Here is a 57,671-nt window from a genome sequence, read left to right on the forward strand (position 1 = left end):
AAACTCAAGATAGTCCCGACCACTATTGGCTATCTCACCCAGTGTCAGTGCACCCACCAGCGGATAATCACCGGCAACCTGAGCAAACTCTTCAACAATTTGTTGTTCCATAAACAGCACGCGTGAAATGCAATCAATGAAACAGGCCAGTTGCGGTGCGCTGGTCTGTTCAGCATCCCAGGCCTGACGTGCCAGACTTGCAGCCTGCCCGGCAGCAGCAATCAAGGTTTCCGGAGTGCCATTCAGTACCCGTACAAAAGCTCCTTCCGGCACCTCTCCCACACAAACCATGGATTGCTGGTCCTTTAGCATCAGTGGGTCACGCACCACCATCTCGGAGTCCAGCTTGCTGATGCCAAAAGGATAAGCCTTGGCAATATCAAAAAAATTGCTGTCAGTGAAGGCTTGACCGGCATGGGGTTCAACCAGACTGCGGTAGGTCTCAAATGCAGGTTTCCAGTCCAGTTGCTGCACCAGATTTTTATGGGCTGCGGTTACTTTCATCGGCTCGCTGATGGCTTGCCATCCATGTGCAACTCCAATACCACTGGCCAGTGGTAAACGGATCAACAACGCAGCGTCCATGCACAAGCCTTGAGGGGTCAGCAGGCAGGGTTTCTGCACAAAACTCAGTGAGCCGGCACCGCCACCTAAATAGTTGCGCTCCAACCCGAAGTTGATAAACAAGGATTCAACCAGTGTGGCAATGCAGGTGGCCAGGCCATCCACCAACACCAGATGGGTGGATGGGCCTTCCAGTGCTTCCCATGCATCAGCAAGCGCGGACAAGGGGGTATCAAAATCAGCCTGAGTATCACTGAGCCGGGGAATCACTTGCCATTGCACTGACCAAGGTAGAGCTACCAGCACAGCACCTTCGGTGTAGTTCTGCTGCTCATGGATGATTTGCGGGAAAATACCACCTACCACCTGCAGGCGCGTTTGCTGAAGCAAGGGGTCCAGCTGATCGGCAGTCCACTGATTGGCATCAGCTGCAAACACCAGTACTGACTGCAGGGTTGGATCATTGGCCAACTGCTCCAGACCGGCCTGAAAGGCCTGGATATCAGGTTCAGCAATAAAATGTATTTTCATAACCGCTCCGCCATTAACAGGCGATTATCATACACCATTAAACTGTCATTTTGTTACTTTGGTGATGCCTGACGATACATTTTAGATACAATTCATCATTTGAAGACCACGTAGCGGTTTCTACCAGCCTGCTTGGCTTCATACATGGCCTGATCAGCCTGATCCAGCAACTCGGTGACGGTTACATCCGAGTTTTGCGGATAAAAGGTAATGCCAATGCTGGCAGATACCCGCAGTTGCTGGTCCTGCCACTCAACCGGCTCACGGACCACAGCCAACAGTCGATTCAATAAACCATTCAGTTGCTCAGGAAGGGTCACTGACTCCAGCACCAGGGCAAACTCATCACCGCCCAGGCGCGCCAGGGTGTCTTCTTCCCGCAGACAGGCAGCCATACGTTTGGCCAGTACCTCCAGCACCCGATCACCGGCAGCATGACCATGGGTATCATTCACCGGTTTAAAACCATCCAGATCCAGATAGCCCACAGCAATTCTACTGTGGTGACGATCAGCAAAAGCAGTGGATTGTTTCAGGCGATAATTGAACAGCACGCGATTCGGCAAACCGGTCAAGGCATCAAAATGAGCCAGATGCTCCAGCTCTGACTGCAGGGCTTTTTGTTCAGTGACATCCGTGAACAGTGCCACATACTGCCGCACCTGACCGGTTACATCGCGCACTGCGCGAATGGTCATGCTTTCTACAAACAGCTCACCGTTTTTGCGGCGGTTGCGAATTTCACCCTGCCACTCCCCTTTATCGTTAAGCGCCTGCCACAACTGCTGGTAAAACCCGGCATCGTGGTGGCCAGAACTTAACAGCGAAGGGTTACGCCCCAGGGCTTCTTCACGGCTGTATCCGGTAATCTGGGTAAAGGACGGGTTGACTTCAATGATCCGAGATTCAGCATCAGTGATCATGATGCCCTCACGGGCATGATTGAATACCGTCAGCGCCAGACGTTCACTGGCATCACGCTGATGGCGCAACAGCGCATAATGTACCGCCTTGCGCAGCACCGAGCCATCCGCACCTTTACTGAGGTAATCCTCGGCACCAGCCTCTATGGCCAGGCGAGTTGCATCCAGATCATCCAGACCGGTCAATACCACAATCGGGACATCAGGAATCAGCTCTCGGCAACGCAGGACCGTCTGAGTACCCGTGGAGTCTGGCAGGTTCAAGTCCAGCAGTATCACATCCGGCTGTACCTGCTGCTCCCGCAACAAGCTGACTGCTGCGCCCAGGCTTGATGCTTCCAACACCTGGAAGGTTTCACCCGAGCGTTCCTGCAGCTGGTAACGAATTAACCGGGCATCACCGGGTTCATCTTCGATCAGCAGCACCACTGGAACGGCGTCTTGCTCATGTCTGGACATAACCTTGTTCCTTGCCTCAGCGATTAGCGGGTAAACGCACCAGGCTGATCCAGTAGTCTTTCAACTGCTGTACCTGACGAATAAACAGATCAATTTCAACTGGTTTTACAATAAACCCGGCTGCACCCAGATTGTAAGAGGCCAGAATGTCGCTCTCTGCCTCGGAGGTGGTCAATACCACCACCGGTATCTGGCGAAAATCCTCATCCTGTTTGATCCGCTCCAGAAAACTGCGACCATCCATACGCGGCATGTTCAGGTCCAGCAGGATCAAGTCAGGCCGCGGGGCTTGCGAGTGCCGCCCCTGCTGATGCAAATAATCAAATGCATCAACGCCATCCAGTGCATGCTGCAGATCCACCAGCAGACGCCCTTCTTCAAAAGCCATGCGGGTTAAATGTGCATCAGCAGCATCATCTTCCACCAGCAGCACACAAAAATTGTGAAGCTCAGCCATCTATCCGGTTCCTGTCAGCAATCAATACTTCAAACACACAGCCCTGTTCCTGTGTACCTTTAACCTGCTTATTGTTGGTGCGAACCCGCAGGTCACCACCGCTCAGTTGCAGCATACGCCGCGCCAGCGCCAACCCCATGCCACTGCCTGCCACCGGGTAATCAGAAGGCACCAGACGCACAAACAAGTCAAACACCTGCTGCAGGTAAACCGGATCAATCCCGCTGCCATTATCGGCCACCGAAAATACCCAGCTCTGCGCCTCCTTGTGTGCGTCAATGTGTACTTCAAGTGGCCGCTGGGGTGAAGCATAATTCAGTGCGTTATCCAACAGGATTGCAAACAACTGTTGAAAACGTTTTGTCGAAAACCACACCTGCGGCAGGTTCTCACCCAGGAGCACACGGGCACCTGCAGCATCCAGACGTGATCGCAGCGGTGAGCTTGTTAATAACCGGGTTAGCTCAACGCGGCTATCCAGCCACTCAAATTCCGGTTGTACCTGCTCCAGCGCCAGATATTGCTGAACATCCCGCACCAACTGACTTAAACGCCGTGATTGTTGCTGGATAAACGTGAGCGCCAGGCGGTTTTTTTCATCACCCGTTAACGCTTCCGACTGCTGTAACTGCTCGGAAAACACCTGCAGTCGCCGCACCGGCTCCTGAAAGTGATGTGCCATCACTTCACTCAGGCGACGCAAATCCTGGTTCACCTGGTGCAAATCCTGTTCACGCTGCCTGATTTCAACCGCCATCTGATTCATGGCCTGTGCCAGTTGCCCCAACTCATCACCAGACCTGATCGGCACCAGCTGTTCATAGTTACCTGCCCGCAGGCGTTCAACCCCCTGCATCAGATTGCCCAGCGGGTGAGTGATCAAGCGGAACAGCAACCATAACGCCAGTGGCAACACCAACAGAAACGTCAAGGGTACAGCCAGCCAAATGGCCCTGCGAGTGGTTTTGCGTGATGCTTCATACAAATGCAGGGGATAACGCAATTGCAGGAATATTGGCTGATTGTGGCTGGACATTAATTGCTGTAACGCATAAAACCCTTCACTGTCCTGCTGAATAACACCCGGTTTAACCCCTGCAGCCCTGGCCTCCAACAGGTGGAAGGTCAGGTGGTCTGGCAACAAACGGGATAAATAGTCATCATCCAGCCAACGGGACAGTACCAATTGACCTACCGGCAAGCGACGACCATCGGGCAAGGAGCGCCAGAGTGTACGACCATGCTCCAGCAACAGGCCTCCCTGCATGGGTGAAAGCGCTGACTGTTGATCCAGGACATCATGGGACTGTGCCCGCTGTTGCAGGCTGGTTTCCAGTGACTGCTCCGGCCAGAAAAAGTCTTGCGGATCCCCCTGCAACACAAGCAGTAACGGCTGGGCATCCACATAACTGGTAATCACTTGCAGATTGTGTTGATCCCCCACTGCAACCAGACTGACCAACTCCTGCTGCAGGCTGTAAACAAACGCCTGCTGCGCCTGACCACTGAGTAAAGCCGTTAACAACCGCTGACTGATGCTGCGCTTTTCTTCATCAAACAGGATGGCCTGGTATTGCTCGGGGTTCTGGTAGGCATTGATCAGATCCACCGATGCCACCAGTCGCTCGTTACTGGCCAGCACTCCCGCCTCCAGCTCCAGCCTTGCCTGAAACTGCTGCAACTGTGATTCCAGCCGGGCAAAACCTTCCGTTATTTCCTGTTGTGCCAGATCCCGGTGATAACCCAGCAAATGCCGGTCAATCAGCAGTGCGGCAACCAGCAGGGTGCCAAAAGACACACCCAGCGTGAGCAGCAGCAGCCGGGTTCTGATCGTCAGGGATCGCATCAGAATATTGGCTCCATCAGCTCCACATTGTTGATAGTGACTGCTTCGGAAGGAATCAGTACATACCTTGGCACCGGCTCACCGGCCAGCAGTTGTAAAACCAATGCAGCCCCTTCACGACCGCCGGTTGGAAAAGTGAAACTCATGGACTGATGCCCGGCACGGATGGCTGCCTGGGCTTCACGAATAAAGTCGATGCCAACCAGCGGTACACTGCCCAAATCAATACCATGACGCTGCAGGGCCAGGCGTGCACCAGCTGCCATGCTGTCACTCTGGGCATAAATGGCATCAAAACGCTGGCCATCCAGCAGCAGTTGATCCACTGCCATAATGGCATCAGCCCGCAGGAAGTTTGCCGTGCGCTGAGTCACACGAATACCGGGATGCTCACGGGTGACGGCCAGAAACCCTTCGCGTCGATCCACGGTCGTTGATGCACCAGGTATTCCCTCCAGCATCAGGATATGCCCCTGCCCTTGCAACTGCTCTACCAGATATTCTGCTGCCTGACGGGCCAGTGCCTGGTTATCGTGATAAACAAAACTGGTAAAACTGTCGCCTTCAATTCCACGAGATAACAGGATCACCGGCACACCCGCTTCGTGCACCCGGCGAATCACCGGTGCCAGGGCCACCTGATCCCGTGGACTGGTGATCAACACATCCACCCCTTGCAGCAGCAGGTCTTCAATATGGCGCGCCTGCAGCGCTGTTTCTCCCTGCGCGTCGGTCACCACAAAACGGATATTGGGGTGTTTTGCCAAAGCCTCCTGTACGTCTCGAACCTGAGCCTTGCGCCAGTCATTGGCCAGGGTATCCTGGGCAAAACCGACCAGCCAGGTCTCTGCCGCTTGCAGAGGCAACCAGAGCAGAAGGCACAACAGCAACAGCAGACGTTTCATTTATCTCTCCAGCAGCTTCAGCAATTGGTTGATCAACACAGCAGGGGGCTGTCCTTTGGTCAAACAGGCTTGTGCGCCTGCTGCCAGCAAGTCTTTTTGTTCCGCAACATCGAACCAGCCGCTGTGAACCACCAGTGGCACATCCGGCAAACAACTGCGGCAGGCTGTAACGGTATTTAATCCACTGCTGTCCGGCAGGTTTAAATCCACCAACAGCAAGGCTGGCTGTTCCGGCAGGTTTTTTAATAACTGGAAAAAAGCCGCCAGTGTTTCAGCCACCAGAACCTGAAAGCCCGGTTCAGGATGTTGCTGCAGTTGCCACTGCAACAGATGCGCCTCATCCGGGTCATCTTCCAACAACACCAGTAGTGGCTTATGCTGGGGCATCGTCACCTCGTTGTTTTTCTGACCGGGCAGCATCCACCAATCTTCCTGCCACCAGTCGGCTATCCGTAAATCGGGGAAGCTCAAATACCACACAAACACCGCCCAGCGGTGAGTCTTCCATCCAGATCGAGCAATGATGCATTGCCAGAACTTTTTTTACCACTGCCAGCCCCATGCCGGTACCCGGATAACGGCTGGTTCCCGGCACCAAACGGGCGAACAACTGGAACACCTGCTCCCGGTAGGCTGCTTCAAGGCCCATGCCATTATCAGCAATCCGCATCAGCACAGGTTCACCTGCAGTGCCGGGGGTCTTGTATCCAGTGCCGACTTCTGCGCTGATTTGCAAGTGCAGTGGCTGGCCATCCTTTTTGTATAACAGGGCGTTATTCAGCAACACCTCCATCACTTCACGCAGGTGTACCGTCGGTATCAACACCCTGATGTCTGAAGCAATATCCACTTCCACTCTGGCTGGTTGCAAACGCTGCACATAAGCAGGTGAAGCCAGTTGATCCTGAACAAAACGCTCCAGATGCAGCACCGCCGCTTCAGGCTGTAATTGCTCCAGCGCCAGATAATGCTGCACATCACGCACCAGCTCACTGAGACGCAGGGACTGGGTCTTGATAAATTCGATGGACAGATCCACATCCTGCTGATGCCTCAACACCAGGCTGTGCTCCAGGCGCTGGGAAAAACTCACCAGCCGCCTTGCCGGTTCCTGCAAGTGATGCGCCATGATTTCACTGAGTCGTAACTGTTCTGCGCGTGCCTGCTGCAGGTAATCTGCCAGTTCGTTGAATGCCTGCACCACCTTACCCAACTCATCCCGTTCATGCCCTGCCTGCAGTTGCAGTGGCTCAAACCGGCGGTCATGGCGCTGCTGCAACTGACGCGTCAAATAAGCCAGCGGACGGGTCATCAGTCGGCTGGAAATATACAGGATCACAAAGGCCAGCAGGATGTTCCTGACCACACCTAAAATCAGCTCCCAGAGTATCCTGCGCTGAAAATCCGTACCTGCCAGACCACCATTGATTCGAATCTGCAAGTGACCAACAGACTGGGTTTCTGCTGTAAACGCCTGTTGCCAGATCAATGGTTGGGTGAAAGTCAGCTCATCACCGAGCACACGCGCCAAAAAAGGGGCTTGCTGCTCGCCACGCCGGTCCTTGGTAGCCAGTAATCGTCCCCGCTCAGTGACCAGCTCGCCATACACCACAGCCTGTACTGCAAACAAACCATCCAGCACCTCTTCAGCAAGATTGGCGTCCAGCGTCCAGGCAGCCTGGGTGGCAGTGTTGGTGGCAGTCAACAGCAACTCCTGGCCGGATTGTTTGATGTGGTACCGGGTCTGACGGTAATCCACGGCAATCATCACCAGACTCAGTAAAACACCCAGCGTGATGGCAGCCACCAGTGTCAACCGTGTCTGACGCCAGGCCAGGCTATCGGTCAGATCCTTCATGACTCACTCTCCCTTGTCACTCGCCAGTCAGGGCCAGCCCAGCGGTCCAGCACCTGCTCAATGGCGCCACTCTGTTGTAATCGCTCAACGGCCTGCTGAATCCTTTCCATGCGCTGGGTGTCTTCATAATGGAGGGAAAACTGCACCGTCACGGGTGTTGCCTGTAACACCAACCGGTCACCCAGTAACTCACTTACCTGCAATTGCTCACTGAGGTACATCAAGGACAGGCTGTTACCGCTGATGGCATCCAGTCGTCCTGCTGCCAGCATGCCAATCAGGGTTTCATAGTTACGCAGATAAACCTTGTTCAGGCTGGTATCCGCATCAAAACGCGGTGACAAACGAATGCCACGCAATACACCAATGCGTAATCCGGCCAGATCTTCATAACGCTCCAGTTTGATGCCTTCACGCGCCAGCACCACAGAACCGAAACTGAATAAATAACCGGCATGCTGCACCTCGCCATCCCGCGCAGGAGCACGAATCAGGTAACTCAGATCCGCATCACCATAATGCAGGCTTTCCAGCACCCGCGCATAGGGAACCAGGCGTTTTTGCTGCTGCAAACCCGATTCTGCCTCAATCAAAGCGGCAATCTCCAGCCAGATTCCCATGGCCTGGCCAGTGGTTTCATCATGGAATCCCCAGGGTTCCGTTTCCATGATGAGTGCCCGGAGGGGCGCTGCCACCAGTGAGGCATTAAAGCTCAGCACAAACAGCAGTAGCAGGTGTTTCATAACCCCTCCCTTGCCACCGGCAGGGTAAAACAGAAACGGCATCCCTTGCCTTCACCCGGTGACTCCACCCAGATGCGACCCCCATAACGCTCAACGATCTTGCGACAAACCGCCAGGCCGATGCCTGTGCCTTCATATTCAGTGCGTGTGTGCAAGCGCTGGAATACACGGAACAAACGCTCAATCTGATCCGGTGCTATGCCGATGCCCTGATCTTCAACAGTAAAACACCAGAAGCCTGCAGCACCATCCGGGGTTAATGGCTCAACATCCAGTCTTACCTCAGGGGATTGACCCGGTTGATGGTATTTCAGGGCGTTCCCGATCAGGTTCTGAAACAGACGCGTCAACTCATCCGGGCTCACATACAGGGTTGGCCAGTGTTTTGCCAGCAGCTGAATACGGGCCTGTTGCTCCTGTATCAGCGGCTCCAGAAACTGCAGCGCTTCATTGATTGCCGTTTGTGCAGATAACAGTGCTTTAGGCTGCCCCTTGCGGCCCACCCTGGAGTACTCCAGCAAGGATACCAGCATCTGATCCAGGCGACGGGATCCATCCAGGGCGTAGTGCAGCATTTCACGGGTGTCCGCGGCCAGACCATCAGCCAGTTTACGCTCCAGCAACTGTAAATAACTGCTGATCATCCGCAGCGGCTGCCGCAAATCATGGCTGGTAATGTAGGCAAACTGTTCCAGCTCGGCATTGGACGCCTCCAGTGCCTGATTTTTCTGTTCCAGTGCCTGCTCTGCTTCGCGGCGGCGGGTGACATCATGGATCACACCCAGCACCAATTTCCTTGAGTGGATTTCGACGGGTATCAGGGTCACTTCCACCAGTAAAACATGACCATCCTGCTTTAGGTGTACCCACTCAAAACTGGCTGACTCCTGATCCTGGAGTTTTCTGAAAATGGCCGCCGCCAGAACAGCACTGCGGCTACCATCCGGTTGAAAAACTGGTGACACCTCTTCCGGGCGTTTTCCTATCAGCTGCTGGGCATTGCTTAACCCCAGCAAGCGGGGCATCGCCGGATTGCAGTCAACAAACACACCCTTGAGGGGATCAAGCATGATCACCGGCAAGGGCAAGTGCTGATACAAGGAGTTAAAACGATGATTGGCCAGCCGCAAACGCCGGTTAAACATCAACAAGGCCAGGGCAAAAGCCAGCGCAAAGGCCAGAAAACTGCTGATGGATAACATCCACAGCGGGTATTGACGCCACAGCTGCTGCATACTCAGCTGTTCAGCCTGATCATAGGGCGGTAATTTGAGTGCATAAGCCAGGCGGTCCATCACCGAATAATCAGCCGGTGGGGAAAAGCCATCAATGCCGAGGGATAACACCGCCGGGTGATCCGGTGACAGATTCAACAAGGCTCGCACCAGCTCACGGGTACAACTGCATTCACCGACAGCAGCCAGTGGCCACTCGGGGTAAAGGCGAGTCGATACCTGGAAGGGAAAGTCTGGCTGAGGCATGGGGTTGAGCACCTGTAGCTGGTCAGATGCCAACACCCCTTGGTGCAGCATCGACTCCAGAATGCCTGTACGCACAAAACCAACAGCATAATGCCCCGCCAACAGTGCCTTGATCACTGCATCATGGCTGCCCAGTTCAACAGGGGTGTAATCCTGATGGGGTAACAGGCCATGCTGCATCAATTCATAAACCTGGGTCTGATACCCTCCCAGAAACCAGGTGCCTGGTATGGCAATCTGCTGCTGACGCAGGTGTTTAATATCAGAGATGCCGTTGTTGGCCCTGGCCAGAATCACGCCACCCAGAGAACGGGTTGGAATACCCTGTTCCAGATTGACCAAGGTGACCAGGGGCCCTTGCAGCGCATAATGGTGGCGCAGCAGGTTGTAGTGACTGGGATTGGTCATCACCAGATCAATCTTGCGTTGATGCACAGCTTCCGTTAAAGCGGCCTGATCCAGCACCTGCAGCCGGATTTCTGCCTGCTGCAGGTGTTCATTCAGGTAGTCGACCAAAGGTTGAAAGCGCTCCTGCATCTGCTCAGCAGGCCGGTAGGCAAAAACACCCAGGTGTAATTGCCGCTTTTCTGCTGCCAGGCTGCCCAAGGGCAACAGCAGCAGCAAGATTAACCAGCCGACTTGCAACCTTTGACGATGATTAGTGCTTGTACACCTTGAACTGTTGACGCAACTCATCCAGCACCTGCGTGGTTTCCTGTACATGACGACTGGCAATCAGTGCCTGCTCGGCCTGAGCCGCATTGCTATCGGCCAGACGGGCGATGCCTTCCACCGTTTCAGCCACTTCCCGGGCAGCCATGGCCTGTTCCTGTAATACATGCTGAATATCTTGTGTTGCACGAATCACCTGCAGGGTGCCCTGCTCAATGTCTGCCACCGACTGGCCTGCACGCTGGGCCTTTTCCACCCCCTGCTCAACCTTGGCAACACTGGTCTGCATTTCTTCCACCGCAGCATCCGTCTGTTTCTGGATCTGGCTGACCATATCAGAAATTTCCACCGTTGAATGGGCCGTTCTTTCAGCCAGATTACGCACTTCATCGGCCACCACCGCAAAACCCCGACCATGTTCACCGGCGCGGGCAGCCTCAATGGCAGCATTCAGTGCCAACAGGTTGGTCTGATCGGCAATCTCCCTGATGGTAGATACAATCTTGCCAATGTTGTCAGACAGTTTTTCCAGCTCTTTCAAGCGGCCAGCCGACTGCCTGACGGTATCCGCAATCAAACCGATTTCACGACTACTGGCATAAACTGCTTCAGCACCGGTACGTGCGATGTCACCAGCCGATGTTGAGGCACCATGCGCTGACTGGGCATTATGACCAATCTGGTCCACTGAGGCACTCAGTTCCTCCAGTGCTGCCGCCATACTGGCCGAAGCATTGGACTGCTCAACAGCACCCCGCGAAGTTTCTTCACTGGCTTCCAGCATTTCTTTGGCCGCCAGATTGAGTGCCCGGGTGGATTGAGTCATCTGGAAGGCAATTTCAAATAACCGGTTACGCATGATCATGACAGCATTAAACAGGCTGCCAATTTCGTCTTTTTTGCCAATCGGTGCTTCACCCACCAGATTGCCTGAGCCTATTTCCAGCGCCACTTGCCTCAGTGCTTCCAGACGTGCAGCATTGCTTTTCAGCACCAGATACAACCAGGTCAGTGCCACACCACCCACTGCACCCAACTTGATCAGCAACAGGGTGATCACCGCCTCAATGGCAGGATCGGTCACCTGCAGGTATTGCCAGCCAGCCAACAGCCCCAGAGTCATCACCATTAAAAACATCGGCAGCATGGCCGTGGTGGTCAGGCTGAGGTTGATATAAGCATCCTTCACGCGCGAGCCAAAACCGGATAACACATAACCACCGGAAAGGCGAATGCGCTTGCCTTCCCGCATTTCACGGTACAAGGCTTCGGCACTTGCCACCTCATCACGCGTGGGTTGCAGGCGCACACTCATGTATCCCCCATCAGGGCGTGGGGTGGCAGTGGCCTTGACCCAGTAGTGGTCACCATTTTTACGGCGGTTCTTGACCATGCCCTGCCAGGCACGACCCGCTTTTAACGTGGCCCACATGTCGCGGAAGGCTTCTGATGGCATATCCGGGTGGCGGACGATGTTATGAGCCTGACCGATCAGCTCTTCCCGGGTGAAACCGGCATATTCAACAAACTCATCGTTGACGTAGGTAATACGTCCCTTGGCATCCGTATGGGAAATAATGGCGCAGTCAGGACGGACAGCAAATTCTTTTTGTGTGACGGGTTGATTGTTACGCATAAAACCCTCTCAAAATAATTATACAAAAGCTGTATAACAGGCGTACAAAGAGAGTAACAACTCACCAGACAAAAGAAAACGAAATTCCGGGTCAAGACCGGGGTTTTACGCACAAGCTGAAACAATCAAGATACATTCTGGCCAGGATGTTCCGGAAACAGTCGGATCAGGCTGGAAACAGCCGCAGGAACCACAAACCGGAAAGGCCGTGACAGCAGAAAATGGAGCAGGAAATTATCTTGTACAAGAATAAATGAAGATCAGGTTTCACGACCCTGATAAAGCGAACGCAACTGCCCCGCCAGGCTCAGCGGATCAAAGGGTTTGGCGATCACCCCCAGCAAACCACTTTGCAACCATTCTGCCGGTGTCGAGTTGCTGACTTTGGCCGTCAACAGGATGCCTGGCAAGGCTGCCCAGTGAGGTTGACTGCGCAGTTGGCGAAAAAACTCCAGCCCCGTCATACCCGGCAGCATATAGTCCAGCAGCAGCAGATCAGGGTTAAAGCTGACCACATCTCTTAATGCCTGCTCGGCATCTTCCGCAAGGCAAAGCTCAAAACCCTGGCTGGGCGTTAACACCATTTCCAACAACAAACGTATGTCTGGATCATCCTCAACACAGAGTACCCGCAGAATCTCAGTGGTCATCTTTGTTCTCCTCCGGATGATCCGATCCGTTTTTGTTGTCCAGCCGGGGCAAGTCGAGGAAAAAACAACTGCCACTTCCCGGCAGTGAACTGAACCCAATGCGGCCATTCATGGCAGTGGTCAGTTCACGGGTAATCGCCAGGCCCAGACCCGTGCCGGTATTACGGCGGCGATCCGATTTGTCAGCCTGCGCAAAACGCTCAAAAACACGCGATTGAAATGCCAGCGGAATGCCTTCACCCTGATCGGTCACCATGATGCGAACCGTATCCTGACGGCGGGTCACCACCACTTCCACTTCGGTGTTTTTGGGTGAAAACTTGACAGCATTGGATAACAGATTGGTCAGCACCTGATTGAGACGCCCCGGATCAACCATCACCAACAAAGGGCCTGTAGGCTGCTTTAAGGACACACGAACCCCCTGCTCTTGAGCATAAGGAGTAAAGTCTTCCACGGTCTGATACAAAATGGGCTGCAGCGCTACACACTGCAGATCCAGCTTCAGGCTTCCCTTGGTCAGACTGGCAAGATCCAGCAGGTCATTGACCAACACAATCAAGCGGTTCACATTGCGGTCGGCCATATCCATCAGTCTTGCCTGCTGCTCCGGTTGCTGGGCCAGGTCTTTACTGCGCAGCAGCGCCAGAGCACCCCGGGCAGAGGTCAGTGGCGTACGCAATTCGTGACTGACAACAGAAACCAGCTCATCTTTTAACTGCTCCTGACGGTCTCGCTGCTCTTGCAGCTCATTAAAAGCCTGCAACAGCTGACCTATCTCATCCTGTCGGTCCACCTGCAAATGCTGATAACCCTTTTTAAGCTGCAACACTTCACGCATTTGCTGCAAGGAGCGATGCACTGGGCCCAGTAACCGATGCAATAACCAACCGGCAAACAGGCCACCCAACAGCAGCGCCAGCCCTAATACCAGCAGGTTATGCCTGACCCAACTGTTAAGCAGCTCAGTGATGGGTTGCATCTGGCGCAGCTTGACCAGTGTCCAGCCGGTGGAGTCCTGGGTGGTCGCAACATACAACCAATCCTGACCTGCAGCATCCACAAACCGGCCTGAGGGAATACCCTGTTGCAACTGCCTGAACAGTGGATCCTTTGAAGCAATGGGTTGCAGGGTCAAGGCAGGGTTGGATGCAGAGACATAACGCTGGGCCGTCAGATCCATGATCAGCAAATCACTGCTGACCCGGTCATATTCACTGCGAATCTGCTCAAACAAGGGCTCTGAATCCAGCGGCTGGTAACCCACCAGAAAACCTTTGGGGGTCGCAAGGTTATCAACAAAAATCGGCACACTGAAAATCGAGATGGGGATGGACGAAAAACGCCCCATGGTTGGTGGATAACGAACCGTTTGCCCAGTGCGTATATTCTCTTGAATGTAGGCTCTGTCCCAGACACTTGATCCACGACGCCCAGGCACTACCGGACTATCAGCCAGAATCTGGCCCTCCGCATCCATCACGACATAACCAAAAAATACCTGTGACAGGCCAGGAGCCGTAATGCGTTGTTCAAGGGTTTCAGCTGCCGCAAGTTCATTCTGCTCCAGCAATGATGCAGCCAGGGACTCCAGAACCTGCTGGCGGCGATCAAAAACCCGATCAATACGCTGCACCAGCATTTCCACTTCTTCCTGTCCGGTCTGCAGCAGCAAGACCATCGAATCCCGCTCAATAAAATACTTCAGCAACAAGGCGTTGCCGCCACCCGCCAGAACAAAAAGCGCCAGCAGCAACAGCAGTAACTTGTTTCTGAGACTCCAGCCGACTGGCTCAGTCCGTTTATGCACATCTGGCATCAGCCTTGTGACTCCCTTTCTGGCTGTTGTTGTCCTGCATCACCGGTAACTCCACATAAAAGCAACTGCCTCCGTGCTCATTGGGATAAAAGCCCAGATCCCCATGCATCGCCAGAGCCAACTGCCGACTGATTGCCAGGCCTAACCCTGTACCGGCATGCATGCGGCGATCAGAAGGGTCCAACTGGCTGAAACGCTTGAACAGCTGATTCCTGAAATGCTCAGGAATACCTGGCCCCTGATCACATACTCGCACTTGCACACATTCTGACTGACTTGCCACTGATATGACAACCCTGGTCTGCTCGGGTGAAAACTTGATGGCATTGGATAAAAGATTAGTCAACACTTGCAGAAAACGCTCAGCATCCACTGACACCAGCACCGGAGGCTCCAACTCAACGTCTTGCACCAGGTTGATCTGACGCATGGCCGCAGTACACTGCACCTCACTGCAGGCACGTTGAATCAAGGGTTGCAGTGGCTGATGCTTGATCGCCATGCTGAGTTGCCCGGAGTCCAGGGCAGCCATATCCAGCAAATCATTCACCCGATGGGTCAATCGGCCGGTATTGCGCTGCGCAATTTCCAGCAACTCGGCAACCTGGCTGTAGTGCTGCTGAGCAAGCGCAGGGCGCATCAGGGCCAGTGCACCATGAATGGACGTCAGGGGGGTACGCAACTCATGACTGACCACTGAAATCAGTTCATCCTTGGTTTTCACCTGCTGCCTGCGCAGGGCTTCCACCTCATCAAAAGCATGGAGCAACTGCCCGATTTCATCCTGCAACCCTGCATCCAGAGGTTCATAATCCTGCTTGTCCATCACCAGCACGGCATGCAGCTGATTGATGGCACGACGCACCGGACGCAACATCTGCTGCATGATCCAACCCGTCAACAAGGCAATCACCACAAACATCAACAGCAGCATTTGCAAAAAATGCTGCTGCAGGACCCTGAACGGCCCCAGCACAGCCGCCTCGGGAGCCATCTTGATCAGGCTCCACTGCAATGCTGACATGTCACCGTGTGCATAAAGCCAGTTACGCCCATCCTGCGCCCGCACCTGACCACTGGTTTCTCCCCGCAATACAGCTTCCAGCAGCAGGGAACCCTGACGCCGCGACAAGGGCTGCAGGATCAGGTCCGGTTCTGTGGCGGTAATGAACAACTGATGCTGGCGATCCAGAATCACCAGGCGACCTCCATACACATCAAACTCGCGGCGAATCGATTCAAACAACGGCTCCTGCTCCAGCCCGTTACGGCCAACCAGCATAGCCACCAGTTCACCCTGAGGATTTTTAACGGGTTGAATAAAAAAGATGGATGGCAAGCCGGAAACAGTTCCAAAAACGGGACCACTGCTGACCGCTTGCCGGGTCTGCATCACTTCACGGATAAACTCACGATAACTGTAGTCTGTTCCCCTGCGCCCTGAAACCTGCGGCACATCCAGCAGAGCAACCCCCTCGGCATCCAGCAGCAGGTAATCGGTAAAGTGTTGGCCACTCAAAAAAGCCTGCAGCAACACCTCGACCCGGGACAGATCATCAAGTGAGGACGCCAGCAGGATCGCCTGGTTTTCAAGTAAGACCATGCGCTGCTCATAATGTTTGCTGATACGACCCACCAACTGTTCCACCTGGGCTTGCTGCTGATCAAGATAAATCGCCCGCTGTTCCCGCTGCAGGTAGAAGCTACTCATCAGGGCTGCCACCAGCAACACCAGTGTGAAGCTGATAATCAAAAGCAACAACAAGCGCTGGGTCATGCCAGTTTTACGCCAGTAGGCCACACTCATCATCTGGCATTCAATCGCGCTATTTCTTCAGCAACAGCCTGCAACTGCAGATGCACCTGAGCAACATTCAGTGCTTCACCGGCACAGGCAGCCCGTAACCCCTGCTCCAGTTGACGCGCCACCAGGCTGAGCGCTTCCAGCTGATAACTGCCCGCAGCACCGGTAAGATTGTGGGCTTCACGGTGCAGCTGGTTTAAAGTGCTTTCCTCGCTCAGCTCCAGCCATTGCTTCAACAGATCCTGCAGACAGGCCAGACGCGCAGGAAGGCGCCCGATAAATCCCTGCTGCAATAACTCAAATTCATCTACTACTCTTACCTGATCGTGCATATCAACCTCCCTGCCAGGTTAGACTTCCAGAATGCAAATCGGGTCCAAGCCTTTGCCGTGACCTGCTCTGCTGCTTTGAAAACACCACCAAAACCCTTTTTTCTATACCAAAAACCTTTTAACCTATGAGGAGAACCCCTTGATCCATAAGGGAAGATATATAAAATATATTTTATAAGAATTATTAAAAAAATGACACAACAAGTTGCCATCATCGAAGACGATCCTGACCAGGCAAAACTTCTGGCCAGCTGGCTTTCCAGCTATGGTTACAGCTCATCCCTCTACCTATCCGCTGAACTCTTTCTGGAAGCGGCCACCAGCCGAACCTTTGATCTGTTGCTGGTCGATTGGTTGCTGCCCGGCATGAGTGGATTACAACTGGTGAAACAACTGACCAGCGAAAACCAACCACCACCCATCATTTTCATCACCGGCAAGAGCCAGGATGACGATCTGGCTGAAGCCCTGCACTCCGGAGCTGATGACTTTATCACCAAACCTCTCAAACGAACGGTACTGATTGCCCGCATCCACGCCGTCATGCGCAGGCGAGGCAAGGAAACCCACAACATCAACCCCAGCACCCGCCTGATCATGGATGCACTTCGCTCAGAACTCACTTATCAGGGGCAACGAGTACAGCTAACCAGTACTGAATTCCAGTTACTGCAGTTATTGCTACAGTCTGAAGATCAGTTATTAACCCGCCCTGAACTTGCCGACAGCCTCTGGGGTGATGAGTCCAAAGCCACTGGAGGACGAGCGCTGGACGTGGTCATCAGTCGATTGCGCAAAAAACTCGATCAACTGGATCCCAGTCCCGGCCAGATCAGCAGCCATTATGGCAAGGGTTATCTGTTCTCACGCTCACCAGCCTCCTGAGCCGTGCAAGACACATCACCCCGAACCAATTGCAGGTGCGGTACAGCCTCTGGCTGTTTCACTAAACGGCTGGGAAAATGCAAGGAATCATTCAGTTGCTCAAAACTGGCGTGCATCAGGCGGGACAGCGCCATCACGCGCCCCAGCCCCTGATGCCGCGCTCGCAGGCCGCGTATCTGAAATTGTAGACGCTCCAGCTCCTGCCTGCGTTTTGATCCTTCAGGCACAGCCGCCATGAACTCACGATTTTTTTCATCCAGCAGCGCATCCAACTGCCCCTGCTGATATAACCTGACCATCTCCTGAAAATCAGGAAGCTGAATATCACGTGAAGGCATTATTGCTCTCCTTCTTCATAACGTTGACGAACTGCCAGAAATTCCGGCAAACATTGCTCAAAATGCGCCACCAGTTGCGGATCAAAATGCCGCCCGGACTGCTCACGAACAAAATTCAGCGTTGCTTGCAGACTCCAGGCTTTTTTATAGGGTCTTGGGGATGTCAGGGCATCAAACACATCCGCCAGCGCAGTGATACGACCAGAAAGCGGAATGGCCGCCCCTTTCAAGCCAGCGGGATAACCACTGCCATCCCATTTTTCATGGTGGGTCAGGGCAATTTCCCGCGCCAATTGCAACAAGGATGAATCGTCACCCTCCAGCAATTCAGCACCGATGCGTGCATGTTCCTGCATGATCCGGTATTCATCTTCGGTCAGCTTGCCGGGTTTAAGCAGGATGTGGTCAGGAATACCGATTTTTCCGATATCATGCATGGGGCTGGCATGCAGCAACAGCTCACACTCGGCAGCATTCCAACCCAGGCTGCGAGCCAGGATCACCGCATACTGGCTCATGCGTACCACATGAAGTCCGGTTTCGTTGTCACGAAATTCTGCCGCGCGCCCCAGGCGTCGTATGACTTGTAAACGGGTAGCATTCAACTCCGCTGTACGCTCAGCAACCTTTTCTTCAAGCAGGGCTTTCTGGTCGTGCAATAACCTGTGCGCCAGATGGACTTCCAGCAGGTTTTTCACACGCATCAACAGCTCAGTGCGATCAAAGGGTTTACCGAGAAAATCCCGCGCACCACTGCCAAGCCCTTTTAACAGGTAGTCGCGCTGATGCTGGGCAGTCAGGATCAGAATCGGTGGCAACAAGGGATCCTGCAGTGCTTTCAGTTGCTCCATCACGGCAAAACCATCCAGATGGGGCATATTGATGTCCAGCAGGATCAAATCAGGCCGTTGCTGTTGATAACGGGGCAGAACCTGGCGCGGGTCCTGAATTTCCACCAGATCACCATAGCCCTGACTGGATAACATCTTTCGCAGCAGTTTCAGATTGGCCGGCTCATCGTCAACCAGCAGGATACGACTGACCGAGAGATCAACATTGTCAGGCATCTTCTGCGCCCTCAGCCATGTCATGTGGTAATTCCAGCCAGAAGGTTGAACCCTTGCCAACTTCACTCTCAACACCAATCCGCCCACCCATCTGCTGAATCAGCTGCCGACAGATCACCAGCCCGATGCCTGTACCTTCTACACCCGAGTGTTCTGCACCCAGACGATTGAATGGCTGCCAGAGCTCTGCCAGCTTGTCGACTGGAATACCCTGTCCCGTATCCTGCACCAGAATTCTGGCCCAGCCCGGCTGCCCGGCACTTTCGACCCAGACCCGTACAAGCCCCTGATGCCGGTTATATTTGATGGCATTGGTGACCAGGTTCATCAGCACCTGCTTCAGACGCAGGCGATCAGCCCAGACATAAATCCCCGGTGGAAAATCAACCGCCAGTCGTAACTGATGGGTTGCCACCATGGGATTGATCAATGGGCAACACTCCTGGGCCAGATCAGCCAGTTGTACGGACTCCATACTCAGCCTGAGCTGGCCGGATTCAACGCGTGCCAGATCCAGCACATCATTGATCAGTTCCAACAGGTGTTTGCCAGCACGACTGATTTCGAGCACGTTGTCACGATTGTCTTCACTGAGGCTGTCATCACACTCCATCAGTTGCGCAAAACCGATCACCGCATTCAGGGGAGTGCGCAACTCATGACTCATATTGGAAAGGAAACGTGACTTGGCCTGATTGGCCTGCTCTGCCTCATCACGTGCTTTGGATAATGCCAGTTCAGTCTGTTTCAGACGGGTGATATCGGTGCGAATGGAGATGTACTCGCGGATATTTCCAGCCTCATCAAAAAATGGCGTGATAGTGGAATGCACCCAGTAATAACTGCCATCCCTGGCACGATTACAAACCTCACCCTGCCAGATCAAACCGGCACTGATGGTTTTCCAGAGCTGCTGATAAAATGCCGGTGGGTGTTGATCCGACTTGAGAATGCGATGGTTCTGACCCAGCAGTTGCTCTCGGGTATAACCTGAAACCCGGCAGAACTGGTCATTGGCATAGGTGATACGCCCTGCAGGGTCGGCAACACTGACGATGGCGTGGTAATTCAATGCCTGGCGATGGCGCACCAGAGCATCCATGGATTGCCGTGTTCTTGACTGCATCAATTGGTCCAGACGGGAACGACGCGCCTTGGCAATCAGGGTGCTGACCAGTTGATCGGATTCGATGGCAAAAACCAGAAAGTCATCAGTATCCCTTGTCAATCCCTGCAATCGACTCACATCGTCCAGGTCATCAACCATCAGGAACACGGGACGCTGCTCCAGTCCCTGGTATTCCCGCAATAAGCGGGGCAATTCCAGCCGCTTTACCAGTGGCAGACTGGCATCCATGAGTAATACATCTGGTTGAAACGCCTGATAAGCCTGGAGTAACAACATCGGGTCATCGAGCAGCTGCAGCACCATGCCTTCCGACTCCAGTTGCCCGGCCAGCAAGCGTAATGCGGTGTTGTTATCTGCCAGCAGCAATACCCGCCAGGGATCATGGCAATGCAGCAGGCTATTCAGCCGGAAAATCAGCTGGCCGGGATCAAGGGGTTTATTCAGATAGGCGACAGCACCCGCACGTTGAGCAGCAAGTCGGGCATGAATGTCATTACGGGAAGAAATAAATACAACAGGAAAATCCAACCCTGCATCCAGCTGTAATTCCTGGATCAGGTGGGCACCGGCCAATGCCCCTTCCGGAAACATCAGATCCATGATCACGGCGGCAGGCTGCAAGGCGCGGCTTTCCACCTGCGCCCGGAAAGCCTCAAGACCAGCAAAGACGGCCACATCAAAACCGGCTTGGTGCAGGTTAAAGTCAAGCAGTGCCGCTTGCTCCGGATCGTCCTCAACCAGACAAATCAATCCGGGTGATTTACGCCCTGCCGCTGTCATCAATTGCATCGCCTGCCCTCTGCCTGGCGTTCAAGTCAGATGCAATGATGATTGAAAGTGAAATTAAAAACCCTCAGGAGTTATACAAACCACGCTTCAATTTGGACGAAATTGAAACAATCCTGATACATTTTTACTCACAGGGCTAAACCACGCGCCAGATCGGCCTGAATGTCCTGAATGTCTTCCAGACCAACCGCCACCCGCACCAGGCCATCTGTGATACCGGCAGCCAATCTGGCTTCAGGCGCCACACGGGCATGGGTGGTGGTTGCAGGATGCGTAATGGTGGTTTTGGCATCACCCAGGTTGGCAGTGATGGACAGCATGCGTGTGGCATCAATCACCTTCCATGCTGCATCACGGCCACCGGCCATTTCAAACGACAAGACGCCACCAAAGGCACGCATCTGACGTTTGGCCAGTTCATACTGCGGATGATCCGGCAGTCCGGCATAATGCACCCGCGCCACACCCGGTTGCTGTTGCAGCCAGGTGGCCAGTTGCAGGGCATTGGCGGAATGGGCATCCATACGCAGGCGCAGGGTTTCCAGACCTTTCAGAAATACCCAGGCATTAAACGGACTCATGCAGGGGCCGGCAGTACGCACCACACCAAAAACTTCCGCCATGTCCTTGTGATTGCCCACCACCGCACCACCCACCATACGGCCCTGACCGTCCAGGTATTTGGTTGCTGAATGCACCACAATATCCGCACCCAGTGCCAGCGGCTTTTGTAATGCCGGTGTACAGAAGCAGTTATCCACCACCAGTCGTACACCCTTGCTGCGCGCCAGTGTCGACAGGGCAGCCAGATCAGCCAGTTCACACAGGGGATTGGACGGGGTTTCCACAAAGAACAATCGGGTGCGCTCATTACAAGCGGCTTCCCAGGCATTCAGGTCGGCCAGTTCCACAAAACGGGTGGTGATGCCAAACTTGCCGATCAGGCGGTTGAACAGCCCTACAGTGGAACCAAACACACTGCGTGAGCAGACCACTTCATCACCCTGCTGCAGGAAGGCCAGACACACCGACAGGATAGCCGCCATGCCGGAGCTGGTTGCCACAGCGCGATCACCACCTTCCAGTGCCGCCAGTCGCTCTTCAAAACAGCGCACCGTGGGATTGGTGAAACGTGAATAGATGTTGTGTTCACCGGTTTCGTTGGCAAAACACTCGGCAGCATGAGCTGCCGATTCAAACACATAGCTGGACGTGGTGAAGATGGGCTCGGCATGCTCACGTTCGGCAGTCCGACGCTGGCCGGTACGCAGGGCCAGTGTATCCAGCCCCCAGGAGGCATCAGTCATCAGGATCACTCCGCTTCGGCACTGTCATTGTGCAGTTCAATGGCACCATTTTCAGCATCAGCGCCGTTTTTGGCTGCATCATTGCGCTGGTCTTCCAGGCGCTGCAGGTAAGCCGCATCGATGCCACCGGTGATGTAACGACCATCAAACACCGAACAGTCAAAACCTTCCACCGTGGGATTCAATTCTTTACAGGCATCAATCAGATCATCCAGATCCTGATAGATCAGCCAGTCAGCACCAATCAGCTCACCCACTTCGTCTTCAGTCCGGCCATGCGCAATCAGCTCATGTGCAGCGGGCATGTCGATGCCATAAACGTTGGGATAACGCACGGCAGGAGCAGCAGACGCAAAATAAACCTTGCGGGCACCGGCATCACGCGCCATCTGAATGATTTCATTACAGGTGGTGCCACGCACAATGGAGTCATCCACCAGCAGCACGTTCTTGTCCTTGAACTCCATGCCAATGGCATTCAGCTTCTGGCGCACGGATTTTTTACGCAGGGTCTGACCCGGCATGATGAAGGTGCGACCGATGTAACGGTTCTTGATGAAACCTTCGCGGTAGGTCACACCCAGATGCTGAGCCAGTTCCAGAGCCGAGGTACGGCTGGTATCAGGAATCGGGATCACTACATCGATGTCATGATTCGGGCGTACTCGGGTGATCTTCTCAGCCAGTTTTTCACCCATGCGCATGCGGGCATGATAGATGTTGATGCCATCCATGATGGAGTCTGGACGCGCCAGGTAAACGTGCTCAAAAATGCAGGGAGAGAACTGACGCTTTTCAGCACACACGCGCGTGTGTAACTGCCCATTCATGTCCACATAAGCCGCCTCGCCCGGCTCCAGATCACGAATCAACTGAAAACCAACCACATCCAGCGCCACACTTTCCGAGGCAATCATGTACTCGGTGCCTTGCGAGGTTTCACGCTTGCCAATCACGATCGGACGAATGGCAAAGGGGTCACGGAAACCAACCATGCCATAACCGCTGATCATGGCCACTGCAGCGTAACCACCCTCACAGCGTTCATACACCCGGCTGATGGCAGAAAAAATATCCTCTGCGGTGAGGGTCATGCCCTGCTTGCCCAGCTCATGGGCAAAGATATTCAACAGCACCTCGGAATCCGAGTTGGTGTTGATATGACGCAGGTCGGTACGAAACAGCGCTTCACTCAGGGCTTCAGCATTGGTCAGGTTGCCGTTGTGGGCCAGTGCAATGCCGTAGGGTGAGTTGACATAAAACGGCTGGGACTCGGCTTCACTGGATGATCCGGCAGTGGGATAACGCACATGGCCGATCCCCATGCTGCCGATCAGCCGCTTCATATGGCGGGTGCGGAACACGTCCCGCACCAGTCCGTTGCTCTTGCGCAGGAAGAAGCGCCCCCGGTCACAGGTCATGATACCGGCAGCATCCTGACCGCGATGCTGTAAAACGGTCAGACTGTCAAACAGCAACTGATTAACCGGCTCGTGAGCCATAATACCCGCTATTCCACACATGCAACTTTCACCTATTTACTGATGTAATCGTCCAGATGGCCAGCACTCCAGTCACGGATGCTTTCCATATAAGGCAGCAGCAGGGATTCCTGCCAGAGTTTGTGATGCCGCAGATCGGTCAGGCTGGCAATGGCCACCATCACCACCACAATCAGTACACCGCGTAACACACCAAATACGACACCTAAAATTCGGTCCAGAGAACCCAGGCCAATTTTCTGCACCAGCGTACCAAAAGCACTGGAGACCACCTTGCTGGCCAATAACACCACGATCACAATCGCGATGTAAGCAGCCGCCAGCTGCAAACCCGGATCAGACAAAAAGCTGCCAAACACCGGTGCCACTTCCTGGCCCAGCAGACGCGCAGCCAGCAGCGCGAGCACCCAGCCCATCAAGGAAAGCACCTGATGAACAAATCCCTTCCAGAAGGCCAGCAGCACTGAAGCCGCCAGAATCACCAGAATGACGATATCAACAGCGTTCATAAACACCCCTTCGATGAATCTTACTCATTACCCGCAGGCAAACTGCCCTGCGCCCTGGCTTCATGTTCAGGTACATAACGAGTCAGTAAGGTTTTTAATCCCTGTTCCTGCAAAAGGCGATCCTGATGTTCGCGCCCCTGCTGCTGACTCACATAGGGACCCACAAACACCACCGCCATATTATTGATTCTGCGCCAATAGGGGTGATACCCCTGTTGCTGTAAACGCTCCACCAGACGCCGGGCATTGGCGGGTTCACCAAAGCTGGCCACCTGTATCGCCCAGGCTTCCACACCACCTTCAGGGTTCAGGCGCACCGCATGATCCCGCTGATCGGTCTGGATCTGCTGCTGCTCTGCAGGACGCCAGGGTGGCGGCAAGACTGGTGGTGTGGCTTCTTGCACGGCAACCTCAACGGGAGGTGGCGGTGCCGGGGTGATGATCTTATCAGATACCGGTGCCGGCGGACGCTCCTCCTCCAGCAAAAAAGGCAAAAAAATCACTGCCAGGGCAATCAGGGCAATGGCACCAACCAGGCGCTCCTTTACACCGTAACGCATGACCAAGCCTCATCATTTTGCAAATGCTGCAGTACCTGAGACAGAGTGAAAAATGAACCCATCACCAACAGCTCATCACAATCACCTGCCAACTGCTGACAGGCTACAGCATAAGCCTGATGACCGGCAGCGTCATCATCCACGGCCAGGATTCTGCCACCCAACTGCCGCACCCGTTCTGCCAGTTTTTGTGGATGCTCTGCCCGAGGCAAGGGCAAGGCAGTGACAATCCAGCCATCCACCAGGGGGATCAGCGGTTTTAATGTGGCCGTGATGTCCTTGTCAGCCATCATGCCCACCAGCGCCACACGTTTTTTGCTGTTGTTTTCAGCCAAACGACGCGCCAGGTATTCCGCTGCTTCCGGATTATGGGCCACATCCAGCAGCCATTGGCCAATACGCTGCATACGACCGGTCATCTGCACCTGTGCCAACCCCTGATGTATGGCTGCCTTCGACAGATCAGGATAAGCCAGCAACAAGGCCTGAATGGCTGTGGCAGCATTATCCGGTGGCAGGTTGTTCAAAGGCAGGGCATCCAGTTGCAAGGACTCCAGTCCCGAGGTTCGGGTATCCAGCTGCTTCCCTTGCCAATGCCAGATCCTGGCCGATGCATCATCTTGGCGATCAAAATCAACACCCAGCTGCAAGGGCTTCACACCCAGCAAAGAGGCCGCTGCAAAAACACTGTTCGGCAACTGTCGACTGCCCAGTACCACCGGTTTACCGGCACGAAAAATACCGGCCTTTTCATGGCCGATGGCATCCAGGGTATCACCCAGCCAGGCCTGATGGTCCAGGGCGACAGTCACCAGCACCGCCACATCGGTATCGACAATATTCACCGCGTCCAGTCGACCACCCAACCCCACCTCAAGCAACCACAGATCCAGTCCGGCATCCTGAAACAGCAACAAACCCGCCAGGGTGGCAAACTCAAAATAACTCAGTGAAATGCTTGCTTCATCTGGTGTTGTGCGTGCAGCCTCAATGCGCTCAAAGGCATGCATGATGGACGCATCACTGACCGGTTGGCCCTGAATACGAATGCGCTCATTAAAATGCAGGAAGTGAGGTGAAGTGTAACTGCCGACTTTTAATCCGGCAGCCAGCGCCATGGCTTCGGTCATGGCCAGGGTAGAGCCCTTGCCATTGGTGCCGGCAAAGGTCATCACCCGTGGTCGATTCGCTGCTGACTGCAAGGGCAGTTGTAAACGCTGGGCAACCTGACGAACCCTATCCAGCCCCAGATCAATTTCGCGGGAATGCAGGGTTTCAAGGTGGTGAAGCCAGGCGTCCAGTGTGGCTGGCAAACCTGGCTGCTGTTCTGGGGTCACGGACGTTTTCAGGCCGCAGGTTGATGCGTCATCTTGCGCAACAGGCCACCCAGTTTTTCCGCCATTTCATGGCGATGGATGATCATGTCAACGGTGCCATGAGCAAGCAGGAACTCAGCACGCTGGAAACCTTCCGGTAACTTCTCACGCACCGTCTGCTCAATCACACGTGGACCGGCAAAACCACACAGGGCAAAGGGCTCGGAGACATTCAGGTCACCCAGCATGGCCAATGACGCAGACACACCACCATAAACCGGATCAGTCAATACCGAAATATAAGGGATGCCAGCCTGCTTCAGGCGCTCCAGCGCTGCCGAGGTTTTCGCCATCTGCATCAGCGAGAAGAGTGCTTCCTGCATGCGGGCACCACCGGATGCAGAAAAGCAGATCAGAGGCATGCGCTCACGCAGTGCCAGTTCCGCAGCACGGGCAAACTTTTCACCGACCACCGAACCCATTGAGCCACCCATGAAGTTGAACTCAAAAGCCACGGCAACCACCGCAACACCGGTCAGATTGCCACGCATGGCAATCAGGGCATCCTTCTCTCCGGTATCACGCTGAGCAGCTGCCAGACGCTCCTTGTATTTCTTGGAGTCTTTAAACTTCAGGCGATCCACTGGCTCCAGCTCTGCAAACAGCTCACTGGCAGTACCACGATCCAGAAAGGCTTCCAGACGCTTACGGGCAGTAATGCGCATGTGGTGATCACACTTGGGACAAACATGCTGGTTTTTTTCCAGCTCTGGGCGATACAGGGCAGCATCACACTTGGGGCATTTACGCCACAGGCCTTCCGGCACATTGGCTTTACGCTCAGCCCCTTCAGGGCGGATAATCGAGGGAACAATTCGGTTTAACCAGCTCATAATTCACTCAGTGATCTTTTCAGGAACGGAATAATCTAAAGGTACATTTTAACCCAGTCAGCCGTCGGGGTTGTAACTTTTTGAGGCCAGGCTTCAGGCGACTGAAGCATCCAGTGCCTGGCGCATCTCACCCAGGATCGCTTTTAACACCGGAGCAATCTTTTCAGGACTTGCTTCCAGCTCAGCAATGCGACTGACCAGTGCACTGCCCACAATCACACCATCCGACACACTGCCCAGGGCTGCCGCAGTCGCGCCATCGCGGATACCAAAACCAACAGCAATGGGCAGATCCGTCAGACCGGCAAACGCTTCAAGCTTGGCAGCCACACCCGGCACATCCAGCGTGGCAGAACCCGTCACCCCTTTCAGGGAAACATAATAGAGGTAACCACTGCCAGCAGCGCAAATCCTGGCTGCCCGCTCACGGGTGGTGGTGGGTGCCAACAGGAAAATTGCATCCATTTCGTGGGCTTTCAGCAGCGCAGAAAACTCTTCAGCTTCTTCCGGTGGCAGGTCCACCACCAGTACACCATCCACACCGGCCAGCGCGGCAGCTTTAACAAAGGTCTCGTAACCCAGGGCTTCAATCGGGTTCAGATACCCCATCAATACCACCGGGGTTTCACTGTTGGTTTTACGGAATTCAGCCACCATTGCCAACACATCCACAGTGCGGGTGTTGTGTTTCAGTGCCCGCTCACAGGCCTTCTGAATCACCGGGCCATCAGCCATGGGATCGGAAAAGGGTACGCCCAGCTCAAGAATGTCAGCACCGGCTTCCACCAGTGCATGCATCAGGCTGACAGTGTAGTCGGGATGCGGATCACCAGCAGTGATATAAGGAATCAGCGCCTTGCGTCCCTGTTGTTTAAGGGTGGCAAAGGTTGTTTGAATACGGCTCATGGAATTCTCCGGTCAACGGGTGTCAAAGGGTGATGCCCTGCAGGCGGGCCACCGTCATGATGTCCTTGTCACCACGACCGGACAGATTAACCACCAGATGCTGATCAGGCTTCAGAGTGGGAGCAAGACGCTTGGCAAAAGCCAAAGCATGGCTGGACTCCAGCGCTGGAATGATGCCTTCATAAGCACACAGGTCATTAAAGGCATCCATCACCTGAACATCAGTGGCCACTTCATATTTCACCCGACCGATGTCTTTCAGGTAAGCGTGCTCCGGTCCCACACCTGGATAATCCAGACCAGCGGAAATCGAGTGGGTTTCGATGATCTGGCCGGCATCATCTTCCATCAGATAGGTGCGGTTACCATGCAGCACGCCGGGGCGACCAGCATTCAGCGGTGCGGCATGGCGCCCGGTTTCCAGGCCATCACCACCGGCTTCAACACCATACATGGCGACATCATCATCGGTCAGGAAGGGATAAAACAGCCCCATCGCATTGGAACCACCACCCACGCAGGCAATCAGCGCATCCGGCAAGCGACCGATTTGTTTGAGTGACTGCTCACGTGCTTCACGTCCGGCCACCGAGTTGAAATCACGCACCAGCTTCGGATAAGGATGTGGACCCGCCACGGTACCAATGATGTAGAAGGTATCATCAACATTGGTCACCCAGTCCCGCAGGGCTTCGTTCATGGCGTCCTTGAGGGTTTTTGAACCGGAAGTGACCGGAATCACCTCGGCACCGAGCAGCTTCATGCGATACACATTGGGAGCCTGACGCTGTACGTCTTCAGCCCCCATGTAAACCTGGCATTTCAGGCCCAGGCGAGCCGCCACAGTGGCGGTGGCTACACCATGCTGACCGGCACCGGTTTCAGCAATCACACGGGGCTTGCCAGAATATTTAGCCAGCAGCGCCTGACCGATGGTGTTGTTGACCTTGTGCGCACCGGTGTGATTCAGGTCTTCACGCTTTAACCAGATTTGTGCACCGCCCAGATGTTTTGACCAGCGCTCGGCATGATAAAGTGGAGAAGGGCGGCCGACATAATGGGCCAGGTCACGATCGAACTCCGCCTGGAAAGCAGGATCAGCACTCAGGCGGGTGTACTGCTCATCCAGTTGCTCAAGTGCAAAGCTCAGGGTTTCAGAAACAAAACGACCGCCGTAAGGCCCAAAATGACCCCGGGTATCCGGCAGGTTCAACAAATCAGCATATTTGGTCACGCATTAACCCCTTGGCTTCTGACAGCCTTCATGAAGGCATGAATTTCTGTTGGGCATTTTATACCCCGACTGCTTTCAACTCCACCGGAAACATCCACCGCATAAGGTCGCGCAATACGTATGGCTTCCGCCACATTGCCGGCATCCAGACCACCGGCCAGAATCCAGTGACGCTGCTGATCCTGCGGAAAGCGCTGCCAGTCAAAAGACTCACCCGTGCCTCCCGGCACACCGGGCGTATAGGCATCCAGCAGAAAACCGCGAGCCGCTGGCCACTGATCGACAACGGCTGTTGGATCAAAACCCGGTTTCATGCGCAGCGCCTTGATGTAGGGGCGTGCAAATGAGCGGCAGAAAGCATCAGGTTCGTTGCCATGAAACTGCAACAGATCCAGCGGCACGGCAGCCAGCACGGCCTCCACCCATTCAGGCTCAGGATCGACAAACAGTCCCACACAGGTGATGAATGGCGGCAGCTGACTGGCCAGTAAAGTAGCCAGTTCCAGCGATACATTACGAGGACTCGGTGGATAAAACACCAGACCGATGGCATCCGCTCCCGCTTCCGCAACGGCCTGAACATCCTCCAGGCGTGTTAACCCACATATTTTGGCTCGGGTTCTCAAGGGCACACAACCTCACTCATTATTTGCTGCTCCCGGCATGCGTGTCAGATGGGTGCGGTGCCATTCTGGCAGAAATTCAGGATAAGGATCATCCGGGTGCTCATCAGCCAGTAACTGCATGAAATGAGGCCCCAGGGATTCACAAGGCAGCCCAAAACGTTCCGGATAAAGTGCCGCCACCAGATACAAGCCCTGAGCCGGCGCAGTAATCCCTGCTATCTGGCGCTTTTTCAGGTCCAGCAGTTCTTTTACCCAGCTCACCGGACGATCACCCTGCCCTACGGCCAACAGGGTTCCGACGATGTTACGCACCATGTGGTGCAAAAAGGCATTGGCCTGGATATCCACCACCAGCAACTGACCTCGACGATACACCCGGATAAAGTGCATGTGGCGCCAGGGCGTGGAGGATTCACACTTGGCAGAGCGAAAAGCGGAAAAGTCCTTCTCACCAATCAGATACTGTGCCGCCTCATGCATTTTTTCAACATCCAGTGGTTTGTTCCACCAGGTGAGCTGGTCGTGCATCTGTGCCGGGCGCATGCGGTGATTGATAATGACATAACGGTAGCGGCGTGCAATCGCCGAATAACGGGCATGGAAATCATGTGGCATGGGTTTGGCCCAGCGGATGCGGATATCCGGCGGCAACTCACCATTGCAACCAAACACCCAGGCACGACTGGGGCGTGCTGCGCTGGTATCAAAGTGCACCACCTGTCCCGTGGCGTGTACCCCGGCATCAGTACGACCCGCACACATGACACTGATCGTCTCCCCAGCTACCTTGCTGAGGGCAGACTCCAGCCAAGGCTGAATACTGGGCACACCCGTTTGCTGGGTTTGCCAACCGCGAAAGCCACTGCCCAAATACTCAACGCCCAGCGCGATGCGACCGGGCGTTGCGTCATCAGACGGGAATAAATCAAAAGGATCAGTCAACAGCGGCATCTCAGCCCTTTAATGCCTCCAGCATCTGTTGCGCAGTAGCACTCAGGTCAGCGTCTGCTTCCCGCACCACCTTTTCGAGGATCTCACGCGCCCCTTCCTTGTCACCCATTTCAATGTAAGCAGTGGCCAGATCCAACTGGGTGGTCATGTCATCATTCACACCCAGATCCAGATCATCAAACCCACCAAGATCATCCAAACCCGACAAGTCCACCTCATCCACTGCAGGCTCCTCGTCTGATGCCAGTGATTCCAGCTCGGAAAGATCAGAACTCAGCGCGGCCAGATCTTCCTCAACACCGGGTGCCGGACGTGTGCGGGCTCCCGGAATCTCCATGTTCTCATCCAGTGCATCGTCCAGGCTGAGGCTATCCAGCGCAGACATAAACTCTTCCGCATCGGATTTGTAATCCACCGGCTCAAAGTCATTTTCAGGATGCAGCTCATCGGCAAGTTCATCATCAGCCAGCGGCTTTTCCAGATCCAGCTCCAGATCCAGATCCAGCTCTTCTGCTGCTGCTTCATCCAGCACGTCAAGCTCCGGCAGATCCTCACCCACATCATCAACTGGCTCCAGTGGGTCACGCGCAGAAATCACTTCGTCCAGATCGGCTTCCAGGCTATCCAGATCACTCAAGTCATCAATATCATCCTGACCAACCAGGTCATTCAGGTCTGGCAGATCTTCCAGATCACTCTGGTCCTGATCAACTTGAAGATCCATTTCCACGCCGCCAAAGGCATCCTGATCGTTCAAGGTGTCTTCTTCGGCAAAAATATCATCCAGCTCCTGCTCACTCAGGTCCAGATCTTCATCAAAACTCACATCACCCAGATCCAGGTCACCCAGGTCTTCATCCTGCAGCTGTTCCGTTTCCTGAACAGAAGCAGCCGCCAATGATGTGGCTGCGGCGGCTGTTGCAAAAAATCCGGCCAGTTCTGCGGCACGATCCCGACTGGCTGAAGATGGCTGACGCACTTCCAGCTCAGCCTGCTGCTGACGGAAGGTTTCTTCATCATTGAGCTCAACCAGCACTTCCAGCAACTTGACCCGCAGATCTTCACGCTCGGGCTGTTCAGCAATGGCTTTCTGCAGGAAACCGGCAGCCTGCTCCAAACGGCCATAGGCAATGAACATTTCTGCTTCCTGCAAAGGATCACGCTGTTTTTCTTCACGCGCAGCAGGGCGGACAGCAGCAGGTGCGGTCGTTTCAACTGCCTCATCCAGTGCAAGATCAGATTCTTCAAGGTCAGTGGAAAGATCATTACCCAGACCCAGTGACTCCAGATCTTCCAGAGGGCGGGCATTGAGATCCAGATCAAAATCCGAGGAGGTGGCATTGTGTGCAGCCAGAATATCAGCCTCGAGATTACCGGAAGCCCGAACAGCTTCAGCCGCTTCGGCACGCGCCTTGCTCAGCTTGCCACGGGTTGACAGGAGCGCAGCAAGCATCAGTAACACCAGTACTGCCAAGCCACCCAGAGCGCCATACAGGCCGGGCTGCTGTTGAATCTGCGCCATCAAATCCTGAGGTTCGGCAGTTGCAGGAGCAACCGCACCGGAAGGTGTCACAACGTGCTGAGCAGGACGCTGAGTCAGTTGGCGCTCCATATCAGCCAGCTGCTCATCCTTCAGGCGAATCAACTGCTGCAGGGTATTGATCTGCTGCTGCATTTCCGTAATACGCTCAGCCAGCTCATCCTTTTCACGCTCAACGGCTTGCAGACCTTCTTCACTGGAAGCCAGGCGGCTTTCCAATTCACGAATGCGCTGCTGCTGGGTATCAGTAGCAGGAGGTGTCACCAGTTGCAGATCACGTGGACGCGTATCAGCGCGCTCGGGCGCTGGTTGTGGTGCCGATGCTGCGGCAGGTGCTGGCTGACGAGTGACCGGAGCAGGCGCCACTTGCGGAGCAGGCTGCTGTCGTTCCTGTGCTGTTGGAAGCGGCGGGGCCTTGCTGGCAACCCAGGCCTGATTCTGTCGGCGTACTTCTTCTTCAGCCTGAGAGGCAGTACGACGCATCATGGCTGCTGCGGTTGGAATGACCAACGTTGCCCCAGCTTCCATTTCATTGATATTGCCGCCTGGGAAAGCCTGGGGGTTGGCATCACGAATGGCCAGCATGGCCTGCTTGATGGTGATATTGTTATCTGGTCGATTGGTGCGGGCAATGCTCCACAGGGTATCCCGTGGACCCACACGAACACGACGCTGTGCCTGGGGTGTAGCTGTAGAAGAGGCCAGAGCCGTACGCAACTCCTCTGCAGTCAGAGCCGACATTTCAGGGAAGTCAGCAGCCTGTGAGCTATAAACGACAAGACTGAGTGGTACTGCCAGAACACCTGCAGCCAAACCAGCCACCATCCAAGAACGCATTCCGGTTACCTTCCTCTGCATACCCTGCCCCATGATTTATCATTCTGCCTGCGGAAAAAACCATTTTTCCCACGATTTCATAGCTATGGAGTTTTTAACAGTTTTTCTGTGATTTGTCATCGTTCATTTACAAAAACGGCAGCCGAGGCTGCCGCTTTCATGATCTGCATCCAGGCTTAACGCTCAAGCAGGATACGCAGCATACGACGCAGGGGTTCTGCAGCCCCCCACAACAGCTGATCACCTACAGTGAATGCAGACAGGTACTGCGGACCCATGTTCATCTTGCGCAGACGACCCACGGGCACGGTCAGGGTACCCGTCACCGCAGTTGGACCCAGCTCACGGATGGAGGCATCACGCTCATTGGGCACCACTTTCACCCAGTCGTTGTGCGCTGCCAGCAGGCCGTGAATTTCATCCAGCGGTACATCCTGTTTCAGCTTGATGGTCAACGCCTGACTGTGACAGCGCATGGCGCCGATCCGTACACACAGGCCATCAATCGGCACCGGATTGGCAGACAGGCCAAGGATCTTGTTGGTCTCCACGTGCCCCTTCCATTCTTCCTTGCTCTGACGACTGTCGAGTTGCTTGTCGATGTAAGGAATCAGACTGCCTGCCAGCGGCACACCGAAGTTGTCGGTCGGGAAGTCAGCCGAGCGCATCGCTGCTGCCACCTTGCGATCAATGTCCAGAATGGCGGAGGCCGGATCAGCCAGCTCAGGAGCCACGGCATCCCGCAGCGCACCCATCTGGTTCAGCAGCTCACGCATGTTCTGGGCACCGGCACCAGAAGCAGCCTGGTAAGTCATGGAAGTCATCCACTCCACCAGACCTTTTTCATACAGGCCACCCAGTGCCATCAACATCAGGCTGACGGTGCAGTTGCCACCCACAAAGGTTTTCACACCGGAAGTCAGACCGGCATCAATCACCTTGCGGTTGACCGGATCCAGCACAATGATGCTTTCATCCGCCATGCGCAGGCTGGATGCAGCATCAATCCAATAACCCTGCCAACCGGCCGCACGCAGTGGACCGTAAACTTCGTTGGTGTAGTCACCACCCTGACAGGTGATCACCACATCCAGTTTTTTCAACGCATCCAGATCGCTGGCACTTTGCAGCGGCTGACCGTCAGGACCGGGTTTGCCAGCCTGAGAAGTGGTGAAATACACCGCTTCGATCAGATCAAAGTCTTTTTCTTCCTGCATCCGCTGCATCAGTACCGAGCCGACCATTCCGCGCCAGCCCACCAGACCTACGGTTAATTTTTTCATGGAAATCTTCTGTTCCTCCTGTTGCTGTCAGAGTGCTTTCAACGCTTTGACCACTGCATCACCCATCTGGGCGGTGCCGACCTTGGTCATGCCTGCGGACAGTATATCAGCGGTACGCAACCCCTGATCCAGCACATCACTGACAGCCTGTTCAATTTTTCCTGCCACCTCACCTTCACCGAAGGAATAACGCAGCATCATCGACACCGACAGAATGGTGGCCAGCGGATTGGCGACACCCAGTCCGGCGATATCCGGTGCTGAACCGTGGCAGGGCTCGTACATGCCCTTGGCGTTGGCATCCAGTGAAGCAGAGGGCAGCATACCGATGGAACCGGTCAGCATGGCCGCTTCGTCCGACAGGATGTCACCGAACATGTTGCCGGTCACAAGCACGTCAAACTGCTTGGGTGCACGCACCAGCTGCATGGCCGCATTGTCCACATACATGTGGGACAACTCCACATCGGGATAATCCCGACCCACTTCTTCCATCACATCACGCCACAGCATGGTGACTTCCAGCACGTTGGCCTTGTCCACCGAACACACTCGCTTGTTGCGCTTGCGTGCCAGCTCAAAAGCCACCTTACCGATGCGACGGATTTCACTCTCGGAATAAACGTAGGTGTTGAAACCTTCCTTTTCGCCATTCTCCAGCTCACGAATGCCGCGCGGCTGGCCAAAATAAATGCCACCGGTCAGTTCACGCACAATCATGATATCCAGACCGGACACCACTTCCGGCTTCAGGCTGGACGCATCGGCCAGCTGCGGATAAAGAATCGCCGGGCGCAGGTTGCCAAAAAGACCCAACTGCTTGCGAATGCCCAGCAGACCCCGCTCCGGACGCTTGGAGATATCCGGCAGCTTATCCCACTTGGGACCACCCACCGCACCCAGCAGAATCGCATCAGCGGCTTTGGCTTTTTCCAGCGTTTCCGGTGGCAGCGGCTCACCGGTGGCATCATAACCGGCACCACCCACCAGACCTTCTTCCCAGCTGACACCCAGACCGAACTGGTCACGGCAGACTTCCAGTACCTTCACTGCTTCGGCAGTAATCTCAGGACCGATACCATCACCGGGTAAAACCAGAATTTTTTTGCTCATGTGCTTATCTCTTGAATATCAGTTAAAAATCCAGGGCGTGTGTGCAGCCTGTTTGGCTTCATAAGCCTTGATGGCATCCGCATCCTGCAAGGTAATACCGATGTCATCCAGCCCCTCGATCAGGCAATGCTTGCGGAACGGATCCATCTCAAAGCGCAGCACCTCACCGGAAGGTGTTGTCACCGTTTGTGCAGGCAGGTCTATCAGCAGGCGATAACCCTCGCTGGCATTCACCTCATTAAACAGGCGATCCACGGTGTTTTCATCCAGCTGAATCAACAACAGGCCATTCTTGGGCGCATTGTTGAAGAAAATATCCGCAAAGCTGGGTGCAATCACGGCACGAAAACCATAGTCCACCAGCGCCCAGGGCGCATGTTCCCGTGAAGAGCCACAACCGAAGTTCTGGCGCGACAGGAGCACTTCACTCTGCTGAAAACGCGGCTGGTTCAGCACAAAGTCAGGGTTCAACGGACGCTGACTGCAATCCTGTCCGGGGAAACCTTCGTCCAGGTAACGCAACTCATCAAACAGGTTGGGGCCAAAGCCGGTACGCTTGATGGACTTCAGAAACTGCTTGGGAATGATCAGGTCGGTATCAACATTGGCGCGATCCAGCGGCGCAACCAAACCATTTAACTGGGTAAATTTTTGCATTGCTTTCTCCTGAGAGAATGAAGTAGCGGCTGACTTTCAACCGAATATGCTTTTCGGCGCGTTCGACTTTCCTGCCTCAAGCGCCGCGCTGCGCAGTCCCTGCTGCGCTTGCCGCACTATTCGGTCTACATCAGCCTAATCAAGACCTGTGGAACCAGCTCAAGTCGCTGCTGAGAAACAGATTCCTTGCAAAGCGACCTGCACCGGGATCAGTCTCAGAATTCCCGCACATCCACAAAATGACCGGCAATGGCAGCCGCAGCGGCCATGGCGGGGCTGACCAGGTGGGTACGTCCGCCATAACCCTGCCGCCCTTCAAAGTTGCGGTTGGAGGTGGACGCACAGTGTTCACCCTGCCCCAGCTTGTCAGCATTCATCGCCAGGCACATGGAGCAACCGGGTTCGCGCCATTCAAAACCGGCTTCAATGAAGATCTTGTCCAGTCCTTCTTCTTCTGCCTGCTGCTTCACCAGACCGGAACCCGGTACGACTAATGCCTGTTTCAGGGTGGCGGCCACTTTACGGCCTTTGGCCACTTCAGCAGCGGCACGCAGGTCTTCAATGCGTGAGTTGGTGCAGGAGCCGATGAACACCCGATCCAGTTGAATGTCGGTAATCGCCTGATTGGGTTTTAATCCCATGTATTTCAGTGCAGCTTCCCAGCTCTTGCGCAGGTTTTCATCCGCTGCTTTGGCAGGATCAGGCACCCGGCCATTCACCGCCACCACCATTTCCGGCGAAGTGCCCCAACTGACCTGAGGTTCAATACTGGCGGCATCCAGTTTCACCACCTTGTCGAATACTGCGTCGGCATCAGAGTGCAGGGTATTCCAGTAGGCCACCGCCTGATCCCACTGCTCACCTTTCGGCGCAAAAGGACGGCCTTTGACATAATCCAGGGTGATCTGGTCACAACCGACCAGCCCCACACGGGCACCGGCTTCAATCGCCATGTTGCAGATGGTCATGCGGCCTTCCATCGACAGGCTGCTGATGGCAGAACCGGCAAATTCCATCGCATAACCCGTGCCACCGGCGGTGCCGATTTCACCAATCACGGCCAGGATGATGTCCTTGGCGGTGACACCGGGTTGCAGCTCACCATCCACCTGGATCAGCAGGTTTTTCATTTTGCGCTGAATCAGGCACTGGGTCGCCAGTACGTGTTCCACTTCAGAAGTGCCGACACCATGCGCCAGCGCTGCAAAAGCACCATGAGTGGCGGTGTGGGAGTCACCGCACACCAGCGTCATGCCCGGCAGGGTTGCGCCCTGCTCCGGGCCGACCACATGCACGATGCCCTGACGCAGGTCGTTGATCTTGAATTCGGTGATGCCAAATTCGTCGCAGTTGTCATCCAGGGTCTGCACCTGAATGCGCGAGGTTTCGTCTTCGATACCACTGACACCCTGCGCACGTTCTTTCAGGGTGGTGGGTACGTTATGATCCGGGGTCGCCAGGTTGGCATTCAGCCGCCAGGGTTTGCGATTGGCCAGACGCAGGCCTTCAAAAGCCTGAGGGGAAGTCACTTCGTGCAGCAGGTGGCGATCAATGTAAATCAACGCGGTGCCATCATCACGCTGCTTGACCAGGTGAGCATCCCAGAGTTTGTCATACAGGGTTTGAGCCATGTTTTGTTCTCCTCAAGACTGAGCCTTTGGCGACTCTTGCAAGCATCTTAACGCCTGTGATTCAATAAAACCAATTCATCATTATCATAATCAGCATAACAGCATGGAATAGAGCAATTAGAGGGGCAAATAGAGAAACGAATGGACATTCAATCCCTGCAAGCCTTTATCCAGGTGGCCGAAAAAGGTTCCTTTTCTCGCGCCGCCGATGAGTTGCACATCACCCAGCCCGCTGTCAGCAAACGCATTGCCAGCCTGGAAGATCAGCTGAATCAGCGGCTGTTTGATCGCATAGGTCGCAGCATCACCCTGACTCAGGCCGGTGCCGCTCTGCTGCCTCGCGCTCGTCGACTGCTGGTGGATCTGGAAGACACCCGCCGAATGCTGGCCAACCTCAGCGGCGAAATTCAGGGTTCGCTGATTCTGGCCACCAGCCATCACATCGGCCTGCATCGCCTGCCACCCCTGCTGAAAAGTTTCACTCAAACCTTTCCACAAGTGAAGCTGGACATGCGCTTTCAGGATTCCGAGCAGGCTTACGCCGGGGTGGTGGCCGGTGACCTTGAGCTGGGTATTGTGACCCTGGCACCGGTGCCCGATCCATCACTGGTGGTGGTGCCGGTTTGGGTGGATCAATTGCGTTTTGTGGTGGCCAAAGGTCATCCCTTAAGCCGCTTGCACAGCCTGCAACTGGATGATCTGACCCACCATGATGCGGTGCTGCCGGGTCAGCAGACCTTCACCCGCGGCATCGTTGAACGGGTGTTCCGGGAACAGGATCTGGAGTTGAATGTCACCCTGTCCACCAACTACATGGAAACACTGAAAATGATGGTGTCCATCGGACTGGGCTGGAGTCTGCTGCCGGAAACGCTGATTGATGAAAGCCTGCAGGTGCTGGATCTGGATCACCCACCGATCACCCGACCGCTGGGTTTTCTGTACCACCGTGAACGCACCCTGTCGAATGCAGCGCGTCAGATGATTCAGCTGCTGGAAGCAGAACGCAATCGCAGCTGATGAATTCAGCCCGTCAACAAGGCGACAAAATCTGCCTCCGGCATGGGGCGGTGATAATGAAAGCCCTGCGCCTGCTCACAACCCATATCCAGCAGCAATTGAGCCTGGATTTCGTCCTCCACACCTTCTGCCACCAGATCCAGGTCCAGATTGTGCGCCAGTTGAATAATGGTGCGCACAATACTCAGACTGACCTTGTCAGCACTCATGTCCATCACAAAGGAGCGATCAATTTTTAAAGTTGAAAGCGGCAGCTTGCGCAGGTAGGACAGGCTTGAATAACCGGTACCAAAGTCATCCAGCGCGATACGAAAGCCTTTTTGCTGCAGCCGCACCAGAGAACGCAGTGCTCGCTGCTCATTTTGCATCAGACCTGTTTCGGTGATTTCCAGCTCCAGCAGATCACGCTCCAGCTGATGACTGATCAACAACCGCTCCAACCAACCAGGGAAGTCCTCCCGCTCCAGTTGCTGCACAGAAATATTGACCGCAATACGGGGTAACTGCTGACCTGAAGCACGCCAGCGCACCAGTGCATTACAAGCTTCCTGCAACACCCAGGCACCAATTTCAACGATCAACCCGGACTCTTCAGCCAGAGGAATGAAAACTGCTGGGGACAAGGGGCCCAGCTCCGGGTGTGTCCAGCGTAACAAGGCTTCTGCGCCATAAACACCAGCCGTTTCCAAACGTACCTTGGGCTGATAATGAAGGCTTAAACCGCCCCCCTTGATGGCACTGCGCAGCGCTTGCTCCAACTTCAGCCGGTCACGCGCTTCGCGACTCATGTCCTGATCAAAAAAACGGAAGGTATCTCGACCGGAATGCTTGGCTTCAGCCAAGGCAGCCTGGGCATTGGTCAGCAACTGGTCAGCGGAGTCCGCATCCTCGGGGAAAAAGGCCACACCAATGGAAGGGCTCAGGATGACACGATGCTCACCCAGCGATACCTCTTCCTGCAGTACCAGCTTGAGCTGGTGTGCCAACTGACTGATGTCATGCAGAGATTCGTAATCCTCTACCAACAACGCAAATTCATCCGCTCCAATACGAACCAGAGTATCTGCTTCACTAACGACTTCCCGCAGCCGGGCGCTCTGATGACGAATCAACCGATCACACCAGGTATGCCCAAGGCTTTCATTGATCAGTTGAATATTGCCCAGATCCATCACCAGCAGCGCCAGATTTCCTTTCTGGCTACGCGCCTGGCGCACGGCATGACGCAAACGCTCACCCAACTGATGGCGATTACCCAAACCGGTTAAAGGGTCATGGTGAGCAAGATGCTGAATCTCGGCTTCCTTGGCACGCATTTCAGTCAGATCATGGAAAATGGAAATGTAGTGTTCAATGAATCCGCGTGCATTCCGCACACAGTTGATCGACAACCACTGCAGATAAACGCCACCATCCTTGCGACGATTCCAGATCTCTCCCTGCCAGCGGTCCGTGTCAGCAATGCTTTGCCACATGGCATCATAAAACGCCTGATCATGGTGCTCTGAACGCAACACTCGCGGCGTTTTACCGATCATTTCTTCAGCGGTATAACCAGTGATTTCAGTAAAAGCAGCATTAATCTGCTGAATACGAGCATGACCATCGGTGACCATAATGCCTTCGATGGTGTTATCAAACACCCGCATGGCCAGCCGTTGCTGGGCTTCAAATTCCTTGCGACGCCGCAGATCACGCATAATGCCGGTGATCCACTGCAGCTCGCCTTCCTGACCACGATGAGCAATCACTATCAGGTGTCCGGGAAAAACCTCACCCTCCAGACTGGTGAACTCCACTTCACCTTCCCAGCGAGCCTCACCCGCCGCAAGACGGGGAAACACCTCTTCATTCAAATAGCGATAAGCTTCATCAGCGTGAAAATCACGAATACGGAAAACCTGCTGCTCCAGATTTGCTGTAGCAGGAATCCCCAGCATGCGCCGACCTGCCAGATTGAGATAAAGCAACTGCTGGTCCAGCGAAACCGTTGCGATCATCTCCGTCGATGCTTCGAGAATGGCTTCCTGGCGACTGAGGGTCTGCAGATTCAAATCAGGGATCTCTTTTCTCAGGGTAGCGAGTTTTCAGAATATCCGAGGCAGGCTTTCAGCTCTGTACAATGCTGAAAGAACCTTAACGGGAAATTCTCTCAAGGTTATTGCGACCGCAGCAAAATAACAATACGTAACAGATGGATTTTTTGTCATAAAAACACCTGCCGGCCACTAGAAAACGCTATCAACCCCCATGCCGCCGAGATGACGGACCGGTCAGAAAATTTCCCTTTACGTTAACGTCAACTTGCCCTAGAGTTCAACCTAACCAAAACAGGTGTTACACCCCATAAGAAAAACACCATTTTTTTGATTCAATCAGCAGAGGGAACAACAACCATGCAATCCATCTTCAAAGACATGAACTTCGGCCTGGATGATGAACTGAACATGCTGCGCGAACAGGTGAACGCCTTTGCCGCCGCAGAAATTGCACCCCGCGCTGCCGAAATCGACAAAAACAATGAATTCCCCATGGACCTGTGGAAAAAGTTCGGTGACATGGGCCTGCTGGGCATCACCGTACCGGAAGCGTTTGGCGGTTCCGGCATGGGTTACCTGGCCCACTCCATTGCCATGGAAGAAATTTCCCGTGCCTCTGCCTCTGTTGGTCTGTCCTACGGTGCCCACTCCAACCTGTGTGTGAACCAGATCAAACTGAACGGCAACCAGGCTCAGAAAGAAAAATACCTGCCAAAACTCTGCTCCGGTGAGCACATCGGCGCACTGGCCATGTCCGAGCCCAATGCCGGTTCTGACGTGGTCAGCATGAAACTGCGTGCAGAAAAGAAGGGTGACCAGTACATCCTCAACGGCAACAAGATGTGGATCACCAACGGTCCTGATGCCCACACCTATGTCATCTACGCCAAGACCGATGTCAACGCCGGTTCCAAAGGCATCACTGCCTTTATTGTAGAGCGTGACTTCCCCGGTTTCTCCCGCCACCAGAAACTCGACAAACTGGGCATGCGTGGCTCCAACACCTGTGAACTGGTGTTTGAAGATTGTGCCGTGCCGGAGGAAAACGTGCTGGGTGAAGTGGGCAAGGGTGTTCGAGTGCTGATGAGCGGCCTGGATTACGAGCGCACCGTACTGGCTGCCGGTCCCATCGGCATCATGCAGGCAGCCATGGACGTGGTGGTGCCTTACATCCACGAGCGCAAACAGTTTGACCAGTCCATCGGTGAATTTCAGTTGGTGCAGGGCAAGATTGCCGACATGTACACCACCATGACAGCCTGCCGTGCCTACCTCTATGCGGTGGCCCGCTGCTGCGACCGTGGTGAAACCAGCCGTAAAGACGCTGCTGGTGTCATCCTCTATTGCGCGGAAAAAGCCACCCAGGTGGCACTGGATGCCATTCAGTTACTGGGCGGCAACGGCTACACCAACGAATACCCGACGGGCCGACTGTTGCGTGATGCCAAGCTGTATGAAATCGGTGCCGGCACCAGCGAAATCCGCCGCATGCTGATTGGCCGCGAGATTTTCACTGAATCCCGTTAATCAGTGAGGATCGGTCGGCTGACAGGGTCAATCGGGACACGCCCGTGAATACATCCCTGTAGGGCTCGGCTGCTGCCATCCATGGCAGCAGACGGTCCCGATTAACCCAACCAGGCCTTCCTTCAATGCAGCGGCCAGCTTGAATGGCAAGGAGCAAGGATCGGCTATGTCAGGCTGTCTGCAACAGGATGTTGCAGCAGCGCTTACAGGGATGTATTCACGCGTCCTGACCAGCCGTACCTTGCTCCGGCCCTGAACACACAGGCGAATCTAACAACAGATTGCAAGGATCACCAGCATGAGTGTGATTAAATCGCAGATCAACACCCGCACACCGCAGTTCGCTGAGAACGATGCGGCCATGCGTCACCTGATTGATGACCTGCACCAGAAGCTCGAACAGGTCAAACAGGGCGGCGGTGCCAAGGCACAGGAACGTCACCTTTCGCGTGGCAAACTGCTGCCCCGTGAGCGCATCGAACGCCTGCTGGATCAGGGTGCCCCCTTTCTGGAGTTCTCCCAGCTTGCCGCCTGGGAGGTGTATGACGACTTTGTACCCAGCGCTGGCATCATCACCGGTATTGGCCGGGTATCCGGTGTTGAATGCATCATTGTTGCCAACGATGCCACCACCAAAGGCGGCACCTACTACCCGCTGACAGTGAAAAAACACCTGCGTGCCCAGGAAATAGCCCGCAAGAATCGCCTGCCCTGTATCTATCTGGTGGATTCCGGCGGTGCCAACCTGCCCAACCAGGATGAGGTTTTCCCGGACCGGGATCACTTTGGTCGCATCTTTTACAACCAGGCCAACATGTCCGGTGAAGGCATCCCACAGATCGCTTCCGTGATGGGCTCCTGCACGGCGGGTGGCGCTTATGTACCGGCGATGGCGGATGAATCCATCATCGTCAAGGAACAGGGCACCATCTTTCTGGCCGGACCGCCACTGGTGAAAGCAGCCACCGGTGAAGTGGTGACCGCTGAAGACCTGGGTGGTGCCGATGTGCACGCCAAGGTTTCCGGTGTGGCTGATCACTATGCCCTGAACGACGAACACGCCCTGCAGCTGGTACGCCGTGCCGTGGCCCGTCTGAACTGGCGCAAGCTGGGTGAACTGGACATCCAACCGTCCCGCCCACCGATTTATGATCCCGAGGAAATCTACGGCATTGTGGGTACTGACCTGCGCAAACCCTTTGATGTGCGTGAAGTGATTGCCCGCATTGTGGATGCCTCCGAGTTTGATGAATTCAAACGCTGGTACGGTGAAACCCTGGTCACCGGCTTTGCCCGCATCCATGGCTATCCGGTCGGCATTGTCGCCAACAACGGCGTGCTCTTCTCCGAGTCCGCCCAGAAGGGTGCCCACTTTGTTGAGCTCTGCGCCCAGCGTGGCATTCCACTGGTATTCCTGCAAAACATCACCGGTTTTATGGTGGGTTCACGTTACGAGCATGAAGGCATTGCCAAGCACGGTGCCAAGATGGTGACTGCGGTGGCCTGCGCCCAGGTGCCCAAGTTCACCGTATTGATCGGCGGCAGCTTTGGTGCCGGTAACTACGGCATGTGCGGTCGGGCTTACGACCCCAACTTCATGTGGATGTGGCCCAACGCTCGCATCTCGGTGATGGGTGGTGAACAGGCGGCCAACGTACTGGCACAGGTCAAGCGGGAACAACATGAACGCAACGGCACCGAATGGCCAAAAGCCGATGAGGACGCTTTCAAGAAACCCGTACGTGAAATGTATGAGCATCAGGGCCATCCTTATTATGCCAGTGCGCGTTTGTGGGATGACGGCATCCTCGATCCGGTTCAGACCCGTGACACCCTGGGGCTGGCCATTTCCGCCTCCCTGAACGCGGCCATCAAACCGACACGTTTCGGCGTGTTCCGCATGTAAGGGGATTGCCATGACTCAAACCACTGACCTGCAACACGCCCAGTTGGACATCGACCCGCGCGGCGTGGCCTACCTGACCCTGAACCGTCCGGAAGTCCACAATGCCTTTGACGACCACCTGATTGCCGAACTGCTCGACAAACTCCGTCAGGTGCGTGAAGCCAGTGCCCGGGTGCTGGTGTTCCGTTCACTGGGCAAAAGCTTTTCTGCCGGTGCTGATCTGGGCTGGATGAAACGCATGGCCAGCTACAGCAAGGCCGAAAACAAAAAAGATGCCCAGGAACTGGCACGCCTGATGCACGAACTCGACACCCTGCCCTGCCCGACCATCTGCCGGGTGCAGGGAGCCGCCTACGGTGGTGCTGTTGGGCTGGCCGCCTGCTGTGACATCGTGGTTGCCACCGAAAAAGCCCGTTTCTGCCTGTCCGAAGTCAAAATCGGCCTCTCCCCTGCCGTGATCAGCCCTTACGTGGTGCGAGCCATCGGTGTGCGTGCCATGCGCCGTTATGCCCTGACGACGGAAGTCATCACCGTGCACCTTGCCCACCAACTGGGACTGGTGCACGAAGTGGTCAGCGAAGATGCTCTTGACGGACAGATCGAAATCCTGGTCGAAACCCTGCTCGCCAACAGCCCGCAGGCCGTGGCCCGCACCAAACAACTGGTGCACTACGTCGCCGACCGACCGGCAGACGCCACCACCCAGGACTACACCACTGACCTGATCGCCGAAATCCGCGTGTCTGAAGAAGGCCAGGAAGGACTCAGCGCCTTCTTTGAAAAACGCGCACCCGGCTGGCAAGGGTAAGAGTGGATGTCAGATGCAAAGGTCACGGCAGGATACTTCTGTGACAAGCGAAGCAGGGATTGCGCAGCGCGGCGCTTGAGGCAGGAAAGCCGAATGCGCCGAAAACAGAAGTGCCTGCAACAGTGACCAGTAACTTTGAACAGCCAACTGACTGCTGAAGCAAGGTGGCTCAGAAGAAACAAAAGTGCCTGCAACAGTGGCCAGTAACTTTGAACAGCCAACTGAATCATTCTGATGATAACGAGAAGAGGAACGCCCCATGTTCCGTAAGATACTGATCGCCAACCGCGGTGAAATTGCCTGCCGCGTGATAAGAACCGCCCACCGCCTCGGCATCCGCTGCGTGGCCGTTTACTCCGATGCCGACCGCCATGCCCTGCACGTCAAAATGGCCGATGAAGCCGTTTACCTGGGCGCAGCCCCGGCCCGTGACAGCTACCTGGTGATTGAAAAAGTCATCGAAGCAGCAAAACAAACCGGTGCCGAAGCCATCCACCCCGGTTATGGCTTCCTGTCTGAAAACAGTCGTTTTGTACAAGCCTGTGATGCCGCTGGCATTGTCTTCATCGGCCCACCGGTGGGTGCCATCGAAGCCATGGGTTCCAAGTCCGCCGCCAAATCCATCATGGAAAAAGCCGGTGTTCCCCTGGTGCCCGGATACCACGGCAAAGACCAGAACCCCGAACTGCTGAAAGCCGAAGCCGAAAAAATCGGCTACCCGGTGCTGCTGAAAGCCACAGCAGGCGGCGGCGGCAAGGGCATGCGCATTGTCGAAAAGGCTGCCGACTTCGACCAGGCACTGGCCTCTGCCAAACGCGAAGCCATCAACGGTTTCGGCGACGACACCATGCTGGTGGAAAAATACCTGGTCAAACCCCGCCACGTCGAGCTGCAGGTGTTCTGTGACTCCAAAGGTCAGGGCGTTTACCTGTTCGAGCGCGACTGCTCGGTGCAGCGGCGTCACCAGAAGGTCATTGAAGAAGCCCCGGCCCCAGGCATGACGGATTCTTTGCGCGCCCAGATGGGTGATGCTGCCCTGAAAGCCGCTCAGGCTATTGGTTATGTTGGTGCCGGTACCGTTGAGTTCCTGCTCGACGCGGATGACAGCTTCTTCTTCATGGAAATGAACACCCGCCTGCAGGTGGAACACCCGGTCACTGAAATGATCACCGGTGAAGACCTGGTGGAATGGCAGCTCAAAGTGGCTGCCGGTCAACCGCTGCCGAAACAGCAGAGTGAACTGCAGATCCGTGGTCATGCCTTTGAAGCCCGCATTTATGCCGAAGACCCGGATCATGACTTCCTGCCCGCCACCGGCACCCTCAGCTACCTGCGCACACCGGAAGAAAACCGCCACGTGCGGGTGGATACCGGGGTACTGGAAGGTGATGAAGTCAGCATTTATTACGACCCGATGATTGCCAAGCTGATTGTCTGGGACACCAGCCGCGAAGCGGCTCTCAGTCGCATGGCACAGGCACTGGCGCAATACCGCATTGCCGGTGTCACCACCAACACCCGCTTCCTCAAGCGACTGGCAGAAGCAGCCCCTTTCCAGCAGGCTGATCTGGACACCGGCTTCATCGAGCGCCATCAAGCCCTGCTGTTTGATGAAAAAGGCGGCAGTTACAGCCCCAACCTGCTGGCACTGGCCGCCCTGTATGCACTGCTGAAGCTGAACCATGAGCGCCAGCAGGAAGCCACTCGCTCCCGTGATCCATGGTCACCCTGGCATGGTTTTGGTGGCTGGCGATTGAACACCAACCCGACCCTGAACCTGCGCTTTGCGCTGCCAGAGCAGGAAAATCCGGTTGAGGTTGCGGTGGAAGCCAGCAATGCCACCGGTAACAAGAACCTCTGGACGGTGCGGGTGGGTGAACACAAACTGCTGGTGGAAGGCCAGTTGAATGATGATCGGCTGGATGCAGTGGTGAATGGCCATCATCGCAGCATTCATGTGGCTGATCTGCATAACCAGCTGACGCTGTTCACGGCGGATGAGCAGTTCAGTTGCCAGTGGCTGCGCCCGGATCTGGACAGTCATGAATTTGAGGAAGCCACAGCTAGCCTGACCGCACCGATGAATGGCTCGGTGGTGACACTACTGGCCGAGGCCGGCGCCCGTGTCAGCAAGGGTGATCCACTGATTGTGATCGAGGCCATGAAGATGGAGCACACCCTGAGTGCCCCCTCGGATGGCCTGGTGGCCGAGTTCTTTTATGCCGCCGGGGATCTGGTCAGCCAGGGGGCTGAGCTGCTGAAATTCGAAGCAGCTGAGGAATAACGATTTCAGGAGAGAGAAAATGGCTTTTCCAGAATACGTCCGATTGGTGGAAGTGGGTGCCCGTGATGGTTTGCAGAATGAACCCAATCCGGTCAGCACGGAAACCAAGCTGGAGTTGATTGATCGACTGGGTGCCGCCGGTATCAGTTACATCGAAGCAGCCAGTTTTGTATCACCCAAATGGGTGCCGCAGATGGGGGATGCCCGTGAGGTGATGACCGGTATTCAGCGTCGCCCCGGCATCACCTATGCCGCACTGACGCCCAACATCAAGGGGCTGGAAGGTGCACTGGAAACCGGTGTACAGGAAGTGGCGGTGTTTGGTGCTGCGTCTGAAAGTTTCACCCAAAAGAACATCAATTGCAGCATTGCCGAATCGCTGGAGCGTTTTGCACCAGTGATCGAAATGGCGCAAAAAGCCGGTGTACCGGTACGCGGTTATGTTTCCACCGTGCTGGGTTGCCCTTACGAAGGTGAGATAGCACCACAAAAGGTCGCTGAGGTTAGTAAAACCCTGTTCGAGATGGGTTGTTATGAAATCTCGCTGGGAGACACCATTGGTGTTGGTACACCCCTGAAAGCCAAGCGTATGCTGGAAGCGGTGAACCGTCATATCCCGATGGAAAAACTGGCGGCGCACTTTCATGACACCTACGGTCAGGCGCTGGCCAATCTTTATGCGGTGTTGGAAGAAGGCATCAGTGTGGTGGACAGTTCAGTGGCAGGGCTGGGTGGCTGCCCCTACGCCAAGGGAGCTTCCGGCAATGTTGCCAGTGAAGATGTGGTTTACCTGCTGCACGGACTGGGCATCAAAACCAACATTAACCTGCAATTGCTGGCTGAAACCGGTGACTGGATCACCCGCAGCATCAACCGACCCAACCGCTCCAAAGTCGGTGTTGCCTTCATGGCCGGGAAAGCATCATCCTGAGTGTTACATCAGCACCGGTCTACCCAGTAGTCCGGCTGCTGATGCTGATGGGTAATCCTTGTCATCTTCACTCCCTGAATGGAGTCTCCATATCAACACCAGTGATTCGTCCCTGACGATAGGCCTGGAGTCGCTTTTCAGCTTCCTCCGCCCAGATTTCATCAAGTGCTGCATCTGGTTTATCGAGACTTTCCAGCAATCCTTCCACCAGTGCAAAGCGCTCCGGGAGTTTCAGTTTTAACGCTTCTGCCAGCAATTCTTTACTACCCATATTGATACCTTTATCAATCAGCTTGCAGCAATCTACTGTATCACCAACAGCATAGCGTTAAACTCTCATGCACTCCACACCCACAAAACTTCGTTTATAGTCATGCTCAATCTTTTGAAATACCTGCTGTTACCTCCGCTTTTGAATATTCTGCTATTGCTGGCAGGTTTGCTGTTGTTGTGGCTGCAGAAACGCAGGCTGGCCATCGGGTTGATTGGCTGCAGTAGTCTGCTGTTGCTGGTGTTGTCCTTGCCACTGGTCAGTCATGCCTTGATGAAGCCGCTGGAAATCCACCCGCCGCTACAGTTTGCGCAGCTGCAGCCCAATCAGGCACTGGTGATTCTGGGCGGTGGCCGTGAATACACGGGTGCGGAATATGGCTGGGATGACGCACCCAGTGAGTCGAGCATCAGTCGCCTGAATTATGCTGCTTACCTGCATCGCATTTCAGGGTTGCCGCTACTGGTCACCGGTGGACGTGTGCATGATGAAGCGGAAAGCGAAGCAGAACTCATGGCACGGCTGTTACAAAGCAGTTTTGGCATTCACGCCACCTGGCTGGAAGAGCAAAGCCGCACAACGTACGAAAATGCCCTGTTCAGTGCCGAGATTTTGAAACAACAAGGCATCAATGAAGTTGTGCTGATCAGCCATGCCTGGCATCTGGCCCGGGCCGCCGCCATTTTTGAAGCCCAGGGGCTGAAGGTTATTCCGGCACCGCTGCAGTTTTCCAGTCCGCCCAGCCACGGGCTGATCCGTTGGATTCCCAGAAGTTACCATCTGAACAAAAGCACCCAGGCACTGCATGAGTGGTTGGGGCGCGTGGTTTACAGCTTTTACAAATAACAAGTTCAAGGCCGCTTGATGCTTTTACCGCCCGCGCCTTTTTTCTTGCCCGATTTTTTGCCAACTGGTTTTTTACCAACAGGGCTTTTACCAGCAGGTTTGCGGCTGTCATTGTGGGCAGTGTCTGCGCGTCGTCCGTCAGACTGGCCTGCTCGACTGCTGCCACGTCGATTGGCCGGTGTTGCTGTTGCGCCGGCTTCCGGGCGCGGGCGAAGTTTGCGGGCGGGTCGGGCCAGCACCTGGCTGGCTTCTTCGGTGCCGCTGGAATCAGCAATCATGGCCTGAATCTGTGCCATTTCCTTCTGATTCAACAAACGCCACTGACCGGGTTTCAGGTCGCCCAGGCTGATGTTCATGATGCGGGTGCGTTTCAGACGGGTGACTTCATAACCCAGGTATTCGGTCATGCGGCGAATCTGGCGATTCAGTCCCTGGGTCAGGATGATGTTAAAGCTGTTGGCAGAAAGCTGACGCACCTTGCAAGGCAGGGTCACGGTGCCGAGGATCGGGATACCCGAACTCATGCGCTGGACAAAATCGGGACCAAAAGGACGATCCACCGCAACCACATACTCCTTTTCATGGGCATTGCCCGCACGCAGGATGCGATTAACGATATCACCATCATTGGTCAGCAGGATCAGGCCTTCGGAGGGTTTATCCAGCCGCCCGATGGGGAAAATCCGGCCCTTTTTGTAGTTCACCGCACGAACAATGTTTTCCGGCACTTCCGGATCAGTGGTGCAGGTAATGCCAACCGGTTTGTTATAAGCCAGATAAACCGGTGCCGGTCTGGCTTTTAAAGGTTTACCGCGCACCTGCACATGATCTTCGCTGGTGACTCGCACACCCATGTCAGCAACTCGGCCATTCACCTTCACCAGCCCATCTTCAATCAACTGGTCGGCTTCACGGCGGGAGCACAGCCCGGTTTCACTGATGAACTTGTTAAGCCGGATGCCCTGGGTTTCTGTGGTCATGAAAGTGCCTGATGCGGTTGGAGAAACAGGCCGCTATTGTGCCTGCTTCCCCGACTGGAAAAAACCGCTTCAGACTTTATGCGTGGCAAAATATTCTCTGGACAACTTGAACACCACCGGACTCAACAAGGCCAGTGCAATCAGGTTGGGCAGCGCCATCATGGCATTCAGGGTATCCGCCAGCAGCCAGATGAACTCCAGATTCACCATGGCACCCAGCGGAATCGCCAGAATCCACAGCACCCGGTACGGCTTGATCACCTTCACACCAAACAGGTACTCGGCACAGCGTTCGCCATAAAACGACCAGCCAATGATGGTGGTGAAGGCAAAAATAGCCAGTGAAATGGCCACAATGTAATTACCCACTGTGGGCAAGGCATGGCCAAAGGCTGCGCTGGTCAATGCTGCACCGGACACACCGCTGGTCCACACACCACTGGTGATGATCACCAGACCGGTTACCGAACAGATGATCAGGGTGTCAATGAAGGTACCCAGCATGGCAATCAAACCCTGACGCACCGGGTTTTTGGTTTGTGCTGCAGCATGCGCTATCGGTGCAGAACCCAGACCGGCCTCGTTGGAAAAAATACCCCGCGCCACACCAAAACGAATCGCAGCCCACACCGCCGCACCGGCAAAACCACCCTGGGCAGCCACCGGTGAAAAGGCATACTCAACAATCATGGCGATTGCTGAAGGAATTGCCGCGGCATTGATGGCCAGCACCACCAGACCCGCCAACAGGTATGAAAGCGCCATGAAAGGCACCAGCGCAGCCGCCACCCGACCGATACGACGAATACCACCAATCAGCACCAACCCCACCAGTGCCATGATGATCAGACCCGTCACATACACCGGTAAACTGAAATTGGCCTGCAGCACATCCGCCACCGAGTTGGCCTGCACGGTATTACCAATGCCAAACGCTGCCACTGCACCGAAGATGGCAAATGCCGTACCCAGCCACGCCCACTTCGGACCCAGGCCGTTTTTGATGTAATACATCGGGCCACCCACATGATTGCCCTTTTCATCCACCTCACGGTATTTCACCGCCAGCACGGCTTCAGAAAACTTGGTGGCCATACCCACCAGTGCGGTGATCCACATCCAGAACAGTGCACCGGGGCCGCCCAGAAAAATCGCTGTTGCCACACCGGCAATGTTACCGGTGCCAACCGTCGCAGACAGCGCGGTCATCAGTGCCTGAAAAGGGGGAATCTCTCCCTTGTCCTCTTCACCTTCACGCGCTTTGGTGCCACTGACCATCAGCCGGAAACCCATGCCAATTTTCATAATGGGCATGAGTTTGAGGCCGATCGAAAGGAACAGGCCCACCCCTAAAATCAGCACCAGCATCAACGGCCCCCAGACAATGCCGTTGATGCTGCTGACCAGTGATTCAATCGTTTCCATTTCAGTCTCCCTGTTTGTTTATTTGCTGAATTTCAGAAAATAAACCTTTAACGGAAGTTTTTCACGGAAAAATTGCACATCAGAAGAAGTTTTTTGACCAGACGGTCTGATTTAATGGCAACTTGATCCTGACAACAAAAAAGCCGCTGTCGGCAATCACCGGCAGCGGCTTTTTTAAAACAGAAGGCTCAGGACTTGCCAGCAGTGAACCCGCCATCCACCAGCAGATTGGCACCGGTGATGAAACTGGCTTCATCACTGACCAGGAACAAAAAGGCATTGGCCACTTCTTCCGGGCGACCCAGACGACCAATCGGATGCAGACTGATCAATCCCTGCATCAGCTGTTCATCCAGCCCGGCCAGCAAGGGTGTATCAATGTACCCTGGTCCGATGGAGTTGACCCTGACACCTTTGCTGGCACCTTCCAGCGCCAGGGTGCGAGTCATGTTCACCACCCCACCCTTGGCGGCAGTATAAGCAGCCGTGCCGGACTGACCGAACACCCCGAGAATCGAGGCACAATTCACAATGCAGCCACTGCCCTGAGCATACATGGGCTTTAATGCGGCACGAGCCACACGAAACACCCCGGTCAGGTTCACATCCAGAATGTGGGTGAAATCTTCATCCGGATAGTCTTCGGCCGGACAAATACCACCGATCCCGGCATTGTTGAACACACCATCCACCCGACCCAGCTCAGCCACCATGCCATCAATCAAGGCATTCACCTCGACGGTGGATGCCACGTTGCAAGGCATAAACAAGCAGCGTCCCTGGTATTTGGCATCCAGCGCCTTAGCTCGACTGACACCTTCACTGCTAGCAAGATCAGACATCACCACATCAGCACCTTCCTGCAGGCAACGCTCCACGGCCGCCAGACCGATACCACTGGCACCACCGGTCACCAGAATCTTTTTACCTTTTACACGCATCACACACCTCCGAGGGCTTCATGAGTGATTACAGCTTACAACAAGCACCGTCAGGATGCGCAAACTCATCCGCGAAGGCTGCCACCGGTCAAAAAGATTGATGGTTTTTTGAACCAAACCTTACCGGAGCTATTGCCCGAAATGTGCTTCTGATCTAGTGTAGGACAAGACTGCAAGCCCTCTCCCACGCATTCAGGAAACCAGCCATGCGTTTTCTCTCTGCCCTGCTGTTCAGCCTCCTGGCTTTTAATCTTTATGCCTCTGATCTGACCCGTGCTGATGTTGAGCGCTGGATCAAAACCCATGGTGAACTGCAATCCTGGCTGGATCAGCATCAGGAGCAACTGCCGGATGAAGACTTCGCCAACACCAACCTCAGCATGGAAGAGCTGATGGCCAAAGGCATCCAGCAACTCAGAACTGCCGGTTTGTATAACGAGTTCAACCGACGGGTGCAGCGTGCAGGCTTCAGCAACGTGGAGCACTGGGCAAAACTGGGTCAGCAGATTTCACTGACCTACATGGCCATCGGTCTGGAAGAGAACCCCCAGGCACTGGGTATGTTTGAAGCCCAGTTACGAGAATTACGATCTGCCAGAGACATCCCGGCAGAAGAAAAAGCCATGTATGAAGCCATGCTGAATGAATCCATCAACATGATGCGCCAGGCACAACGCATGAGCTCAGCCAGCAAGGCCGCTGTTCGCCCCTACCAGCGCCAGCTGGAAGAACTCTTTGATCAGGAAGACAGCTACTGATGCCGCATGCCTACATCGTTGGACAAATCCGCATCAAAGACGCAGACCGCTGGGCAGATTATTGCAGCCAGGTGCCCGCCACACTGGAACCCTGGCATGCTGAACTGATGTTTCGCGGTACAAAGGACACCACCTTTGCCGGTGAAACACCCTACACCAATATCGTGGTGATCCGTTTTCCAGACATCACCACAGCCAAAGCCTGGCATGACTCCGAAGCCTATCAGGCACTGGTACCCTTGAGGGAAAGTGCAGCTGATGTGTTGTTGAGTGGGTTTGAAGACACAACCATACCATCAGCAGCAATCCTTGAAGGTATTGCAAGGGGTGAGCAGAATGTTCTTGAAGGCCAAACATACTGCCAAAGTGAAGCCAGAGAGAAAATGAGCAAATGGCTGAAATAATCTGGACGGAACCAGCCTTGCAGGAACTTAATGCTCTTGCCGAGTACATCGCACTGGACAACAGCGACGCAGCACGCAATCTGGTTCAGAAGGTTTTTAAAAAAACAGAGCGACTGGAAAACTTTCCTGAATCCGGACGCACTCCACCTGGCAGATAAAGGTTTGAGCTTGATATTTCACTGGTTCACCACCATAATGCATCCAAGCTCTTCGGAGCTGGTTGAACCTTTACCTAGTTGTTTTGGTTCCTGGCTGCGCCTCAGTCGCCGATAAGACTGGGGCATATCACCCTCCCTTCTTCACCTCTGCCAGAAATGCTTTTTGCTTGATTTCAGTCTGCACATAGCTAGGATTAGCGGCTATAGCCGTTACAAAAGTGAAAGGCTTATCGGGCTTTCTTGGATCATCCAGAACCACAACATAACTTTCATCAACAACAACGTATGTCCGTCGTTTTCTATCACGGCCACGACTGTCCTTTTTTGACTGGGTATAACGATGAATCGTACCGGCTGAAGCTGCAAGCACCTCGGCGATCCATAAAATCCGACGCGCTCTTTCATGATCAAAACCACCATCGTGAACACAGGTGCCCAAGCAATAGTTTTTGGCTTTACTGAAGGCATGATCAAAAGCACCGGCTGCAAAGATAATCGAAGCACCTGTCCAGTCAGTAAAAACTCGTCGATTACCCTGCTCATCGTAGACGTAGGTATCCAGATATACCTGACGATATGCCTCGATCAGATTTTCTTCCGTATCGGCTTTCAGTCGCAGTTTCGGCCACAAGCTATCAGTCAAACTATCGTCCTTGCCAGTTGAAGATATTGAATTTTCGTTCAGTCCTGGGAGTAGTAAACCGCAAGCCGCTTTTACCTACGGCTTTAGCCAGATGACCAGCATACTGCACTTTAAAAACGCTGGCGTTAGAGCGACTCTGCATGTCATTCCAATCATACCCCACCGCTCCCATCAACAAGTCTGCAAGCTGTATCAGCGGCTGGTTATGCGACTCTACCGGCTCAAGACAAGCTATTTTGGCTCTACCCATTAGCTTGTGTGCCAGAATCTGCCGCAGCTCTTCAAAACGACCACTGGCAGCATTCTGTTGCCAATCCAGATAAATATGGTAGGTATCACCTGGCTGAAGCCAATGTACCAGTAATTGGTAATAAAGCTTGTAAAAGCCAAGCTCTTTATCACCATTATTCCACTGCTCATGATCCAGTTGCCTTCGGTCAACCACAACACAACGAAAAGAAAGACATTGCTCTTCAGCAAACAACTGGATCAGGCTAAGATAAAATTCTGCCTTATTGGGTGATGCTTTTTTCCAGCCAAATTCTGTTTTAATGCCATGCTTGGTCATCAGACCATGCAGACGGCTAACAATGCGGCGCTTTTCTTCCCGAGGACATTGAAGCGCACCGATAACGATGTAGGGCTGTGATGGATCTGATGTATGGCGGCTTTCATCGCAATAGATGTTGTAAATTGTCATTATGCATACTCAATAAAATCATTTGCTCTGATAGCGCCATTTCGTAACCACAATACCAATCTGCTCTATGGTCATCGCCTGTTGCTGCCAACCTTTATCAAAATCGACATCACTTGAACGTGGCAGTTGGTCATCAGATAAACTTCGAATCATCACTCTAGTAGGTAGCGTTGCAGCTTGACCAACAAAGATTGCTTCCTGACGCCTTAAACCAGAAAGCATCTTGGTTAAGCCAGACATAGAATCAGGTAACACACTACGAACATGTTCGCGGTCTGCATCATTGGTTATTCGAAGCACAATCCATGAGTTACATTGGGACAACACCGTTGCCTCAACTTCACTAGGTCTCTGCGAAACTAATAACAGACCAACACCATATTTGCGACCTTCCTTTGCTATTCTGCGAATTGCAGATTGTGCCGCTTCATACTGCGCCTCACCTCGATTAGGTACATATCGGTGAGCCTCTTCACATACCAAAAGTACAGGGCTGTTTTGCCGCTCGGCCTCGGTTTGCCAGACTTTAAGTTGAAACACGATTCTCGCGATTGCAGCGCTAGCTACCCCAGCCACTTCATTCGGCACACCAGACAAGTCAACAATCTGCACTGTGGTTTGCTGCGTTAAGAATTGATTGACGATTGTTGGTAATGGATCTTCAACACCATCCCAACTTTCCATCATAAATTTGAGGCGGCCATCCTTTAGCAACGAGTCAATCTTGCGAATGACTTTGCTGTAATCCTCATGGGCTTTTTTATCTTTGTTATCCGGTCGTTGTGCGTTAATTGCACCAATCAATCCTTCCTCATAGCGTGCTCCATCTTTGAATCCAAAATGATCTAAGCCTGCTGCACTGCCAATAATGTAAGGAATCGGCGAGTCAACAGTTAATTGATTCTTATCAAGCTGAAGCTGTTTAGCTGCCCGCTCACGAACAGCAATTAGTGCATTTTTAACAATGTTTGATTGCGAGGTTGCTGCAAACTCGGTCTTACCGATAAACAAACTCAGGGACTCTTCTAAATCGAGTAACCAATACGGTAGTTTCAGTGAACCTTCATCGGTCGATAAACGTTGGTGCACGGGGAACGCTTTGCCGTACTCATTATGTGGGTCAAGGATAATAACTTGTGGGTGCCAGTGCATATGACCGGCTATCTGGCCACGTTCGAGTATACTGTGAATAACTGCTGCAACAGTGCCTGATTTACCGGCACCGGTGGAGCCAAGGATGGCAGTGTGCTTACCTAGCAATTCATTCAACTCAGCGTAACAAGGGGCGCCGCCAGAGCCAACATGCTCGCCAAGTTGAATAACAGCACCTTTGGCGTCACCGTAAATAAACCTAAGCTCGGATTTGGGTGTCAGATAAATGGTTTGCTGTGGTAGTGGATAAGTAGCAACTCCGCGTTCGAACTCAAGGGTAAACTCATCTTCACCTTTCCTGCGCCACTCCCCCTCACCAAACAAATCAGCTTCAATAATGCGCTCATCTGAAGATGCGACAGGCAAGCCCTTTTCTAGCTGGTAGTCAGCCTTCATACGTAATCGACTGACTAACCCATAAATAGAGCGGCGGCCAAAATGAACTTTGATGATTGAGCCAAACTGCCCAATCGGATAGTTTTCACCAGCAAATACTCGGGACAAGTCTGAAATAGAAGGGTCGAGCTCAGCGATAATACGCGAACCATCTACCTCAATAATTTTACCGATAGAGAGATTCTCAATGGGTTTTATGTATTTGTTATCCATATCAAATACCTCCTTCAAGGATCTGCGTTAGGTTTTCAAACTTCCACCATTCAATGCTATTTTCTGAGGTTGCCTTGTGATCGGCGTGATAAAAACCTTTGTCGGCGAAAATAAGTACTTGTTCGTTAATTGCGCTGTCTTCATACCAAGTTTTTAGCGTGCCGCTAGGCTCGGAGTCACTGGTAAACGCAATCACGGTTAAATTACCATTTGAAGACCTTAAACCGCGTTCGATTTCTAGGTTGATATGTGCATCACCAAAACTATAACCGGCAATCAACAAAACCCGTTGACTACCACCTCGCGGGTTTAATACCGTCCTTGCTCTGTGCATTAAGTTTGCATAGGGATCGAGTTGTGTTTCACGGTATTTAGTTGATGCAGGCCAAATCATAATCTTTGCAGCTTGCTCTTTACTGCACTTCAAATGCGGAGCAATACGTAATGGTGTTGATGAAGAAGCATGTTCAGCCCAATTGATGGAACCATGTAGCTTAAATACTCGGGCATCTAGAT

General features: G+C 54.2%; 52 protein-coding genes (2 of these 52 running past the window's edge). 11 read left to right on the top strand and 41 right to left on the bottom strand.

The features are described 5' to 3' along the window. The 14 genes from BT114_RS08335 to BT114_RS08400 all read right to left on the bottom strand — a co-directional run. Window positions 1-1,095 carry the 5' portion of an FIST signal transduction protein gene (locus BT114_RS08335; RefSeq protein ID WP_072325905.1) on the bottom strand. Its footprint begins 42 nt before the window's first position, so the window shows 1,095 of its 1,137 coding nt (coding positions 1-1,095); it begins with the start codon at window positions 1,093-1,095; its stop codon lies beyond the left edge, outside the window. Between the two features lie 95 nt (window positions 1,096-1,190). Beyond that, window positions 1,191-2,477, bottom strand: coding sequence for a diguanylate cyclase (locus tag BT114_RS08340; RefSeq protein ID WP_072325906.1), 1,287 nt, complete (start codon window positions 2,475-2,477; stop codon window positions 1,191-1,193). A gap of 16 nt (window positions 2,478-2,493) precedes the next feature. Continuing rightward, the gene (locus BT114_RS08345) at window positions 2,494-2,934 is read right to left on the bottom strand and encodes a response regulator (RefSeq protein WP_072325907.1); all 441 of its coding nucleotides are present in this window, start codon (window positions 2,932-2,934) and stop codon (window positions 2,494-2,496) included. Beyond that, window positions 2,927-4,780 carry a sensor histidine kinase gene (locus BT114_RS08350; protein ID WP_072325908.1) on the bottom strand — a complete coding sequence of 618 codons (1,854 nt, stop codon included), beginning with the start codon at window positions 4,778-4,780 and terminating at the stop codon, window positions 2,927-2,929. Before BT114_RS08350 ends, BT114_RS08345 begins: the two co-directional genes overlap by 8 nt. Next, on the bottom strand, window positions 4,780-5,685 hold the full coding sequence (locus tag BT114_RS08355) for a substrate-binding domain-containing protein (protein WP_072325909.1): 906 nt from the start codon (window positions 5,683-5,685) through the stop codon (window positions 4,780-4,782). The genes BT114_RS08350 and BT114_RS08355 overlap by 1 nt, the downstream gene beginning before the upstream one ends. After that, window positions 5,686-6,072 carry a response regulator gene (locus BT114_RS08360; RefSeq protein ID WP_177247065.1) on the bottom strand — a complete coding sequence of 129 codons (387 nt, stop codon included), beginning with the start codon at window positions 6,070-6,072 and terminating at the stop codon, window positions 5,686-5,688. It abuts the gene before it with no gap. Beyond that, on the bottom strand, window positions 6,059-7,543 hold the full coding sequence (locus BT114_RS08365; RefSeq protein ID WP_072325911.1) for a sensor histidine kinase: 1,485 nt from the start codon (window positions 7,541-7,543) through the stop codon (window positions 6,059-6,061). Before BT114_RS08365 ends, BT114_RS08360 begins: the two co-directional genes overlap by 14 nt. Beyond that, complete coding sequence (locus BT114_RS08370) at window positions 7,540-8,286, bottom strand: substrate-binding periplasmic protein (protein ID WP_072325912.1); 747 nt, start codon at window positions 8,284-8,286, stop codon at window positions 7,540-7,542. The genes BT114_RS08365 and BT114_RS08370 overlap by 4 nt, the downstream gene beginning before the upstream one ends. Continuing rightward, on the bottom strand, window positions 8,283-10,391 hold the full coding sequence (locus tag BT114_RS08375; protein WP_177247066.1) for a PhnD/SsuA/transferrin family substrate-binding protein: 2,109 nt from the start codon (window positions 10,389-10,391) through the stop codon (window positions 8,283-8,285). The genes BT114_RS08370 and BT114_RS08375 overlap by 4 nt, the downstream gene beginning before the upstream one ends. A gap of 34 nt (window positions 10,392-10,425) precedes the next feature. Then, window positions 10,426-12,075, bottom strand: coding sequence for a methyl-accepting chemotaxis protein (locus tag BT114_RS08380; protein ID WP_072325914.1), 1,650 nt, complete (start codon window positions 12,073-12,075; stop codon window positions 10,426-10,428). Between the two features lie 260 nt (window positions 12,076-12,335). Then, window positions 12,336-12,725, bottom strand: a complete 390-nt coding sequence (locus tag BT114_RS08385) for a response regulator (RefSeq protein WP_072325915.1) — start codon at window positions 12,723-12,725, stop codon at window positions 12,336-12,338. Next, window positions 12,715-14,544 carry a sensor histidine kinase gene (locus BT114_RS08390; RefSeq protein WP_072325916.1) on the bottom strand — a complete coding sequence of 610 codons (1,830 nt, stop codon included), beginning with the start codon at window positions 14,542-14,544 and terminating at the stop codon, window positions 12,715-12,717. The genes BT114_RS08385 and BT114_RS08390 overlap by 11 nt, the downstream gene beginning before the upstream one ends. Continuing rightward, window positions 14,528-16,354 (bottom strand): ATP-binding response regulator, encoded by a 1,827-nt coding sequence (locus tag BT114_RS08395; protein WP_084662047.1) that lies wholly within the window; start codon window positions 16,352-16,354, stop codon window positions 14,528-14,530. Before BT114_RS08395 ends, BT114_RS08390 begins: the two co-directional genes overlap by 17 nt. Then, window positions 16,351-16,680: an Hpt domain-containing protein gene (locus tag BT114_RS08400; protein WP_072325918.1), complete on the bottom strand. Its 330-nt coding sequence runs from the start codon at window positions 16,678-16,680 to the stop codon at window positions 16,351-16,353. The genes BT114_RS08395 and BT114_RS08400 overlap by 4 nt, the downstream gene beginning before the upstream one ends. A gap of 192 nt (window positions 16,681-16,872) precedes the next feature. Here BT114_RS08400 and BT114_RS08405 point away from each other — a divergent pair, with 192 nt between their 5' ends. Beyond that, a complete protein-coding gene (locus BT114_RS08405; RefSeq protein WP_072325919.1) occupies window positions 16,873-17,565 on the top strand; it encodes a response regulator transcription factor in 693 nt (230 codons plus the stop codon). Here BT114_RS08405 and BT114_RS08410 read toward each other — a convergent pair. The 18 genes from BT114_RS08410 to leuC form a co-directional block, all read right to left on the bottom strand. Continuing rightward, entirely contained in the window at window positions 17,535-17,903 is a 369-nt protein-coding gene (locus BT114_RS08410; protein ID WP_072325920.1) for a DUF3135 domain-containing protein, read from the bottom strand. The genes BT114_RS08405 and BT114_RS08410 overlap by 31 nt on opposite strands. Beyond that, window positions 17,903-18,970 (bottom strand): HD domain-containing phosphohydrolase, encoded by a 1,068-nt coding sequence (locus BT114_RS08415; RefSeq protein ID WP_072325921.1) that lies wholly within the window; start codon window positions 18,968-18,970, stop codon window positions 17,903-17,905. Before BT114_RS08415 ends, BT114_RS08410 begins: the two co-directional genes overlap by 1 nt. Next, complete coding sequence (locus tag BT114_RS08420) at window positions 18,963-20,888, bottom strand: ATP-binding protein (protein WP_072325922.1); 1,926 nt, start codon at window positions 20,886-20,888, stop codon at window positions 18,963-18,965. Before BT114_RS08420 ends, BT114_RS08415 begins: the two co-directional genes overlap by 8 nt. Window positions 20,889-21,016: 128 nt before the next feature. Then, the gene (locus BT114_RS08425; protein ID WP_072326028.1) at window positions 21,017-22,195 is read right to left on the bottom strand and encodes an O-succinylhomoserine sulfhydrylase; all 1,179 of its coding nucleotides are present in this window, start codon (window positions 22,193-22,195) and stop codon (window positions 21,017-21,019) included. A gap of 5 nt (window positions 22,196-22,200) precedes the next feature. Further along, complete coding sequence (gene purF / locus BT114_RS08430; protein ID WP_072325923.1) at window positions 22,201-23,718, bottom strand: amidophosphoribosyltransferase; 1,518 nt, start codon at window positions 23,716-23,718, stop codon at window positions 22,201-22,203. 11 nt (window positions 23,719-23,729) lie between these two features. Continuing rightward, on the bottom strand, window positions 23,730-24,206 hold the full coding sequence (locus BT114_RS08435; RefSeq protein ID WP_072325924.1) for a CvpA family protein: 477 nt from the start codon (window positions 24,204-24,206) through the stop codon (window positions 23,730-23,732). Window positions 24,207-24,226: 20 nt separating this feature from the next. After that, window positions 24,227-24,766, bottom strand: a complete 540-nt coding sequence (locus BT114_RS08440; RefSeq protein ID WP_072325925.1) for an SPOR domain-containing protein — start codon at window positions 24,764-24,766, stop codon at window positions 24,227-24,229. Beyond that, on the bottom strand, window positions 24,751-26,103 hold the full coding sequence (gene folC / locus BT114_RS08445) for a bifunctional tetrahydrofolate synthase/dihydrofolate synthase (RefSeq protein ID WP_084662049.1): 1,353 nt from the start codon (window positions 26,101-26,103) through the stop codon (window positions 24,751-24,753). Before folC ends, BT114_RS08440 begins: the two co-directional genes overlap by 16 nt. 8 nt (window positions 26,104-26,111) lie before the next feature. Next, on the bottom strand, window positions 26,112-26,975 hold the full coding sequence (gene accD / locus BT114_RS08450; protein WP_084662051.1) for an acetyl-CoA carboxylase, carboxyltransferase subunit beta: 864 nt from the start codon (window positions 26,973-26,975) through the stop codon (window positions 26,112-26,114). A gap of 93 nt (window positions 26,976-27,068) precedes the next feature. Next, on the bottom strand, window positions 27,069-27,881 hold the full coding sequence (gene trpA, locus BT114_RS08455) for a tryptophan synthase subunit alpha (protein WP_072325926.1): 813 nt from the start codon (window positions 27,879-27,881) through the stop codon (window positions 27,069-27,071). A gap of 22 nt (window positions 27,882-27,903) precedes the next feature. Beyond that, window positions 27,904-29,115: a tryptophan synthase subunit beta gene (gene trpB / locus BT114_RS08460; RefSeq protein ID WP_072325927.1), complete on the bottom strand. Its 1,212-nt coding sequence runs from the start codon at window positions 29,113-29,115 to the stop codon at window positions 27,904-27,906. Further along, entirely contained in the window at window positions 29,112-29,741 is a 630-nt protein-coding gene (locus BT114_RS08465; protein WP_072325928.1) for a phosphoribosylanthranilate isomerase, read from the bottom strand. Before BT114_RS08465 ends, trpB begins: the two co-directional genes overlap by 4 nt. Before the next feature lie 12 nt (window positions 29,742-29,753). Further along, the gene (gene truA, locus BT114_RS08470; protein WP_072325929.1) at window positions 29,754-30,692 is read right to left on the bottom strand and encodes a tRNA pseudouridine(38-40) synthase TruA; all 939 of its coding nucleotides are present in this window, start codon (window positions 30,690-30,692) and stop codon (window positions 29,754-29,756) included. 1 nt (window position 30,693) lies between these two features. Continuing rightward, window positions 30,694-33,069: a FimV/HubP family polar landmark protein gene (locus BT114_RS08475; RefSeq protein ID WP_072325930.1), complete on the bottom strand. Its 2,376-nt coding sequence runs from the start codon at window positions 33,067-33,069 to the stop codon at window positions 30,694-30,696. A gap of 176 nt (window positions 33,070-33,245) precedes the next feature. Beyond that, entirely contained in the window at window positions 33,246-34,352 is a 1,107-nt protein-coding gene (gene asd, locus BT114_RS08480) for an aspartate-semialdehyde dehydrogenase (RefSeq protein WP_072325931.1), read from the bottom strand. A gap of 27 nt (window positions 34,353-34,379) precedes the next feature. Beyond that, window positions 34,380-35,465 carry a 3-isopropylmalate dehydrogenase gene (gene leuB / locus BT114_RS08485; protein WP_072325932.1) on the bottom strand — a complete coding sequence of 362 codons (1,086 nt, stop codon included), beginning with the start codon at window positions 35,463-35,465 and terminating at the stop codon, window positions 34,380-34,382. Between the two features lie 18 nt (window positions 35,466-35,483). Continuing rightward, window positions 35,484-36,122 (bottom strand): 3-isopropylmalate dehydratase small subunit, encoded by a 639-nt coding sequence (gene leuD / locus BT114_RS08490; RefSeq protein WP_072325934.1) that lies wholly within the window; start codon window positions 36,120-36,122, stop codon window positions 35,484-35,486. A gap of 215 nt (window positions 36,123-36,337) precedes the next feature. Continuing rightward, the gene (gene leuC, locus BT114_RS08495) at window positions 36,338-37,753 is read right to left on the bottom strand and encodes a 3-isopropylmalate dehydratase large subunit (protein ID WP_072325935.1); all 1,416 of its coding nucleotides are present in this window, start codon (window positions 37,751-37,753) and stop codon (window positions 36,338-36,340) included. 141 nt (window positions 37,754-37,894) lie between these two features. On the opposite strand from leuC, the gene BT114_RS08500 reads away from it, so the two are divergent. Then, window positions 37,895-38,773: a LysR family transcriptional regulator gene (locus BT114_RS08500; RefSeq protein ID WP_072325937.1), complete on the top strand. Its 879-nt coding sequence runs from the start codon at window positions 37,895-37,897 to the stop codon at window positions 38,771-38,773. A gap of 5 nt (window positions 38,774-38,778) precedes the next feature. Here the strand turns inward: BT114_RS08500 and BT114_RS08505 are convergent, their stop codons facing one another. Continuing rightward, window positions 38,779-40,827, bottom strand: a complete 2,049-nt coding sequence (locus tag BT114_RS08505) for a putative bifunctional diguanylate cyclase/phosphodiesterase (protein WP_072325939.1) — start codon at window positions 40,825-40,827, stop codon at window positions 38,779-38,781. A gap of 342 nt (window positions 40,828-41,169) precedes the next feature. Here BT114_RS08505 and BT114_RS08510 point away from each other — a divergent pair, with 342 nt between their 5' ends. The 5 genes from BT114_RS08510 to BT114_RS08535 all read left to right on the top strand — a co-directional run bounded on the left by BT114_RS08510 (window position 41,170) and on the right by BT114_RS08535 (window position 48,268). After that, on the top strand, window positions 41,170-42,339 hold the full coding sequence (locus tag BT114_RS08510; RefSeq protein ID WP_072325941.1) for an isovaleryl-CoA dehydrogenase: 1,170 nt from the start codon (window positions 41,170-41,172) through the stop codon (window positions 42,337-42,339). A 298-nt stretch (window positions 42,340-42,637) separates the two neighbouring features. Beyond that, window positions 42,638-44,245 carry a carboxyl transferase domain-containing protein gene (locus tag BT114_RS08515; RefSeq protein ID WP_072325942.1) on the top strand — a complete coding sequence of 536 codons (1,608 nt, stop codon included), beginning with the start codon at window positions 42,638-42,640 and terminating at the stop codon, window positions 44,243-44,245. Window positions 44,246-44,255: 10 nt separating this feature from the next. After that, window positions 44,256-45,053, top strand: a complete 798-nt coding sequence (locus BT114_RS08520) for an enoyl-CoA hydratase/isomerase family protein (protein ID WP_245770412.1) — start codon at window positions 44,256-44,258, stop codon at window positions 45,051-45,053. A gap of 259 nt (window positions 45,054-45,312) precedes the next feature. Then, on the top strand, window positions 45,313-47,337 hold the full coding sequence (locus BT114_RS08530; RefSeq protein ID WP_072325945.1) for an acetyl/propionyl/methylcrotonyl-CoA carboxylase subunit alpha: 2,025 nt from the start codon (window positions 45,313-45,315) through the stop codon (window positions 47,335-47,337). Between the two features lie 19 nt (window positions 47,338-47,356). Beyond that, window positions 47,357-48,268, top strand: coding sequence for a hydroxymethylglutaryl-CoA lyase (locus BT114_RS08535; RefSeq protein ID WP_072325946.1), 912 nt, complete (start codon window positions 47,357-47,359; stop codon window positions 48,266-48,268). A 67-nt stretch (window positions 48,269-48,335) separates the two neighbouring features. On the opposite strand, the gene BT114_RS08540 is transcribed toward BT114_RS08535, so the two are convergent. Then, complete coding sequence (locus BT114_RS08540) at window positions 48,336-48,539, bottom strand: addiction module protein (protein ID WP_177247067.1); 204 nt, start codon at window positions 48,537-48,539, stop codon at window positions 48,336-48,338. A gap of 102 nt (window positions 48,540-48,641) precedes the next feature. Here BT114_RS08540 and BT114_RS08545 point away from each other — a divergent pair, with 102 nt between their 5' ends. After that, complete coding sequence (locus BT114_RS08545) at window positions 48,642-49,385, top strand: YdcF family protein (RefSeq protein WP_084662056.1); 744 nt, start codon at window positions 48,642-48,644, stop codon at window positions 49,383-49,385. A gap of 5 nt (window positions 49,386-49,390) precedes the next feature. Here the strand turns inward: BT114_RS08545 and rluF are convergent, their stop codons facing one another. The 3 genes from rluF to BT114_RS08560 form a co-directional block, all read right to left on the bottom strand. Next, entirely contained in the window at window positions 49,391-50,365 is a 975-nt protein-coding gene (rluF, locus tag BT114_RS08550; RefSeq protein ID WP_072325950.1) for a 23S rRNA pseudouridine(2604) synthase RluF, read from the bottom strand. 69 nt (window positions 50,366-50,434) lie between these two features. Continuing rightward, the gene (locus BT114_RS08555; protein ID WP_072325952.1) at window positions 50,435-51,790 is read right to left on the bottom strand and encodes an alanine/glycine:cation symporter family protein; all 1,356 of its coding nucleotides are present in this window, start codon (window positions 51,788-51,790) and stop codon (window positions 50,435-50,437) included. 188 nt (window positions 51,791-51,978) lie between these two features. Continuing rightward, window positions 51,979-52,731, bottom strand: a complete 753-nt coding sequence (locus BT114_RS08560) for an SDR family NAD(P)-dependent oxidoreductase (RefSeq protein WP_072325953.1) — start codon at window positions 52,729-52,731, stop codon at window positions 51,979-51,981. 206 nt (window positions 52,732-52,937) lie between these two features. Here BT114_RS08560 and BT114_RS08565 point away from each other — a divergent pair, with 206 nt between their 5' ends. The 3 genes from BT114_RS08565 to BT114_RS08575 are packed head-to-tail and all read left to right on the top strand — an operon-like array spanning window position 52,938 to window position 54,051. Further along, window positions 52,938-53,489, top strand: a complete 552-nt coding sequence (locus BT114_RS08565; protein WP_072325954.1) for a hypothetical protein — start codon at window positions 52,938-52,940, stop codon at window positions 53,487-53,489. After that, the gene (locus BT114_RS15335; RefSeq protein ID WP_072325955.1) at window positions 53,489-53,893 is read left to right on the top strand and encodes a DUF1330 domain-containing protein; all 405 of its coding nucleotides are present in this window, start codon (window positions 53,489-53,491) and stop codon (window positions 53,891-53,893) included. Before BT114_RS08565 ends, BT114_RS15335 begins: the two co-directional genes overlap by 1 nt. Beyond that, window positions 53,881-54,051, top strand: a complete 171-nt coding sequence (locus tag BT114_RS08575; RefSeq protein WP_084662058.1) for a type II toxin-antitoxin system RelE/ParE family toxin — start codon at window positions 53,881-53,883, stop codon at window positions 54,049-54,051. Before BT114_RS15335 ends, BT114_RS08575 begins: the two co-directional genes overlap by 13 nt. Window positions 54,052-54,178: 127 nt before the next feature. Here BT114_RS08575 and BT114_RS08580 read toward each other — a convergent pair whose 3' ends face one another. The 4 genes in view from BT114_RS08580 to BT114_RS08595 are tightly spaced (at most 18 nt apart) and all read right to left on the bottom strand, a layout consistent with a single transcriptional unit that may run on beyond the window. Beyond that, window positions 54,179-54,694, bottom strand: a complete 516-nt coding sequence (locus tag BT114_RS08580; RefSeq protein ID WP_072325957.1) for a hypothetical protein — start codon at window positions 54,692-54,694, stop codon at window positions 54,179-54,181. A gap of 1 nt (window position 54,695) precedes the next feature. Next, complete coding sequence (locus BT114_RS08585) at window positions 54,696-55,394, bottom strand: DUF3800 domain-containing protein (protein WP_072325958.1); 699 nt, start codon at window positions 55,392-55,394, stop codon at window positions 54,696-54,698. An 18-nt stretch (window positions 55,395-55,412) separates the two neighbouring features. Then, entirely contained in the window at window positions 55,413-57,155 is a 1,743-nt protein-coding gene (locus BT114_RS08590; RefSeq protein ID WP_072325959.1) for an ATP-binding protein, read from the bottom strand. A 1-nt stretch (window position 57,156) separates the two neighbouring features. Continuing rightward, window positions 57,157-57,671 carry the final stretch of an SIR2 family protein gene (locus tag BT114_RS08595; protein WP_072325960.1) on the bottom strand. 628 nt of this gene lie beyond the right edge of the window, so the window shows 515 of its 1,143 coding nt (coding positions 629-1,143); its start codon lies off the right edge, out of view; its stop codon occupies window positions 57,157-57,159.

The sequence above is a fragment of the Marinospirillum alkaliphilum DSM 21637 genome (assembly GCF_900119735.1).
Taxonomy (GTDB): Bacteria; Pseudomonadota; Gammaproteobacteria; order Pseudomonadales; family Halomonadaceae; genus Marinospirillum; species Marinospirillum alkaliphilum.

What these genes read in the sequence shown, in the direction of transcription:
- BT114_RS08340 (WP_072325906.1), bottom strand. Translation starts at nt 2,477, where the DNA reads ATGTCCAGACATGAGCAAGACGCCGTTCCAGTGGTGCTGCTGATCGAA.
- BT114_RS08345 (WP_072325907.1), bottom strand. Translation starts at nt 2,934, where the DNA reads ATGGCTGAGCTTCACAATTTTTGTGTGCTGCTGGTGGAAGATGATGCT.
- BT114_RS08350 (WP_072325908.1), bottom strand. Translation starts at nt 4,780, where the DNA reads ATGCGATCCCTGACGATCAGAACCCGGCTGCTGCTGCTCACGCTGGGT.
- BT114_RS08355 (WP_072325909.1), bottom strand. Translation starts at nt 5,685, where the DNA reads ATGAAACGTCTGCTGTTGCTGTTGTGCCTTCTGCTCTGGTTGCCTCTG.
- BT114_RS08360 (WP_177247065.1), bottom strand. Translation starts at nt 6,072, where the DNA reads ATGCCCCAGCATAAGCCACTACTGGTGTTGTTGGAAGATGACCCGGAT.
- BT114_RS08365 (WP_072325911.1), bottom strand. Translation starts at nt 7,543, where the DNA reads ATGAAGGATCTGACCGATAGCCTGGCCTGGCGTCAGACACGGTTGACA.
- BT114_RS08370 (WP_072325912.1), bottom strand. Translation starts at nt 8,286, where the DNA reads ATGAAACACCTGCTACTGCTGTTTGTGCTGAGCTTTAATGCCTCACTG.
- BT114_RS08380 (WP_072325914.1), bottom strand. Translation starts at nt 12,075, where the DNA reads ATGCGTAACAATCAACCCGTCACACAAAAAGAATTTGCTGTCCGTCCT.
- BT114_RS08385 (WP_072325915.1), bottom strand. Translation starts at nt 12,725, where the DNA reads ATGACCACTGAGATTCTGCGGGTACTCTGTGTTGAGGATGATCCAGAC.
- BT114_RS08390 (WP_072325916.1), bottom strand. Translation starts at nt 14,544, where the DNA reads ATGCCAGATGTGCATAAACGGACTGAGCCAGTCGGCTGGAGTCTCAGA.
- BT114_RS08395 (WP_084662047.1), bottom strand. Translation starts at nt 16,354, where the DNA reads ATGATGAGTGTGGCCTACTGGCGTAAAACTGGCATGACCCAGCGCTTG.
- BT114_RS08400 (WP_072325918.1), bottom strand. Translation starts at nt 16,680, where the DNA reads ATGCACGATCAGGTAAGAGTAGTAGATGAATTTGAGTTATTGCAGCAG.
- BT114_RS08405 (WP_072325919.1), top strand. Translation starts at nt 16,873, where the DNA reads ATGACACAACAAGTTGCCATCATCGAAGACGATCCTGACCAGGCAAAA.
- BT114_RS08410 (WP_072325920.1), bottom strand. Translation starts at nt 17,903, where the DNA reads ATGCCTTCACGTGATATTCAGCTTCCTGATTTTCAGGAGATGGTCAGG.
- BT114_RS08415 (WP_072325921.1), bottom strand. Translation starts at nt 18,970, where the DNA reads ATGCCTGACAATGTTGATCTCTCGGTCAGTCGTATCCTGCTGGTTGAC.
- BT114_RS08420 (WP_072325922.1), bottom strand. Translation starts at nt 20,888, where the DNA reads ATGCAATTGATGACAGCGGCAGGGCGTAAATCACCCGGATTGATTTGT.
- BT114_RS08425 (WP_072326028.1), bottom strand. Translation starts at nt 22,195, where the DNA reads ATGACTGATGCCTCCTGGGGGCTGGATACACTGGCCCTGCGTACCGGC.
- purF (WP_072325923.1), bottom strand. Translation starts at nt 23,718, where the DNA reads ATGTGTGGAATAGCGGGTATTATGGCTCACGAGCCGGTTAATCAGTTG.
- BT114_RS08435 (WP_072325924.1), bottom strand. Translation starts at nt 24,206, where the DNA reads ATGAACGCTGTTGATATCGTCATTCTGGTGATTCTGGCGGCTTCAGTG.
- BT114_RS08440 (WP_072325925.1), bottom strand. Translation starts at nt 24,766, where the DNA reads ATGCGTTACGGTGTAAAGGAGCGCCTGGTTGGTGCCATTGCCCTGATT.
- accD (WP_084662051.1), bottom strand. Translation starts at nt 26,975, where the DNA reads ATGAGCTGGTTAAACCGAATTGTTCCCTCGATTATCCGCCCTGAAGGG.
- trpA (WP_072325926.1), bottom strand. Translation starts at nt 27,881, where the DNA reads ATGAGCCGTATTCAAACAACCTTTGCCACCCTTAAACAACAGGGACGC.
- truA (WP_072325929.1), bottom strand. Translation starts at nt 30,692, where the DNA reads ATGCCGCTGTTGACTGATCCTTTTGATTTATTCCCGTCTGATGACGCA.
- BT114_RS08475 (WP_072325930.1), bottom strand. Translation starts at nt 33,069, where the DNA reads ATGCGTTCTTGGATGGTGGCTGGTTTGGCTGCAGGTGTTCTGGCAGTA.
- asd (WP_072325931.1), bottom strand. Translation starts at nt 34,352, where the DNA reads ATGAAAAAATTAACCGTAGGTCTGGTGGGCTGGCGCGGAATGGTCGGC.
- leuB (WP_072325932.1), bottom strand. Translation starts at nt 35,465, where the DNA reads ATGAGCAAAAAAATTCTGGTTTTACCCGGTGATGGTATCGGTCCTGAG.
- leuD (WP_072325934.1), bottom strand. Translation starts at nt 36,122, where the DNA reads ATGCAAAAATTTACCCAGTTAAATGGTTTGGTTGCGCCGCTGGATCGC.
- leuC (WP_072325935.1), bottom strand. Translation starts at nt 37,753, where the DNA reads ATGGCTCAAACCCTGTATGACAAACTCTGGGATGCTCACCTGGTCAAG.
- BT114_RS08500 (WP_072325937.1), top strand. Translation starts at nt 37,895, where the DNA reads ATGGACATTCAATCCCTGCAAGCCTTTATCCAGGTGGCCGAAAAAGGT.
- BT114_RS08510 (WP_072325941.1), top strand. Translation starts at nt 41,170, where the DNA reads ATGCAATCCATCTTCAAAGACATGAACTTCGGCCTGGATGATGAACTG.
- BT114_RS08515 (WP_072325942.1), top strand. Translation starts at nt 42,638, where the DNA reads ATGAGTGTGATTAAATCGCAGATCAACACCCGCACACCGCAGTTCGCT.
- BT114_RS08520 (WP_245770412.1), top strand. Translation starts at nt 44,256, where the DNA reads ATGACTCAAACCACTGACCTGCAACACGCCCAGTTGGACATCGACCCG.
- BT114_RS08530 (WP_072325945.1), top strand. Translation starts at nt 45,313, where the DNA reads ATGTTCCGTAAGATACTGATCGCCAACCGCGGTGAAATTGCCTGCCGC.
- BT114_RS08535 (WP_072325946.1), top strand. Translation starts at nt 47,357, where the DNA reads ATGGCTTTTCCAGAATACGTCCGATTGGTGGAAGTGGGTGCCCGTGAT.
- BT114_RS08540 (WP_177247067.1), bottom strand. Translation starts at nt 48,539, where the DNA reads ATGGGTAGTAAAGAATTGCTGGCAGAAGCGTTAAAACTGAAACTCCCG.
- BT114_RS08545 (WP_084662056.1), top strand. Translation starts at nt 48,642, where the DNA reads ATGCTCAATCTTTTGAAATACCTGCTGTTACCTCCGCTTTTGAATATT.
- rluF (WP_072325950.1), bottom strand. Translation starts at nt 50,365, where the DNA reads ATGACCACAGAAACCCAGGGCATCCGGCTTAACAAGTTCATCAGTGAA.
- BT114_RS08555 (WP_072325952.1), bottom strand. Translation starts at nt 51,790, where the DNA reads ATGGAAACGATTGAATCACTGGTCAGCAGCATCAACGGCATTGTCTGG.
- BT114_RS08560 (WP_072325953.1), bottom strand. Translation starts at nt 52,731, where the DNA reads ATGCGTGTAAAAGGTAAAAAGATTCTGGTGACCGGTGGTGCCAGTGGT.
- BT114_RS08565 (WP_072325954.1), top strand. Translation starts at nt 52,938, where the DNA reads ATGCGTTTTCTCTCTGCCCTGCTGTTCAGCCTCCTGGCTTTTAATCTT.
- BT114_RS15335 (WP_072325955.1), top strand. Translation starts at nt 53,489, where the DNA reads ATGCCGCATGCCTACATCGTTGGACAAATCCGCATCAAAGACGCAGAC.
- BT114_RS08575 (WP_084662058.1), top strand. Translation starts at nt 53,881, where the DNA reads ATGGCTGAAATAATCTGGACGGAACCAGCCTTGCAGGAACTTAATGCT.
- BT114_RS08585 (WP_072325958.1), bottom strand. Translation starts at nt 55,394, where the DNA reads ATGACAATTTACAACATCTATTGCGATGAAAGCCGCCATACATCAGAT.
- BT114_RS08590 (WP_072325959.1), bottom strand. Translation starts at nt 57,155, where the DNA reads ATGGATAACAAATACATAAAACCCATTGAGAATCTCTCTATCGGTAAA.